The sequence below is a fragment of the Ureibacillus sp. FSL K6-0165 genome (assembly GCF_038004285.1).
GTDB lineage: Bacteria > Bacillota > Bacilli > Bacillales_A > Planococcaceae > Ureibacillus > Ureibacillus thermosphaericus.
The window spans coordinates 2457573-2515243 of record NZ_JBBOQS010000001.1 but is presented as its reverse complement, the minus strand read 5'-3'; the positions used below and the strand labels follow the sequence as shown (position 1 = coordinate 2515243).

The following is a 57671-nucleotide window of genomic DNA, read 5'->3' as shown; positions in this document are numbered from 1 at the left end:
TCTTCATTTACGTTTATCTAAAGGATGGGAAGGAAGAAAGTCTGCTTGGCTCGCATTAATCGGATTTGCAATCATCATCTTTAACCTCGTCTTTGTAAACTTAGTGATTGCAGGACTCCATTCATATGCATAATATCTATATACTATAATAAACGTATAAATATTAATAAAATAAGAAAGCTCTCCTCAAAACTATGGAGAGCTTTCTTAATAGTCTTTAATTTTTATTCATAAAATTGTACAATGAATATAGGTAGAGATTGCAAAGAGAGGGGTTAGACATCGTGTCTGAAAAAATGTCTATTTTAGTTGTAGATGATGAAGATCGCATTCGTCGCCTGCTAAAGATGTACTTAGAACGGGAAGGTTACGAGGTAGATGAAGCTGAGAACGGTGAAGTAGCGTTAAAAAAGGCACTAGATAATGATTATCATTGTGTCATTTTAGATATCATGATGCCGGAGAAAGACGGATTACAAGTTTGTGAAGAGTTGAGAGAGAAGAAATCTACTCCCATTATTTTACTGACAGCAAAAGGCGAAGAAGCAAACCGTGTGCAAGGTTTTGAATTAGGTGCGGACGACTATATCGTAAAACCATTTAGTCCACGAGAAGTGGTGTTGCGAGTGAAAGCGATTTTACGCCGCTCAAGTGCATTAAATCAAGTTTCTAGTACAACTACATCTCGAGATATCGTTGTGTTCCCTCATTTAACTATCGATAATGATGCACACCGAGTAACATGTGATGGACAAGAAGTAAACTTAACACCGAAAGAATATGAGCTACTTTACTTCTTAGCTAAATCACCAGATAAGGTATTTGATCGCGAACAATTGTTAAAAGAAGTATGGCACTATGATTTCTTTGGTGATTTGCGCACAGTCGATACGCATATAAAGCGCTTACGTGAAAAGTTAAACCGCGTATCAGACAAAGCAGCTAAAATGATTGTAACCGTTTGGGGCGTAGGTTACAAATTCGAGGTAATCAATGACTAGAATATGGAATAGTATTGTCGGGAAGCTATGGGCAACCATATTGCTTCTCGTTTCGTTTGTGTTATTTATTTTCACAGTTGCCATGCTTGAATTCTTAGATGATTTCCATATGAAACAAGCGGAAAGTTCGCTTAAGCAAACAGCAACGACCATCTCGAACATTGTTGCACATACAGATATCGATCAAATTACCGATGAGTTGTTGGAAGACTTATTAAATGGAGATACAAATGGATTTATTGCACTAAATAATCAAACTGTTATATCCAGTTATCAAACTGGAATAAATCAAGAAAAAATTCGAAATGCTTTGTTAAATTCTAAGGAATTTCAACGAGTCTTTGATACGAATGAACCGCTTATAAGACAAATGATTTTATCTTCTCAAGCGGATGAAGATAAAATGGAATCCTATTTTGTTTTAGGCTATCCATTATCGATTGAGCATGAAGTGCAAGGAGTTCTATTTATTTATCAAAACCCTTCTGCTCTTCACGAAACGACGAATCAAACGACGAAAATTGTCTTTCTCTCAGCATTTATCGCCTTTGTATTAACAACATTTTTTGCCTTTTTCTTATCTTCCAAAATTACGTTACCTCTCCGAAAAATGCGTGCCTATGCATTTGATATTGCAAAAGGTAAGTTTGATGAGCAATTGCCAACAAATCAAAGCGATGAAATTGGTCAATTAGCTGTAGCTTTCAATCAAATGGGGCGTCAGTTAAAACATCATCTCGAAGTCATTAATCAAGAAAAAGAACAGTTGTCTAACATTCTCACTTCAATGACAGATGCGGTAATTACGTTTAATCGTGATAAAACGATTTTGCTGAGCAATCCTCCAGCTGATCGATTATTACAACGTTGGTTTATTCGAAATGGGGTCGATAAAGAATTATTCTTACCAGAAGAAATTTATGCCATGTTAGATCATGTTCTAACTTTTGAAGATAAGTTGGAAGAAGATTTGGAAATAGACGGTTCGTACTACCGCATCACCATCAGTCCATTAAAAAGCAGTGGACAAGCAATCCGTGGCGCGATTGCAGTCATACGTGATATGACTGAACAAATTAAATTGGATAAATTACGTTCAGACTTTATTGCTAATGTTTCTCATGAATTAAGAACGCCAATTGCCATGTTGCAAGGATATTCAGAAGCAATTATTGATGGTGTTGTTGAGTCAGAGGAAGACAAGAATGAGATGATTAAAATTATTTATGATGAGTCTCAACGAATGGGTCGCCTAGTAGCGGATTTATTGGATTTAGCTCGAATGGAATCTGGACATACGACGCTTGTAAAAGAGTCTGTACCAATCAACCCTGTCTTTGAACGAATTACGCAAAAGTTTAGTCAAGTGGCGAAAGAAAATCATATTCAATTAATGTTCCATACGGAAATGTCAGATGATGTATTGATAAATATCGATGAAGACCGAATTGAACAAGTGTTAACAAATTTAATTGATAATGCGATACGTCATACACCAGAAGACGGCAGTGTAACGGTGTCATTGGAACAAGAATTATCTTATTTGAAAGTGCAAGTATCTGATACAGGAGAAGGAATTCCGAAAGAAGATTTACCTTTTGTGTTTGAACGTTTTTATAAGGCGGATAAGGCGAGAACACGCACGAGGAAAGTTGGCACTGGTTTAGGACTAGCTATCGCTAAAAATATCGTTGAAGCCCATAATGGTAATATAAGAGTTGATAGTGAAGTTGGAGAAGGAACAACTTTTACTTTCTATTTGCCTTTAAACTAAAATAGTTTTTGGATGAGAATTCGTGGATATTCTAGGTAAATGAGTTGCAGAAATTTGGAAAGATAGGACTTGCCATTCTGCATAAGTATGGTACTCTTTTACCTGGAGTAGAAGCGAATTCTTTTTTTATATAAATGTTGAAGAACATTTAAAAGAAAAATAGCTCTCCAAATGAAACATTTTACGATTTGAAACGACAAAATTAATAAGGATGGAGGTGGCATGGATTTGAAAGAATCCATATTCCATCGACTGTATGATCAATATCATCAAGATGTATTCCAATTTTTAATCTATTTAGTAAAAGATCGATCGGTTGCGGAAGATTTGTCTCATGAAGTATACGTTCGTGTTTTAAAATCATACGAACGTTTTCAAGGGAAAAGTTCTGAAAAAACTTGGCTTTTTGCTATCGCAAAAAATGTGGCAATCGATTATTTTCGAAAAAATGCAGTTCGCTCAGCCCATTCTTTTACCGCCTTTGATTGGGAAACAGAACAACTAGTATCACCAACAAAATCACCAGAATCTTTCATAGAATTAAATGATGAGACAAGGCAAATACTAGAGGCGCTGGAAAAATGTACAGGTGATCAACAAATGGTGATAATTATGCGCTATTTTCAGGAATTATCGATTGCTGAAACTGCAGCAATTTTAAATTGGACAGAAGGTAAAGTCAAAACAACACAACACCGTGCAATTAAACAATTGCGAGAATTACTATCACGAAACAAGGAGGCGAGTCAAAATGAATCATGAACATTGGGATGAGGATCGAATTGAAGAGCTATTAAAAAATGTTCCAAAAATTCATGATGTCCGTTCAAAAGAAGAAGTATTTGAACGATTAAAAAGAGATGGAGTATTTGATGAAGAGCCTCCGAAAAATTCACCAATTATTAAAAAGAAAACGAAAATTATGCCATGGTTGATTGCTGCTTGTGCTGCGTTATTAGCAGCTGTTCTCATACCATCTTTGACGAACAATTCAATGGAGGAACAAGCAATATTAAATAGTGAACAAGATGATTCCAGTGGAGATCAACAGGAAATGGAAACTTTTGCTCTTCCGAATGACATGGAAGAAAAGGAAAACTTTGTACCTATGTCAACATCGGAAGCTGATATTAAAACTGCTGTATATCCTGAACAATTGGAAGGAAACACTCTTTTCAAGATTGGTCTTGCAAGCGATGAAGCAGAAAGCATTCCAGTAACAATCTTAATCCCAAATGAAAAAATTGTAGAAGATTTTGGGAAAGACAATCCAACACAGGTGGAGTTATACAATGAATATGCTCCGCAGTTAAATGAAAAGTTACTAGGGTTTAATGAATATCATCCATATGTGGGTGAAATAACAGAAAGTGAAGGAAAGGTTATTCATAAATTACCGAATAATCATCCATATGATGAAGATTCGGCAACTTATTATGCTACTTTAACAGATACCTTCTCTGATTACAGTGAAATGGAAATTGTTGATGAAAACAGCGAACCGGTAATTTTAGAGAATATTGGGGAAGAATATACCCTATTAACTGAAAAATCAAAGCAACATAGTTACTTTAAATATGTGCAAAATGATGGATCGGAGTTTTTAGCACCGAATTTTAGAGAAACTTATTCAACAGTAGAAGAAGCAATGGAAGCGTTAAAGGTAAGTACAAATGATATTTACAAATCAGTGATTTTACCCAATGTTGATTATTCCGTATCTGTCAATCATGATGTAGTAATAATTACATTTAAAAATCGCTTAGATTTATTTGAGTATAATCAAGTGGAAGCGATGCAAATGATTGAAGCGATGTTATTAACAGCAGCTGGATTTAATAAATCGGTACAATTTGAAAACATTGTACAAACAGAATGGGAAGGTTTCGATTTTACAAAACCGTTGCCAATTCCAGTTGGACCGAATGAGTTGCCATATACTGTATTAGAAAATAGATAAAGTTTTCCATTTGGGTATTTTGAAATTGATTGAGAAGAAGTATTAGAAATGCCGGGATAATATATTTTTATATATTTAAAAATTGATTGGAGTGCCGGGGTGAGTGCCTCTGTCGCTACGCTTTCGAGGCAAAGCGTCCCCGGTTCGAAAATCATTTTTAAGATTTTATCCAACCTTTTTTATATTTGATATGTGAGAAAGTATGCGAAAAGACAAGGATATTGCTTTTCGCATTTTTTCTTTTATCGCATTTATCCATAGACGATTAATATAGCAAATAAGGGTATCAAAGTATTGGTATTTTGAATGGTAAAGTGCACTTGTTCATCGAGGTACAATTGCTTTATAGGACTCAAGAGCATGTAATAGCTCCAAATAATGAATGTTTGGAATTTAGATGAGATAAAGTTGCTCGTTAAACCAAGAAATGCTCCACTCATTCCAAGTGTTAAGGAAAAAGCTTGATTTTTTAATGTCATCGATGCCCATTGCTGCAATGGAATGATGGTAAAACAAGTCAATGATGTACCCAATAAAAAAATGAATAGTAATTCGTAAGGTACATTTTCAAGACCTTTATACATACCAAATGCCCAAATGAATAAAAATTGACAAATGCTTACAAATAATAAAAGGATTGAAGAACAAAAGAATTTTGCGAAATACATCTGTTTTTGATTCATCGAAAGGGTAAGTAACAGTTTCCACGTATCCCCTTTATGTTCCATATCACATATACGAGAAACGCAAATGGCCGATAAAATTGGCAAAAAAACACAGTTTAATGAAGAAATTGTTAATATCATTAACTCCCATTTTGCAGTTTCAGCGTATTTATCAAGCAACAAACTGTGAAGAAGCAAAGCAAATTATTCAATTGATTAAGCCTGATCTAGCAATTTTAGATGTGATGTTGCCAGATGGCGATGGTTTTTCTCTCTTATCGACCATTCGCCAATATTCGAATATACCTGTTATTTTTTTAACGGCAAGAGGAGAAGATGAGGATCGTTTGCTTGGGCTTGGACTAGGAGCTGATGATTATATAATAATAAAGAATGATTGTTTTAATACTTCATATTAATTCCTTTACAAATACTCGGAATACTCCTATAATATTACTAAATTAAATGATTCATCTTCGGGGCAGGGTGAGATTCCCGACCGGCGGTATTAGAACGGTTGTTCTTAAGCCCGCGAGCTCTTTTTGAGCAGGATTTGGTGAGATTCCAAAGCCGACAGTATAGTCTGGATGGGAGAAGATGAAGGTACGGTCGTTTTTCGTTATGTAACCTAGACACGTGGCAATTATTGTGTTGGAAATTTTTGTATTAATCCAACGCGCTATTTTCCTATTCTCTTTTTGTCATGTGTAGCTTTTCGTGTACCCGTTTTCTCCCTTATGCTAGTTTGGCATAAGGGATTTTAATTTTTAACGAAGTCGACTATGTGCCTTTCTTCTTGCGAGTTGAATCAGCAAAGAGGAGAGAGTGCTAATGAACAAAATGAAATTGCGTTCTTTTGTAACAATCGCAATGCTATCGAGTATTTCATTTATTTTAATGTTTTTAAATTTTCCATTGCCGTATTTTCCGGTATTTTTAGAGATTGATTTTAGTGATGTTCCTGCATTGATTGCGGCAATTACGATGGGACCTGTTGCAGGAATTTTAGTTGAATTCATTAAAAATATCTTGAATTGGCTATTTATGGGTGCTCCTACTGGGGTGCCAGTGGGACATATGGCAAACTTTGCAACAGGGATCTTGTTTATCATGCCAGTTTACTATGTATATAAAAGAACTAATTCAGTAAAAGGGTTAATCTTTGGACTGATAGCTGGAACATTTACGATGTCAATTGGCATGAGCGTATTAAACTATGTTGCTTTCCTGCCAATGTACACATATTTCTTAGGAATGGGTACATTTGATGTAAAAGAAACTATCGTTCTAGGAATTTTGCCATTTAATATTATTAAAGGTATTTTGTTGATGGTGTTAGTATTGATGTTATTTAGAACGATGAGAAATTGGATTGAAAATCAAAGAGCACAATATTTATTGCAAAAACAATAATAGAACATAGATTATTAGGGGTTTGCTGTTTTGTGCAAACCTCTTTTATTTTGAGTAAATTACGAATACCTTTTTGAAGGAATTGTATGATTACTTACATTATATTTCTGTTCGATCAATATTATAGAAAGTTTATATTGTTTTAAAAAATTGATATGATGTAATCATCATGTTTATTAGTTTAAAGTCATAAAGGAAGGAATTTTACAATGGATCAAAATAAAGGGCAATGGACGAGTAAAATTGGATTTATATTAGCTTCGGCAGGGGCAGCCATTGGACTCGGCGCTATTTGGAAAATGCCTTATGTGACAGGTCAAAGCGGAGGGGGAGCTTTTTTCTTAATCGTTGTTATTTTCACCCTTCTCATAGGATTGCCAATGCTATTATCGGAATATATTATTGGTCGTAGCACTCAAAAAGAAGCAGTAACAGCATATAAATTATTAGCCCCCCATAATCTTCGCTGGTCTTGGATTGGGAAGTTAGGAGTTATCGGTTGCTTTATTATGCTATCCTTTTACAGCGTTGTAGGTGGATGGATATTTATATACAGTGGCGTTTCATTGGTTGGAGGAGTCATTGAGCCGAATGCCAATCCAGGAGATTTTTTTAATTATGTTATAGGGACACCATGGATTACGTTGTTAGGTCTTGCACTATTTACTTTAGCAAATGTATTAGTCATTGCATTAGGAGTGCAAAACGGAATTGAAAAAGCTAATAAAGTTATGATGCCGTTATTATTCATTCTATTTATTATTTTAGTAGTACGCGGCTTAACTTTAGATGGAGCAGTGGAAGGGGTAAAATTTTTCCTATGGCCAGATTTTTCAAATATTACTGGGGAATCGTTATTGTTTGCTCTTGGACAGTCCTTTTTTGCACTGGCGGTAGGATTTTCGTGCCTTGTAACTTATAGTTCCTATTTAAAAAAGGAAGTTAGCATACCTCAATCGGCAACATGGGTTGTTGTGTTAACCATTTTGGTTTCATTTCTTGCTGGACTAGCAATTTTCCCAGTTGTCTTTACATTTGGAATGGAGCCAACTGAAGGACCGGGATTATTGTTTATGGTTTTACCTGCTGCTTTTAGTCAAATGGCTTTCGGTGAAGTATTTTTGGCGATGTTTTTGATATTATTTTTATTTGCAACGCTCACTTCATCTTTTAGCATGTATGAGATTATCGTTGCTGCGTTAATTGAGAAATTACATATTCGCCGCACGAAATTAACTGTCATTTTAGGAATCATCGTTTTTATTGTTTCCATTCCATCTGCATTATCTTTCAACGTATTAAGTAATGTGTCAATTTTTAATAAAAGTATTTTTGATGCCACGGATTATCTTGTTTCCAACGTGCTTTTACCTTTAGGAAATATATTAATTGCAATATTTATTGTATTTGTGATGGATAAACAATTAGCAAAAAAGGAATTATTGCAAGGAAGCCAAATGGGGGAAGGGTATTATCACGTTTATAGAGCATTGATGACGTTTGTTGTTCCGGTTGTGATTATAATTGTATGCCTGGCAAGACTGTTTGGATTTTGAAACAGCAGCATACATATAGTAAAATGACAACCGTTATAAGGAAGGTGTTATGGAAAAATCGAAAGTATCCATTTTCTTTCTCTTGCTTATTCTCTGTGCATTCACTTGGACGATTTATTCGAAATTTATAAAGAATGAAAAAGGCCTAGAGGAGTCTTTTACAGAAGACGAGTTTATCGATTTTCTTTATGAAAATTTAGGCTTAGAGGATCCACACGATGTTGACATTCATGAATTTGAATATGACATGATTGAAACTGCTTATCAAGTGATGGATGTTGAGGCAAGCGATTTTCAACTAAAAACAATGCAAAATGAAACAATTAAATTGTCTGATTTGAAAGGGAAAAAAGTTTTCATCAACTTTTGGACAAGTTGGTGCCCCCCTTGCAAAGAAGAAATGCCTCATTTAAATGAGTTCTATGAACAATTTGCAAAAAAGAACAATATCGAAATATTGGCCATCAACATTACCGATCAAGAATTATCAATGGATGACGTAAAAAAATTTGCTGACAAATATCAAATAAAGTTTCCTATATTATTTGATGATACCGGTGCGGTTTCGACGGAATATAAAATCATTACGATTCCTACAAGTTTCATTATAGATGAAGAAGGTAAAATAACCGAAAAAATTGTCGGCCCTGTCACAAAAGACATATTATTAGAAAAATTTCAGATAAATACATGAATACTTACTAAAAAACATAAACAAGACTAGACAGTATTAATACAAAAAAGGCGTAAATGATGATTATCCAGTTGAAATCAGGGGAGTCCATACTGAGTCATTTTGCTGATAGCAATGTGTTGATTATTGTTCGGAGCGGGGTTGGTTCATTTAATTGAACAGGGAATAGCTGAATTAACGAGGAAATCGATATTGCAAAAGGATTCGAAAGAGAAGCATAGTTTAAAAGAATTTTATGGTTATGTAAATAAAAGAGTGGATTACGATTTTAAGCCTCCTTTCTGGGGAAAAATTTTTAAATAGTTGTAAGTAGGTCATTCGTTTAGAGAATGGCCTTTTATTGTGAGAAAATAAAAAAAGTAGCACAAACCAACAATTGATTTGTACTACAGCTAGTGAAAGATTATCCCATAATATGATAACCTGAGTCAACGTAAATCGTTTCTCCTGTAACGCCGCGGGATAATTCGCTAAGCATTACGACTGTCATATCTCCAACTTCTTCTTTATTTGTATTGCGTTTCAATGGAGATACTTCTTCATAACGGTGAAGGGCTTCGTTAAAGCTTGGAACACCTTTAGCAGCCAATGTACGAATTGCACCAGCGGAAATGGCGTTAACGCGAATACCTTCTTTGCCAAGATCCGCAGCTAAATAACGAACGCTTGCTTCAAGCGCTGCTTTCGCAACACCCATGACATTATATCCTTCAAGAACTCGTTCCGCACCCAAGTAAGACATTGTAACGATAGAGCCGCCTTCTGTCATATAAGGACGCGCTGCATTAGCAACAGCAATTAATGAGTATGCGCTTGTATCTTGGGCAAAGGCATAGCCCTCTCGAGAAGTTTCAACAAAGCGATTTTTTAAATCTTCTGCATGAGCAAAGGCTACAGAATGTACGATACCGTGGATGACACCGAATTGTTCACCAATTTGTTTGAATGCATTTTGAATCGATTCGTCGCTGTTCACGTCACATTGAATAATTGCTGTTTTGTGGTCTTGATAGTCTTCTAAAATTTTTTCTAGTTTTGCTTTTGAACGATCTTTTCGATACGTGAAAATCACGTTTGCTCCAACTTCTAATAGTTTCTTTGCTGCTCCCCAAGCGATGCTTCTTTCATTGGCAACGCCCATCACAACGATATTTTTATCTTTTAATTTTAATACATCCATGTACTTGACCCCTTTAACATCAGTTATTAGTACCAACTACTAGAAGTGTAACAGCATTTCTAATAAAAATCAATATAAACTATTGACTACTATTTTGTAATACAATATAGTTATGTATAGCTACTTTGTTTTACAAGATAGGTGCGTATCATTCCAACAATTGAGGTGGTGAAGTCTTTGTCTATTCGGAGTCAATTGTTAAAGGGAGTGCTCGATGGATGTATATTAGCAATTATTGAAAAAGATGAGGTCTATGGATACGAATTATCAAAAAAGCTAGAACAAGTTGGCTTAGATATTAGTGAAGGTACAATTTATCCAGTGCTATTACGGCTTCAAAAAAATGGATATATTGTGGGGGAAATGAGGGCGTCTGTTTCAGGCCCAAATCGAAAATATTATTCTATTACGGTGAAAGGAAAAGAAGTACTTGATAATATTCGAGAAGAATGGAAAATCCTATCTTCTTCCATCGAAAAATTGTTGGGGAGTGATAATAAATGAAAGTTTCAGTGAAAGAGTTAATACGACAAAATAACGAAAAAAGAAAACAGCTTACACGAGAAAATCAGCAATATTATGAAAATCTCCTTGTTTACATTCGCGCCAATTTATCGAGAAATGAGCGAGCTACAGAGGAAGTTTTACTTGAAATGCTAGAACATCTATTAGAAGCACAGAAGGAAGGAAAAACAGCATCTGAAGTTTTCGGGAAAAATCCAAAAGATTTAGCGGATGAAATAATTGCCTCTTTACCAAAAGAATCTTGGAAGCGCCAATTAGAATTCGCTTTTGAAATCCTTTTTACGTTATTCGGGTGGTATTTGATTGTTCGTGGAATATTTCCTTTACTAAATAAAGAGAATCAAATAATTTATTCTGGAAATCTTGTTATCTCAACTCTTCTTCTAGTCGGTAGTTTATTGATGTTGATTTATTTAATAGTGAATCTATTGAAAAAAGAAGCTTTTCAAGAACCAAAAACAAAACAAAAAATGACAATTTTATTTGGATTCATCACGATTGTTTTATTTGCGATGAGCTTTTATGTAAGATTTGCGATTCAACCATTTGGACCTTCATTTGAGGTTTCATATTATACCATTTTTGGCCTAGGGTGCTTCATGTTGTTAGCTTCTTATTTATTTAAGAAGATGCGGGAGCAAAAGGCGTAGTAGGGGAAAAATTATTGTAAAATTCTAAGGGAAATAAAAATCAGGTGCATCCATTATCGGTGCACCTACTCTTATATTCTATTCAAATTTCAATGGGTCGCCATCGAAAGGTTCATCTGCCACTTTAATAGAATCTGTAGGGCAACCTTCAAAGGCATCTTGCATATCTTCCAGTAAATCTTCTGGTACTTCAGCGGTACCCGTGTTATCATCTAAAATAACGAAGGCAATTCCTTCATCATCGTAATCATAAATGTCAGGGGCAGCTGCGCCACAAGCACCACAAGCGATACATGTATCTTTATCTACAATTGTGTATTTTGCCATTTAGTAATCTCTCCTTTTTTCTATTGCGCTTCCAAGTTAAAGCTTCTTTATTATTCTAAAACTGTTTATTACACTTTTCAACATTAAGACTGTAAAATTGGAGGTTCTGATTTGCTATTTCAGTATTTAGTCTTAGATATATTAAAAACCGTAGAAAATGAGCGCACAATTTCTTCTCCTTATCATTTGCTGAAAGGGAAGCGCTCTGGCCAAACGATTCAAGATGTTGGTATATTTCGCTTGCATTCATATTTTGGTATTTTACCAACATTAACAAGGCAAATTTATGATAAAGAGATTCAAAAACTTGTTGAACATCAATTTATCGTTATATCAGAAAATAGTTTTCAATTAACGAAACAAGCAAACGAACTTCTTCAGCATTATGAGCCACTTCCTTTGAATGGTTGGCAATATAGAGGAAACGAACAGATCTTTTTTTCAAGACTCTCACTAACAGTACAAAGTTTATCGCATGCAAGAGAAAATGTCATGGCATTTTCTCCTATTCAAAAAGATGAAGAAATTCAGCGTTGGGTGCGACATTTCCTTTTAATCAATGATTACAAATCGGGACTTCTAAACCATAGCTTATATGATGAAATTCTACAAAGTCTTGAAAGGGCACAAATCAATACACAAGCAAAAGAAATTGTTGTAAAACGATTAGCGGGCTATCAAGAAACCGGATTTACTTGGGAACAAATTAGCATGGAATATCAAATGGCCGAAATAGATGTTCAAATCATATTTGTAGCTTGTCTTCATCAATGGTTGAATGAAATACTATTGAACACGAAACAATACCCATACCTATCTCAAATCGCTGATAAGATTCGCGTAGAAATTCCGCTGACGGGTTCTGCTTATCATACTGCGATGCTCTTTAAAAAAGGATATTCGATTGAACAAATCTGCAAAATTCGGAAGTTAAAACAAAGTACAATTGAAGACCACTTAGTTGAATTAGCAATCAATGATTCAACGTTTCCTATTGAACAATTTATAAAAAAAGAAGATATACAACTCGTACTTACAGCGACAGAAGATTACAATACGAAAAAGTTGAAAATTCTTCATGAAGTGCTACCGCATTTATCTTATTTTCAATTGCGTCTTGCACTGGCGAGAGGTGAAAAATTTTGCAATTAGAACAGCTGTTACAAAACCATTTTGGATACACTTCATTTCGACCAGGACAAAAAGAAGTCATTGAACAATTAATGAATGGAAGAGATACAATCGCTTTACTTCCCACTGGAATGGGGAAATCCTTATGTTACCAGCTTCCAGCATACATATTTAAAAAACCGATATTAATTATTTCTCCATTACTATCCCTCATGCAAGACCAAGTTGATCGAATGAAACAATTTGGTGAAAAACGGGTAGTAGCATTGAATTCTTTATTGAATCGTGAACAAAAACAACGAGTTTTACAATTTTTACCACAATATCGATTTATTTTTAGTTCACCGGAAATGTTGATGCAGGAACAGGTTAAAAGCAGACTGAATCAGATGGAATTGGCGTTAATTGTGGTTGATGAAGCCCACTGCATTTCCCAGTGGGGATTTGATTTTCGACCGGATTATTTGAAAATTGGAGGCTTAATTAAAGATAGGCGACCTCCGATTTTAGCATTAACTGCAACTGCAACAGAAAAAGTGCTAGAAGATATAAGGCATGTTTTAAAGATGGATGACCCTTATGAATACATACATTCCGTTGACCGTCCAAACATTCGTTATGGGAAAAAAATATTTCACACAAAGGAAGAAAAAATGGAATGGCTCATTGAACATGTTTTACATACAGAAGGGCCGGGCATTATTTATACGCGTTCGAGAAAAAGAACGGATGATATCACAACACAATTATTGAATCATGGGCTTTCTGTTTCTTCCTATCACGGGGGAAAAGATGCGGTAGACCGACAATTTATTCAACAGCAGTTTTTAGACGGCTCATTGGAATGGATTGTTGCTACGAATGCTTTTGGCATGGGCGTACATAAAGAAAATGTACGTCAAATTATTCATGATTCAATTCCATCAAACATTGCAGATTATATGCAGGAAGTAGGAAGAGCTGGTCGGGACGGCAAAGACGCAGTTGCTATTTTGTTGTATTGTGAAGGGGATGAAGATGTAGCTCACTATATTGCAGGGGAAGATTTGCCGAATGAAAATCAAATTGAGTTGTACGATGAATATGTAAGAAGGCAAGTTAACCCGAAAGAAATGATGCATGATGGACTGATTTCTGAAACGTCTTTTCGCGTGTTGCACTATTGGATGGAGCATTATTCGATGGATGAAGTCAAGTCTATTTTTCGACAAATGATGAATGACAAATATCGTTCTGTGGAAGAAATGTTGAACATTGTAAAAAGTAATCAATGTATTCGAGAACAACTTGTCCATTACTTTGGCCAAACATTAAATAGTAAACCAGAGCATTGCTGTGAACATTGTGGTTTAGAATATCAGCATTTTCTTCTTCCAAGAATAACAAAAGAAACAAAGAGAAATTCGACCACTTGGCAGACGAGATTGCGACAAATTTTGTTAGGAACTGACTGATTGTAGTAAAATAATCTTAATTACGACAAAAATCTTTGAAAATAAAAATTTCCTCTCATTTACTTTTTCCCTCATTTTCGTCATAATTAGATATGATTGCAAATGGAGGTGCATTATGAGTAAAAATGATTATCGAAAAAAGATTGAAGAACATCGCCAATCGATTGAGATAAAAGATTCAAATACGAGACTAAGTCGTTCAGAACGTCGACGTAAAAAGAAAAAATCGAAAGAAACTCCATTACTCACCACTTTAACCGTTATTCTAATCGGTATTCCATTAGCGATTTTAATATATGTTTGGGGCTTTTGGAATCCAGGAGATAATGAAGAAGTTGCGGTTGATAAAGATGAAAATTTAATTGAAGTCCAAAGAAATAATGCAGTAGCAGCTAGTAATAAGGATGAAAAAGATAAAGCGGATGAAAACAAAGAAAAAGAATCTTCATCTGAAGCAACGGAAAAAGAGGTAAAAAAGGATTCTGAAGCTAAATCAAGTGAAAAAGAACCAATAACCGATTCTTCACATAAACAAACAGAAAAGGACGATTCTTCAAAGAAAAATGAAAATAGTCCTCCTCAACAACATGAAAAGCAAAAAGAAAATGTAAAAGTACATACTGTTAGTGCAAATGAAAACTTATTCCGTATTGCAAAGCAATATTATAGTGATCCTATGAGTGGTGTTGAAAAAATTAAAGCGGCAAATAATTTATCATCCGATATCATTAGTCCAGGACAGTCGCTCGTAATTCCGGAATAAAAGAAAATATTTTATCAGTTGAATAAAATCCAGTAAAATATTATACATTACTGTAGGCTAGTGGATTGAAAAGACGATGGTATATTCACCACGTCTTTTTGTTTTATCAGGAGGGGTACAACTTACATGATTGTTTTGGCAACGGTCCTCATCTTCGGTTCAATCCTTTCCTTTATGGTAAAGGAAGCTTTTGAAAATAACGTCATTCATCATGAAATATCATTAAAAGGTAAAAAGGAAAAATACACGATATTTTTCATTTCTGATATTCATACCCGATTAATTAGCGACAAATTGATTCAAGACATAAACGCTCCAATCAATGCTGTTATTATTGGAGGAGATTTAGCAGATAGGAGAACAAAAATATCGACCATTTACCGCAATCTTCATCTTCTAAAAACATTAGGTCCTGTTTATTTCGTTTGGGGAAATAATGATCGGGAAGTGGGAGAGGAGCGATTAAGAGAAATTTTTCAAGAAACGGGTGTACAAATCGTAGAAAACGATGCAGTGTTACTCCCGAATACGGAAAATCGATGTTGGTTGAGTGCGGTCGATGATCTTTCGTCACGCAAAGCTCAACCTGAAAAAGCATTTAGTAAATGTCATCCTGAGGATATCGTTATTTTCGTTTCTCATAATCCAAATCTATTTTCAAAATTAAAAGATTATCATGCTGATCTATGGTTGGGCGGACATTTCCACGGAGGCCAAATTCGATTAGGGCCTTTTGGTATTTATCCTGTTGGCTCGTTTAGCGCTAAAGATGGCAAGTACACACTCATTAGTAATGGTTATGGAACATCGATGGTACCCTTACGTTTTGGTGCAAAACCTGAATGTCACATAATTGACTTAAACTTCCATAGTGAACTCCAAACAAAGGGTTGACAATTCGCGTTATAATAAAAGTTGGTAGTTTGTCGAATTAAGGAGATGTATTTCAATGCAAAAAGTAGATGCAATTATAGTTGGAGGAGGCCCTTGTGGTTTATCGGCAGCAATTGAACTACAAAATATTGGGCTTAAACCCATCGTGATTGAGAAGGGGAACATCGTAAATGCGCTTTATCATTACCCAACCCATCAAACATTCTTTTCAACAAGTGAGAAATTAGCCATTGGCGATGTTCCGTTTATTGTTGAACAACGAAAACCAAGCAGAAATCAAGCTCTTGTCTATTATCGTGAAGTCGTGAAATTAAAAAATATTCATGTGAACCGATTTGAGAAAGTACTTTCTGTGGAAAAAAGACAAGATGGATTATTTACTGTAACATCAGATAAAGCACAATATGAAACACCTTACGTTATTTTGGCGACAGGTTATTACGATCATCCAAATTATATGAATGTCCCTGGAGAAGACTTACCAAAAGTACTCCACTATTTTAAAGAAGCCCATCCATTCTTTGATACAGATGTGTTAGTTGTTGGTGGGAAAAACTCTGCGGTTGATGCAACTTTAGAATTGCATAAGGCAGGAGCACGTGTTACGGTTGCTTACCGAGGCAGCGACTTCTCTCCTAGCATTAAACCTTGGATATTACCAGAATTTCAATCGCTTATCCGAAATGGTGAAGTGGTCATGCACTTTAAAACGACCGTTAAAGAAATTCGTGAACATGAAGTTGTTTTAAATATTAAAGGGAAAGAAGAAGTAATTAAAAACGATTTTGTTTTTGCAATGACTGGATATCATCCAGATCACTCTTTTATTCGAAAAATGGGTGTAACGATTGATGAGGAAACGGGTCGACCTACATATCATCCTGAAACGATGGAATCAAATATTGAAAACTTGTTCATAGCTGGAGTTCTCGCTGCCGGCAACAATGCCAATGAAATTTTCATCGAAAACGGTAAATTCCATGGAGCCTTTATTGCAAAAGCAATTCAAGAAAAAATGCGAAAAAGTAAGGGCTTATCCAAAAAGTAAAAATTATTGCCTACAAATTGTTTTGTCGATTTTCGTTTCTGCGGGCTTTCTGCGGGGGGATTCTTAGCCTCGCAGGAGCTCGTTCTTCACTTCTGTGATTTTTACGCTTTTCCAATAGAAAGTCTTGCTTTGCTACGGAAGAGGAATGACGGGACAAGCCGCCTTCACTTAAATGGACATTTCAAATAAAACATTTCTAAAGTAAACGAGTCTTTACGGACAAGTTTTACATTTTCATAAAACAGATTTTATATTAATAGCATGAAATCAAGTAATGTTTTTTCATAAACGGTTTTTTTGGATAGAGGAGGAATTGTTTTGAGAATTTTAGTTGTAGGAGCTACTGGTACAATTGGAAAAGCAGTAGTTGAGGAAATGAAAGATAGAGCAGAAATTATATGTGCAAGTCGCAGTAAAGCGGACATAAAAGTCGATATTACATCAGTTGAAAGTATAAAACAGATGTTTAAAGAAGTAGGCGAAATCGATGCTTTAGTAAGTGCAGCGGGAGGAGTGCACTATACGTCCCTTGAAACATTGACGCCTGAACTAAATCAAATTGCAGTACAAAGTAAACTTTTAGGTCAAATCAATTTAGTATTACTAGGTTTACCTTATATTAAGGACAATGGATCAATTACTTTAATAACTGGAGTTCTAATGGATGATCCGATCAAAACTGGAGCTTCTGCAGCCATGGCAAATGGTGGCGTACATGCATTTGTCAAAGCCGCAGCTATTGATATGCCAAGAGGAATTCGAATTAATAGCGTTAGCCCAACAATTCTAGAAGAATCATTTGAAGATTATGGATCTATGTTTGAAGGATTTGAGCCAGTTCCCGTAAAAAGAGTTGCTCTTGCCTATAAAAAGAGTATTCTAGGTGCTCATACGGGCAAGACATTCTATGTTTATTAATAAATCGTGTCATTTTAAGCATTACCCTCGCATTTAATGAATGGGTAGTGCTTTTTTATGAAAAATGGATTGAATACTTTTATATGCAATAATTACAATGCATATTTCGATAAGTCGAACTTTTTAAATTTACTTCGAAATGAGGATATAACAAATTTTACATTATAGAAATATTTCTGATATGAGGTAATATATAGGATATGATGATTTGCACTTTGAAAAAGAAAGAGATTTGTATTGGGGATGCAACGATCTACAGTACATTTTAGTGTTGCAGCGCAAAAAAGGGGTTTTAAAAAAATTTTTGATTTCGTGAGGTTTTCGCGACGGATAATCGTCGCTTTATTTATTGTTAGAAATTTTATGGTCCTAAACTTTAAAAAAGGTAGGTAATACTATAAAATATTATGTATAAGGAAGGGAGCGTCGATATTGTTTATTTTACTCTCTGCAGCGATTGCTCCAGGATTAGCATTATTTAGCTACTTTTATTTGCGAAATCAAATGGCGACTGAACCTCGAAAAACACTTTTTCGAACATTTATTTTTGGACTATTAATTACTTTCCCTATTATGTTCATTCAATATGTCTTGCAGGAAGAACAATTAATTACAAATCCATTTCTCCTCAATGTTGTTTTCTCAAGTACTATGGAAGAATTTTTTAAATGGTTCATTATTTTTGCATTTATTTATCGCCATGTTGAATTTGACGATCCATATGATGGAATTTTGTATGGAGCAGCTGCTTCGCTTGGGTTTGCCACAATGGAAAATCTCCTTTATTTGTTGACATTTGGAATAGATACGGCATTTATGCGTGCGTTACTACCTGTATCAAGTCACGCATTATTTGGTGTGGTGATGGGCTATTATTTTGGGAAAAGTAAATTCACAAAGAATAATCGTTCAATGGAATACTTAGTTCTTTCTATTGGAGCGCCGCTTCTATTGCATTTTGCCTATAACTCTATTTTGATGTTTGAAGATTATTGGGTTTATTTAATCGCACCATTTATGTTATTTTTATGGTGGTTTGCGTTAAGGAAAGTGAAGTTAGCTCACGAGCATTTAATTAAGCATTTAATAGAACAAAATAAAATTTAGCATGACCTAAAAGGAATGAGATTGCTTTTTAGGTCATTTTTTATTTTATTTGAAAATAACAATAAAATTTCATTCACTGTACATAATAACTCCTGAATGGTCGTTTCGATTGTTGATTCGACCATTTTTTCATTCGAATGTGCATAAATGATGCTAAATTTAACATGCTATGAAAAAGGAGTGAAATATATGGTAAGAAAACTTCTGATCTCAATGCTCATATTAATGACCACAATCGGTACATTTACTGTCATGAAGCCTGAAGAATCATTCGCTTTTTCTAACCAAGTTTTAGAACGGGGAGCCTTCGGTGATGATGTGATTGAGTTACAAGCAAGATTACAATACTTAGGATTCTATCATGGAAAAATTGATGGGAAATTTGGCTATGGTACTTATTGGGCTTTACGAAACTTCCAAGAAAGTTATGGCTTGAAAGTGGACGGCATTGCAGGAGCACAAACAAAAAGAGTACTTGTTAACAACAGTGATTTTGATCGTGAATGGGTTCATGCTCAAATCAATGCAGGTAGAGATTTTACTTATTATGGTGGAATTCCTCTGAACCAACAAGTAAAAGGCAACAAAGGATCATCAGGAAGTACAAGTTATCAACTACCTCCGAAATTTACAGAACAAGATTTACAACTAATGGCGAATGCAGTTTATGGTGAGGCAAGAGGAGAACCGTACGAAGGGCAAGTTGCAGTGGCAGCAGTAATTCTAAATCGACTTGAATCTCCAGATTTCCCGAATACCATCTCAGAGATCATTTTCCAACCAGGTGCATTTACAGCAGTAGCTGACGGACAAATTTGGTTAACGCCAAATGAAAGAGCAAAACAGGCAGTACTTGATGCAATGAGCGGATGGGATCCATCTGAAAATGCTCTTTATTATTTCAATCCTAATACAGCTACAAGCAAATGGATTTGGTCAAGACCTCAAATTAAACAAATTGGTCAACATATCTTTTGCTATTAAAGGAGCGACAATATGAAAAGTGCAGTTTACTTACTTTCCATTGCTGTTATCGCACTAGGATTATATGCTTTTGATGTCAAAGAAGAAAATAAACAATTACAACAAGCTATTCATGCTCAATATACTAATTCATTATCCAATGCCAGCGAAAAATTATCCTATTTGCAACGGTCTGTAGCTCAATCCCTATTGTTCCAAGATGAGAAGGCGTTACAAAATGAACTTGATAATATTTGGCGTACTAGTAATGAATTACGTTCATCTATTAGTGGGTTGCCTTTAAATCCTGACGTAGCAAATCAATGGCTACGATATATTGGGAAAATAGGAGATGAAGCAAAAAGAGCTTCGACAAATGGTGATTATGAAACTTGGCAATCCAAAATGAAAGTTGTAAACAAAAATTTAGAGCAACTAACAGATGAATGGGCTGTTGCAACAGCTCAATTTTATGAGAATGATGGGAACTTTGATAAATGGCAACAAGTTGCAAAAACAGAGCTTGAAGAATCACCATTTAAAAACCTCGCATCAAACTTAAAAACTTACACGGAAAAGGACTTCCCATTAACAACGAGTGAATCTGATTGGCTAAAGAAAAGAGACTTAAAACATATAAGAGATCGTGAAATTACGAAGGACGAAGCAATTCAAGTATTAGAGAAACTAGTTCCTGGAATTGAAGATGCTACGTATACTGTATCGAAAAGTAAAGATGATGCACCTTATCCGTTTTATCATATTCAATTTGTAAAGGGTAGTCGGGTCGGATATGCGGACATTACTGTAAAAGGTGGCCATTTAATTTCCTTCTTATCTGAACGTCCGGTACAGCCAGACAAAAATATTACACAAGAAAAAGTGAAGGAGTTAGTACAACAATTTATAGACCGAGCTGGATATGATGATTTAGCGTTAGTTGAAATGCGAGAAAACCATGAAGCTTGGCATATTCATCTTGCTCGAGTAGCTGGCAAGCATAATGCGTTTGTGTATCCTGATGGAGTACAATTAAAAGTTTCTAAAGATAGCGGTGAGTTATTAGGGCTAAATGCAATGGAATATGTACAAAGAGAAAACATTAATGAAAACCAGCCAGTGGTACCGATCGATTGGAAACAATTCTTCCGACCAAATACAGTAGTGGAAGAAGAGCGGTTTATCTACACAGAAAATGAAGCATATGAATTAAGATTATGTTATGAAGTAATTGCTCGTTTTTCAGACAATATCAATCAAACATATCGAGTTGTTGTGGATACGGAAAATCATGATGTCATAAAAGTGGAACAATTACCATAATTATCAAAATGCTCTAGAAATTCGCCTTAATTCGTGCAATAATAAAATTACAATTATTGTGCGAGGCGAGTAAGTATGGATATTAAGATTGGGACAGTTCTCACATTGGAACCAACGTCATCAGAAAAAGTTGAAAGATTTAAATGTAAAGTAATGGAAAAGAAAGACAATATCATTTTTATCACTTATCCCGTAGATACGAAAACGGATAGAACAGTTTATCTAGTTGACGGTTCCCAGTTTCGTGCAATTTTTCGAAACGATGATGATATCAACTATGCATTTCAAACGGAAGTTGTCGGTCGTAAAATGGATCGAATTCCTATGATAATGCTTTCTTGTCCTCCAGATGATGAATTCATCAAAATCCAAAGAAGGGAATTTGTTCGAGTAAAAACACCTGTAGACGTTGCAGTAGAGCATTTAAATCAATTTTATCAATACGTAACGGATGATATTAGCGCAGGTGGAGCCGCTATCAAAGTGCCTATATCCCCTCCATTTTCAGAGGGAGATAAGGTCAAACTAACGATTGTATTGCCTTATAAATCTGGAGAAATTCAATACATTCAAACGGATGCAGAAGTGGTTCGTATATTTGAAAAGAATGACCAAACGCTTGCATCTCTTCAATTTATCGATACGGACGAACTAGATAAACAATTCATTCTTCGATTCTGTTTTGAACGCCAAGTGATGCTGCGTAAGGAGACAAAGGACCTCCAATAAACGATATTGGAGGCTTTTTTTATGGATAAAAATAAAGGATTCGACAACAATATGTAATACAAACTAGTTGTTTTTATTTACACAAACTATGAAAATAGTAAAAGTAAAAAACTTTGTTTATGTTACAATGTTGAAGGAAAGTAGGGATTGTCATGGGAAAAAACATACAAATAGCCATCGATGGACCTGCTGGTGCAGGAAAAAGTACAATTGCAAAAATCGTGGCAGAACAATTAGGATTCACTTACATTGATACTGGAGCGATGTATCGAGCTGTTACGTATAAAGCGTTAAAAGAAAACATACAATTAAATGATGAAAAAAAACTAGAAGAAATGTTGCTAAAGACTAATATCGACTTAAAGCCATCTCCAAATGGACAACTAGTTTTCTTAGATGGAGAGGATGTGACAAAAAAAATTCGTTCCAATGAAGTAACAGCGAATGTTCCGCAAGTTGCTTCTCTTGCAAAAGTTCGTGAAATCCTCGTAGCTAAACAAAAACAATTAGCAAAAGACGGCGCAGTTGTCATGGATGGACGAGATATAGGTACTCATGTATTAAAAGAAGCTGAATTGAAAATTTTTATGTCTGCCTCTGTTGAAGAAAGAGCAAAACGAAGATTGCTTGATAATAAAAAACGAGGCATTCCTTCTGACTATGAACAGCTAAAAGAGGAAATAGCGCTTCGCGATCAGCAAGATATGGAACGTAAAATATCGCCATTAGTTCAAGCGGAAGATGCCATTTATTTAGACACTACTCACTTATCAATTGAAGAAGTTGCAGAAAAAATTTTACATTTAGCGAAAGAAAAGATGGAATAATAATCGTTTCTTTTCGCGTATTTTATTCATAAAAAAGGAAATATTTAAACTATAAGGAAAAAATTTTGTGTTTAAATGCAATTTCTAATAAAATAGATATTGTAAGATGCGAAGGAGGGTTACATATGTCCGAGGAAATGAACTTAGGAGTTGGCCAAGAATTTCGTGAAGGAGACATTGTAAAAGGGACTGCTGCAAAAGTTGAAGACAAAGCAGTAACCGTTACAATAGAAGGTGCACCATTTGATGGGATTGTACCAATTAGTGAACTTTCTAGTTTGCACATTGAAAAAGCATCCGATGTGGTGTCTGTTGGCGATGAGCTAGAATTAATGATCACGAAAGTAGAAGAAGAAAACTTTGTTTTATCGAAACGTAAAGTAGATGCTTTAAAAGCTTGGGATAAATTAGAAGAGCTATACAAAAAGGGAGAAGTTTTTGAAGCAGAAGTAAAAGATGTTGTAAAAGGCGGTTTAGTAGTTGATTTAGGAGTACGAGGATTTGTACCAGCATCTTTAGTAGAAGATTATTTCGTAGAAGACTTTGAAGATTACAAAGGTAAAACGCTAACATTCAAAATTACAGAGTTAGATAAAGAAAAAGGAAGATTAATTTTATCTCACCGTGCAGTTGTAGAAGAAGAAAAAGCAAATAAAAAGAAAGAATTGCTAGAGAGCCTAAAGCCAGGAGACGTATTAAATGGTAAAGTTCAACGATTAGCTCCATTTGGTGCCTTCGTTGACATAGGTGGCGTTGACGGGCTTGTGCACATTTCACAAGTAGCCCATGAACATGTAGATGATATTAACACAGTTCTTCAAGAAGGGCAAGAAGTGAAAGTAAAAGTTTTATCTGTTGACCCGGAAAATGAAAGAATTTCTCTATCCATTAAAGAGACATTACCTGGTCCATGGGCAAACATTGCAGAACGTGTTTCAAAAGGTCAAGTATTGACTGGTACGGTGAAGCGTTTAGTGTCCTTCGGTGCCTTTGTTGAAGTGTTCCCAGGTGTTGAAGGGTTAGTTCATATTTCACAAATTTCTCATAAACACATCAATACCCCTCACGAAGTGTTGAAAGAAGGTCAAGAGGTTCAAGTGAAAGTGCTTGATGTTAATGAGCAAGAAAAGCGCTTATCACTAAGCATGAAAGAACTTGAAGAAAACCCAAAGCATCAAGAAGAATTTGATTATCAATTACCAGAAGAGACAACAGGATTCTCCATTAGTGATGTAATAGGGGAACAATTGAAAAAATTTACAGATCAATAAATTTTATTTTGAATAAAAATTGCGTGCTTTAAGGAGTGCGCTTTTTTTATGTCCATTTATGTCAAAAAATGATATATAATTGGATATCGTGTATAATACAAAGGATAAGAATTTGGAAGGATGAAGGACAGATGACAAAACCAGTAATCGCCATCGTAGGTCGTCCGAATGTAGGAAAATCAACAATTTTCAACCGAATTGTTGGTGAACGCATTTCCATTGTGGAAGATATACCTGGGGTGACCCGAGATCGCATCTACAGTTCGGCAGATTGGTTAAACCATGAATTTAATATTATTGATACAGGTGGAATTGATCTTGGAGATGAACCATTTTTAGAACAAATTCGTGCCCAAGCACAAATTGCCATGGAAGAGGCCGATGTGATTATTTTTATGACGAACGGTCGAGAAGGAGTAACTCTTCAAGATGAGCAAATCGCAAAAATGCTTTATAAAACAAAAAAACCAGTTGTACTGGCAGTCAATAAAATTGATAACCCAGACATGCGTGAATTAATATATGATTTTTATTCTTTAGGCTTTGGGGAGCCGATTCCAATTTCCGGTTCGCATGGATTAGGGATTGGGGATTTATTGGATGAATGTGCAAAATATTTCCCTAAAGAATATGAAGATGAATATTCAGACGATGTCATTAAGTTTTCATTAATTGGTAGACCAAATGTAGGAAAATCTTCATTAGTAAATGCAATTCTCGGAGAAGAGCGGGTAATCGTTAGTGATATCGCTGGAACTACTCGAGATGCAATCGACTCTCCTTATACGTATGACGGACAAGATTTTGTCATTATCGATACGGCTGGAATGCGGAAAAAAGGGAAAATATATGAAAGCACAGAAAAATATTCCGTATTAAGAGCATTAAGAGCGATTGAACGTTCAGATGTGGTGCTTGTCGTATTAAATGCAGAAGAGGGAATACAAGAGCAGGATAAGAAAATTGCAGGGTATGCTCATGAAGCGGGTAAAGGTATCGTCATTGTCGTGAACAAATGGGATGCCATTGAAAAAAATGAACGAACAATGAATGAATTTACCCAAACGATTCGCGATCAATTTTTATTTTTGGATTATGCTCCGATTGTGTTTGTTTCTGCTAAAACGAAACAAAGGTTGAGTCAAATTTTACCATTAGTGAAGCGGGTAAGTGAAAACCATGCAATGCGCATTCAATCTTCTTTATTAAATGATGTAATTGAAGATGCTATTGCAAGAAACCCAGCCCCTACAGATAAAGGAAAACGTTTACGCATTTATTACACGACACAAGTATCTGTTAAGCCACCTACATTTATCACTTTCGTAAACGATCCAGAACTCATGCATTTCTCTTATCTTCGATTTTTGGAAAACCGCATTCGTGAAACCTTTGATTTTGAGGGAACGCCGATACGTATCATACCACGGGCACGTGAGTAAAAGAGTGAGGGATAAATAAAAATGAAAAAGGTAACAGTGTTAGGAGCAGGTTCATGGGGAACTGCCTTAGCAATGGTGTTGGCTGAAAATGGACACGATACATTAATTTGGAGCCACCGACATGAGCAAGCGAAAGAAATAAATGAACAACATACGAATGAAAAATATGTTCCGAATATACAACTACCTGAAAATTTAAGGGCAACAAGTGATTTGAAAGAAGCGGCAGAACATGGAGATATCATCATTTTTGCGGTTCCGACAAAAGCGATTCGTGAAGTAGCAGAAAACATTATGAATTATTTAAATAGAAAAGTATTAATTGTGCACGTATCAAAAGGGATAGAACCAGATTCTTTAAAACGCATCTCAGAAATTTTAGAGGAGTCTATATCCCCGCATGTGATTGAAGATATCGTCGTATTATCAGGTCCTAGCCATGCGGAGGAAGTGGTGTTGCATCATCCAACAACGATTACTGCTGCTTGTACAAATCTCCGTTCCGCTGAAAAAATACAAGATTTATTTATGAACCAGTATTTCCGTGTCTATACAAATACCGATGTAATCGGCGTTGAACTAGGCGGTGCATTGAAAAATGTAATTGCCTTAGCAGCAGGGATTTCCGATGGCCTAAACTATGGGGACAATGCAAAGGCAGCATTAATTACCCGAGGACTTGCGGAAATTGCTCGTTTAGGTGTGCGAATGGGAGGCAATCCCTTCACCTTTGCAGGATTAACTGGTATGGGCGATTTGATCGTTACTTGTACGAGCGTTCATTCGCGTAACTGGAAAGCGGGGAACATGCTTGGAAAGGGCATGAAGCTGGCTGAAGTATTAGAGAGCATGGGTATGGTCGTTGAAGGAGTTCGCACGACAAAAGCTGCTTACCAGCTTGCCAAAAAATACGATGTTCCGATGCCAATTACAACTGCATTGTTTGAAGTATTATTTAATGAAAAAGAACCGAAAGATGCTGTTGATGAGTTAATGAATCGCTTAAAGAAAAGAGAAATCGATTATTTACAATAAAAGGACAAGCATTTTCGTTGCATCAATGAGCGGGTATGAAAGAATTCAAAGTCGAGTTGAGTATCGGGAACTACAAATAATACCCGTTCATGTGCAATGAAAACGAACGCATGTGCGTCAGTGTGTTTTGTGCCATATCATAGGCAAATTTGTATACATACCGCTTCTTGAAAGGAGGAATTGCAATGAGTCATCCGTTATTAATGGATATAGATAAATTCGTACTTGGTGCTGCACGTGGTCCATTAGCGAACATGCACCCGATGGATGTCATGTGGGTTTCCTTTTACTCGATAGCCGCAATGATTTTATCGATTCTTATGATAACAGCAGCTCGCAAATGGGTGAATAATGCTATATTATCCTTTTTCATTAGACTGATTGCATTTATTATTTTTATATTTGGCACATTATTAATGGTTTTAGTAATCTTTACGTGGCCATCATAAACAAAGGGGTGAAAATCATGAAACAGAAACGGAAATTCATTTTTTTCATACTATTACTCTCGACATCCCTTTTACTATCTGGATGTTTGTTTCCACAGGAAGAACGTGTTGAGAATCAAATACCTGATGAAGCTCAACTGATTGCTGTGCAAAATGCCATCGATCAATATCGAGCGGAAACAGGTGTGCTGCCGATAAAAAATAAAGATATGGATACAGATATATTTATTAAATATCCCATCGATTTCTCGAAATTGGTTCCAAAATATTTAGCGAATATCCCAGGGAATTCCTACGAAAAAGGTGGCATATTCCAATATATTATTTGGGACCCGGAAAACAATCCAACTGTAAAATTAGTAGACTTACGTTCAGCAGAAACGATTCGAGATTTAAATATTCGTCTTCTCTCAACAAAATACATGCCTTATAAAGACAGAATTGCGGATTATGTATATTCAATAGATTTTAAGAAATTAGGCTTTGCTAAAGAACTAACTGTGCCAAGTCCATATTCGAATAATCATTTACCATTAGTTGCTTCAACAGAAGGACAAGCCTATGTAGACTACTCCATCGATTTAGCTCAGTTTATAAGAGAAAATCATTTGAAACCTGAGCCAGGAGAAGATATTCGTATGTTGCTTGTGGAAGCTTATCCAGTAGTACCGGCCTATTCACTGCCATATACTGTGAACGAGAATAATGAACCGGTATTTATGTTTGATCCAATAAAAAAATAAAAAAATTTAAGCCTTGTACGACTTTTCGTGCAAGGTTTTTCATATTTTAAGTATATAATTCATAGATTGAAGTACGTAAAGGAGGAACTACAATAGGCGAACAAATCTTTCAACAAATAGCAGAAAGAACAAATGGTGATGTATATATTGGGGTTGTAGGGCCTGTGAGGGTTGGTAAGTCCACTTTTGTGAAAAAAATGATGGAGTCAATCGTCCTACCAAACATCGTGGATGAAGAAGAACGGAAAAGAGCACTGGACGAGCTACCACAAAGTTCACCTGGCCCAGTCATTATGACTGCAGAACCAAAATTTGTTCCTGCTCATGGTACAGAAATTTGTATTGGGGAAAGTGAAATACCTTTCCGGATTCGTTTTGCTGATTGTGTTGGTTATGTCATTGATGGGGTAAAAGGGTATGAAGATGAAAATGGACCAAAGTATGTGCACACACCATGGAACACTGAAGCTATTCCATTCCAAGAAGCAGCTCGAATCGGAACAGATAAGGTGATCCGCGACCATGCAAACATCGGTGTAGTTGTAACGACAGACGGCACTGTTAATGGGATTTCACGAGAAGCTGCACAAGTGGCGGAAGAACAAATTGTTGAACAATTGCAGGAAATCGGTAAGCCATTCGTCATCATTTTAAACAGCCAATATCCAAACAATCAAAATACGCAAAAGTTGCGCAATGAATTGCTCTCCCGTTATAACGTTCCTGTCATTGCAATAGCTATTGATCAAATGACGTTAAATGATATGGAGTTTATTTTAGAAGAAGCTCTGTATGAATTCCCTGTGGAAGATATTGAAGTGGAAAAACCTGATTGGCTTGATGTATTAGAACCGACTCACCACGTCAATGCAACGCTTTCAGAAGCAGTTGGAAATGTGCTGAATTCTGTAACGAAAATTCGCGATGTCCATAATGCAGTAGAAGATTTAAGAGAAATTGATTTTATTGAAAGCTGCGAGATTGAAAGAGTTGATGCAGGACTTGGTGTGGCAACGGTGCGTATCACATTAAAACCGGAAATTTATAAGGCGGTTTGCAATGAATTTTTAGATGCGCCGATAGACACGAAAAAAGATTGGCTACTCTTCATTAAAGAGGCACAAGAAGCGAAAAAAGCACAAAAACGCTTCCGAGATGCGATTGAAGAAGCGACAATCAATGGCTATGGTGTAACGCTTCCGACGATGGAAGAGTTTGAGCCAAGTGAGCCAGAAATAATTAAACAAAATAATTTCTACGGTGTTCGCATGAAGGCGAAAGCTCCATCTTACCATATCATACGTGTCGATATGGAATCTGAGTTCTCGCCATTAATTGGGTCAGAGTTCCACAGCCAACAGTTATTGAAAGACTTGCAGTATGCATATAAACATGATCGAGAAGCGTTATGGCAAACACAATTGTTTGGAACGCCACTGCATGAAGTGTTGACGGAAGGAATTCGATTCAAAATGAATGCTGTGCCGCCAAGTGCAAAGAAAAGAATGCGTCAAACAATTGAAAGAATGGTGAATGAAGGAGAAAAAGGACTCATTACGTTTATTATTTAAAAAAAGTGAGATAATAAAAATAATGGAATTTTATTAGAAGGACTTTTTGTCATATAGACGAAAAGTCCTTTTCATTATCCAAAGTGCCAAAAACTCAATTTTTCTTGGACAAACATGAATAAATACAGTTGCACCGCTTATTTCTATATGTTACTCTTTTTACATGATTTAGCTTTTTTAACCCTTTGAGAGGAGGTGAACAGTGTGAACAAAACAGAATTAGTAAACTCTGTTGCTGAAGCTGCAGGTCTTTCTAAGAAAGATGCTTCTAAAGCAGTAGATGCAGTATTTGATACAATTCAAAACACTCTTGCAAAGGGTGACAAAGTGCAATTAATCGGTTTTGGAAACTTCGAAGTTCGTGAACGTGCTGCACGTAAAGGTCGTAACCCTCAAACTGGGGAAGAAATTGAAATTGCTGCAAGCAAAGTGCCAGCATTTAAACCAGGAAAAGCACTTAAAGAAGCTGTAAAATAATAGCTTCTTTAAAATTACATAGAGCAGTCGTCATGAATATGATGACTGCTCTTTTTACATATTATAATATTAATGAAAGATAAATCAATTCTACCATTGGAGCAAAAAAGCAACACATATAGAGTACAATTTGAGTGAAAGCCTTTTGCGATTCACGTCTGTATGTGCTACGATTCATTTTGACAGTGTTGTGCTTTGTCGATTTAGGAGGAACATATATGTCAAATGTTGATTTAAAAAAAATAGAAGAAGCTGTAAAAATGATTTTAGAGGCCGTAGGTGAAGACGTTAATCGTGAAGGACTCATCGATACACCAAAACGCGTTTCAAAAATGTATGAAGAAATGTTTAAAGGGCTTAATGAAGATCCGCGAAGTTATTTTGAAACGGTCTTCCATGAAAACCATGATGAGCTAGTTCTTGTGAAGGATATTCCTTTTTATTCGATGTGTGAACATCACTTAGTTCCATTTTACGGGAAAGCTCATGTTGCATACATACCTCAAGATGGCCGAGTTGCTGGTTTAAGCAAAATCGGTCGATTAGTGGAATCCGTAAGTCACAGGCCTCAATTACAAGAACGAATTACAACAACCATTGCAGATATTTTAATGGAAAAATTAGAACCGCAAGGCGTTTTTGTATTGATTGAAGCTGAACATATGTGTATGACGATGAGAGGATTAAAAAAACCTGGGACAAAAACAGTGACTTCATGTGCAAGAGGAATTTATGAAGAAGATGACATAAAACGACAAGAAGTGATTTCATTTATTCAAATGTCTTAATTAACAAAATAGATTGTGATATGATAACAAAGAATATGTAAATGTGAGGGAGAAGTATGAACCAATCTGATTATGTCGTAATTGAAGCAGAAGAAGATGGCGTACATGTAATTGGGTTAACTCGTGGTGAAGATACAAAATTTCATCATTCAGAAAAATTAGATGCCGGAGAAGTGATGATAGCTCAATTTACTGAACATACGTCGGCCATGAAAATTCGTGGAAAAGCGAAAATCTATACATCGCATGGAATCATTGAAAGCCAATCAAAAAAATAAACCGCTCATTATGATGACGACTGTAATAAGTGCAGTAGATTGTGCTTACATTGGAATGGAGTAATACCTATGGATGCAACATATATAAAAAACCATATTGAACAATTAAAAAAGGATATTTATCGTTATGTGCAACATAAAACACTTCTGAAATATACTGGAAATCCATTGGTGGATGAAAATCAATTATTTTACATGCTGTTGCCATTTTTTAATGGAGACCATTGGGATGATGAAAAATATGAAGGAATCATTACTGTCGGAATTGTACAAGCATCTTTAGCGGAACATGGTCTCATCAACGAGTATGATGCAACATCGAAAGAGCAGCAGCTAACAGTTCTGTCCGGCGATTATTACAGTGGTCGTTATTATGAAATATTAGCAAATTCAGGTAATATTTCTTTGATACGTCAACTTTCTGAAAGTGTTGTATTAAGATCTGAACATGAAATTCGAGTATATGAACCGAGACAATACGCCATCGATGATTGGTTAGATAGTATAACGGTTATTGAAACAGAATGTATTAGCAGATTTTATCAACTTTACAATTACGATCAATATTTAAATATAATGCAAATCAATTTATTGATTCTACGATTACAAAATGAACTATTAAACTATAGAGAAGGTAATAGTTCGCTCCTTTTACAAAAAATGATAGAAAGCTTTGTACCCGTTGATCATTTGAATTTTGAACAATACCTTCTGAAAAAATTGGATGTTCTTATTCAACAATTGCAAGAATTGTTACGTATCTCTTCTATCAAAGCTGAACTTAAACAATATATTGCAGAACGGTTGATTAGATAGAGTGAAGAAAGGTTATGAAAAAGATGGAAAAATCCAAAGAAGAACGCGTCCATGAAGTGTTTGAGAAAATTTACGAAAACTACGATAAAATGAATTCGGTGATTAGTTTCAAGCTTCATGTCAAATGGCGTGAAGATATTATGAAACGCATGAATGTAAAACCGGGATCTACATGTTTAGATGTTTGTTGTGGCACAGCTGATTGGACAGTTGCATTAGCAAAGGCAACAGGTGAAAATGGAGTTGTTAAAGGGCTTGATTTTAGCAAAAATATGCTAAAAGTTGGAGCTGAGAAAGTAAAGCCGTATCCTCATGTGGAGTTAATACATGGGAATGCAATGGAACTACCTTTTGAAGATAACACTTTTGACTATGTCACAATCGGTTTTGGTTTACGAAATGTACCGGATTATATGCAAGTATTAAGGGAAATGCATCGTGTATTAAAACCTGGTGGGATGGCTGTTTGTTTAGATACATCTCAACCAGAAATGACTGGATATAAACAATTGTTTCGTTTTTATTTCCGATATATTATGCCGCTTTTCGGGAAAATTTTTGCGAAAAGTTATGAAGAGTATTCATGGTTACAAGAATCCGCAAGCACTTTCCCAGGGATGAAAAAGCTTGCAAAAATGTTTGAAGAAGCTGGCTTTGTAAACGTCACATACAAAAGTTATAGTGGTGGTGCAGCAGCAATGCATATGGGATTTAAGAAAGAAGTTTAGGGAGAGGTTCGCGAGTGGAAAAGATGAAGTTAAAAATGATCTATTCCGATTTAAAACCGGATATAGAAATCATCGAAAATGAATTAGAAAAAGCACTTTATTCAACGTCGCATGTATTAAATGATGCCTCTCTCCACCTTTTACGTGCGGGCGGAAAAAGAATTCGCCCACTTTTTGTTTTAATGAGTGCAAAATTTGGTCATTATAATATCGACAGAATGAAATATGCTGCTGTACCTCTCGAATTAATTCATATGGGTTCCCTTGTCCACGATGATGTAATCGATCATTCCGATATGAGAAGAGGGCGTCCTACCGTTCGTTCTCAATGGAACAATCGAGTTGCAATGCATACTGGTAATTTTATTTTCGGTAGAGCAATTCAATATGTATCCCAAATTAAAGATCCGAAGGCGCATCAAATTTTAGCAAGAACGATGGTTGAAATTTGTAATGGTGAAGTCATTCAAATTGAAGATAAGTTTCGACTAAATCAAAACTTAAAAGATTATTTCCGTCGAATAAAAAGAAAAACGGCACTTCTTATTGAATCCAGTTGTGAAGTGGGAGCAGTAGTAGCAAATGTTGATCCTGCTGTTACAATGCGGTTAAAGAGATTCGGTTATTATGTGGGTATGAGTTATCAAATCGTGGATGACGTGTTGGATTTCGTATCAACGGATAAACAACTTGGAAAACCTGCAGGCAGTGATTTATTGCAGGGAAACATTACTTTGCCTATATTGCTCATGAAAGATCATCCCAAAATTATCCAATTTATTGAGCGGGCTTCAAAAGGAATTGTGACAGAAGAGGAACGGTTAGAAATGCTTCAAATTGTACGCAATTCTGATTCAATTCAAGAAGCCTTGAAAGTAAGCGATCAATATTTAGCGAAAGCAATGAAAGAAGTAGAGCAATTACCAGAACATCCAACAAAGAAAAAACTAAGAGATATTGCATTGTTTATCGGTAAACGTAAGTTTTAAAAAATATATCTATTTCTAATATTGATAGTTGAAGCTTGAGCTTGATTTTGGTAACATTTAGCGGTAGGTAATAAAGCTTAATTGAGATTTAAGGAGTTGTTTAACTTATGGCAATTGAAAGAACATTTCTTATGGTAAAACCTGATGGTGTAAAACGCCAAGTAGTAGGAGACATTATTGACCGTTTTGAGCGTCGTGGATTTGTAATGCGCGGAGCAAAGTTAATGAATGTTCCACGTGAATTAGCTGAAAAACACTATGAAGAGCATAAGGATAAACCATTCTTTGGTGAATTGGTAGATTTCATCACTTCTGGACCAGTATTTGCAATGGTTTGGGAAGGAGAAAATATTATTAAGTTAGCTCGTGTGATGATGGGCGCTACAAAACCTGAAGAAGCACAACCAGGTACAATTCGCGGCGATTATGCGGTAACAATTTCTGAAAACGTTATCCATGGTTCCGATTCACCAGCATCTGCTGAACGTGAAATCAATTTATGGTTCAACAATGAAATCGTTTAATACACTGTAAATTTGCTATCCCACAGCAATTGTGCTGTTGGGATAGTTTTTTTATTAATATGGTATTGCAAAAGGTTAGCCAATAGAAAATTTTTGCAGAAACCGTAAATTTTGATAATATGAATATAATAAGCATAAGACTGTGACTTCTTTTTTACACAAGCAAAGGGAATAACACGAGTATCGATACAATGCAAAGGCAAGGAATAACCTTTAAGGACGAACATGCGGAAAGCATTCGCCTGTAGTGAAATTCGAAAGTAGAAAAAATACTAACTACGAACAAATTTAATACTGCTTTAGAAATTTACTTTTTGAACTTTTACATATTTCAGAAAAGAAAAATTTTGTATATAATAAGTGTACGTCATTAGAGGGGATCGATAACTATGACAGACTACGAACTGTTTATTAATGGTATAAAAAAATTAACAGGTATTGATTTATCGCTATATAAAGAAGCACAAATGAAACGCCGTTTAACATCCCTTTATGAAAAAAAAGGCTTTAAAGATTTTGTTGATTTTTTGCACGGGGTTGAAAAAGATCGAGATTTATTGAATGAATTCCTAGATCGAATGACGATTAATGTTTCAGAATTTTATCGTAATGGGAAACGGTGGGAAGTACTTCAACATAAAATTTTTCCAAAACTGCTTGAAAAAAATAACCGTTTGAAAATTTGGAGTGCTGCCTGTTCAACAGGCGAGGAACCGTACACAATTTCCATGGTGCTCTCTAACCATGTACCATTATCTTACATAAAAGTATTAGCTACTGATATAGATGAAAACTGTCTTCAAAAAGCAAAGCTAGGCATTTATCCTGATCGTTCCTTAGCAGAAGTTCCTCCGGCTATAAAAGCAAAATATTTTATTGAAGAAGGGCAGTTTTATCGTGTAAAAGATGAAATTAAAAATACTGTAACATTTAAAAAGCACAATTTATTAAGTGACCCATATGAGAAAAACTTTGATTTAATCGTTTGTCGCAATGTTATGATTTATTTCACTGAAGAGGCAAAGGATCATATTTATAAAGAATTTAGCAATTCTTTACGACCAGGTGGCATTTTGTTTGTAGGATCTACTGAGCAAATATTCAATCCTGCTCGTTATGGTTTTGAAGTGGAAGATACGTTTTTTTACCGAAAAATATGAGATTGAAAAAAGGATTGGGCGCTTTTCGACTTGTGCGAAAAGCGTATTATATTTTCGTTAAATTCTATATTATATTAAAATTATTTATTCACAATGTTTTTTTACTAGCTTTATGTTATATTAAAAAATACATACTTTAACGAGTTGAAGGGAGAAAGTGTTTGATGAGATATTTAACTGCTGGGGAATCCCACGGTCCACAATTAACGACAATTATTGAAGGGTTGCCGTCCCTTTTACCGATAACTGCAGAACAAATTAATTACGATTTAAAACGACGACAAGGTGGTCACGGTCGCGGACGCCGTATGCAAATTGAAAAAGATACTGTTGAAATAGTTGGAGGAGTTCGTCACGGAAAAACATTAGGTTCACCTGTTGCATTAGTGGTAAAAAATGATGACTGGAAACATTGGACAAAAATTATGGGAATTGAACCTCTCCCAGAAGATGTAGATCCTTCAGAAATTAAGCGTCAAATTTCCCGACCTCGACCTGGACATGCTGATTTAGTCGGCGGAATTAAATATGGTCATCGTGACTTGCGAAATGTGTTAGAGCGTTCGAGCGCTAGAGAAACGACTGTGCGAGTGGCTGTTGGTTCCGTTGCAAAAGCTCTTTTAAAAGAATTAGGTATTTCCATCGTAGGACATGTTACTGAAATTTACGGCATTAAAGCAGATACATCAAAAGTTGCAGGCAAATCAGCAGATGAAATTCGCCAAATTGTTGAAAATGATCCTTGCTATTCAGTGGACCCAGAAGCTTCTGCGAAAATGGTAGAAGCAATTGATGAGGCGAAAAAAGCAGGAGATTCCATCGGTGGTGTTGTCGAAGTCATTGTGGAAGGTATGCCGCCGGGAGTAGGATCTTACGTTCATTATGACCGTAAATTAGATGGTAAATTGGCGCAAGCGATGTTATCCATCAATGCATTTAAAGGGGTTGAGTTTGGTATCGGCTTTGAAATGGCTCGTCGTAGAGGCTCTGAAGTTCATGATGAAATTGTTTGGGATGATAAACAAGGCTATCATCGTCGTACAAATCGTTTAGGTGGCCTTGAAGGTGGCATGTCTACAGGAATGCCAATCATTGTTCGCGGTGTAATGAAACCAATTCCTACACTTTACAAACCTCTTGAAAGTGTTGATATCGAAACGAAAGAACCATTTAAAGCAAGTGTGGAGCGTTCCGATGCTTGTGCAGTACCAGCTGCATCTGTTGTAGCTGAATGCGTCATCGCTTGGGAAATTGCCAAGGCGATTGTCGAACAGTTCCATAGCGATCAATTACCACAATTAAAAGCACAAATTGAAGAAGCACGTAAATTGGCGAAGGAGTTTTAATGATGCGAATCCCAGTAAATACCCAAAGCCATTCCTACGAAGTGTTCATCGGAAGCGGTATATTACGTACCGCTTGCGATTCATTAAAAGAGAAAATTGAAAAAGCAGATAAACTCGTCGTTTTTACCGATGAGAATGTTTGGCAAGCACAACAACAATATTTTAAAGAAAACTTCCCTTATCCTTTCGAAGTGTTTGTGATGCCAGGTGGGGAAGCTTGTAAAAGTTTTCAAAATTTCGAAGATGCCCACACTTTTTTAATTGAAAAACATTGCTCGCGCAAATCCTTTTTATTTGCCTTTGGTGGAGGAGCAGTTGGTGATTTGACTGGGTTTGTAGCAGCAACATTCATGCGTGGAATCCCATACATTCAAATTCCAACGACCATTTTAGCTCACGATTCAGCCGTTGGAGGAAAAACGGCAATTAACCACCCGCTAGGCAAAAACTTAGTTGGAGCATTTTATCAACCGGAAGCGGTCATTTATGATATCAACTTTTTAGATAGTTTACCAACAAAAGAGATTCGTTCAGGAATGGCTGAAGTAATTAAACACGCGCTGATTTCAGATGAAAAATGGTTAAAACAATTGATGCAAACTCCATCAATTACGAAAATTGACAAAACAGCTTTAGCAAACCACTTGAAATCAGGCATCGAAGTAAAGGCGAAAATCGTAGGGCAAGATGAAACTGAACAATCTGTCCGAAAATATTTAAATTTGGGGCATACATATGGTCATGCTATTGAAGCAGCAGCTGGTTATGGCGGCCTTGCCCATGGAGAAGCGGTCATGATCGGGATGGTGTATGCACTTCTCTTGAGCGAACGATACGGTCAAATTTCTAGAGAATTTACGATTGATTTTCTAAAGTTTGCATATCGAAACGACTATCCATTCGAAGAAGTAAAGAGATTCTCTTTTGTAGAATTATATGAATATTTAATGAAAGATAAAAAGATTGAATATGGCAAATTAAAATTTGTTTTATTACAGGAAATCGGCCAACCATTCGTAAGAGAAATTGGGGAATCGGAATGTAGAGAAGTAGATAGAGAGCTTCGCTATCTGCTAGAGGAGGTATGTAAATGATTCGCGGCATACGTGGAGCGATAACGATAGAATCGAATACGCCCGATGCGATTTATAGTGAGACGGAAAGATTAGTGTTAGAAATGGCGAGAGTTAACAATATCGTTCCAGAAGATATTGCTTCGGTGATTGTCACGACAACACCGGATATTAACGCCGCATTCCCAGCAAAGGCCGTGCGTTCAATTGATGGGTGGAAATATGTACCAACGATGTGTACCCACGAAATGGATGTTCCTGGATCTTTGCCTTTATGTATTCGAGTGTTAATGCATGTGAATACATCGGTACCTCAAAAAGAAATACGCCACGTTTATTTAAATGATGCGGTGAAACTAAGACCAGATTTAGTCAATGAAAATCGATAAAAAGGAGCGTCAATCATGAAATTTAAAAAACAAATTTACGGTATGAAAGCTTACCAACCAGGTAAACCCATTGAGGAAGTACAAAAAGAATTTGGTTTAAAGGAAGTTGTTAAGCTTGCTTCAAATGAAAATCCTTTTGGCTGCTCTCCTAAAGTGAAAGATTTTATTGTAAATAATGGAATGAATTTTGCCATTTATCCGGATGGTTATGCGCAAGAACTTCGTACAGCAGTGAGTCAACATCTTGGTGTAGATGAATCACAATTGCTATTTGGAAACGGTTCAGATGATATAATCGCAATCATTACGCGGGCACTTCTTTATCCCGGTGTTAATACAGTCATGGCAGATCCATCTTTCTCTCAATACAGTCATAATGCAGAAGTTGAAGGAGCAGAAGTTCGAAAAGTGCCATTGAAAGATGGTAAGCATGATTTAGAAAAAATGTTAGAAGCAATTGATGAAAACACGTCAATTGTATGGGTATGTAATCCAAATAACCCAACAGGAACTATTGTATCGGATGAGGAATTAAGCTCCTTTATAGAGAAAGTACCAAGTGATGTACTAATCGTATTAGATGAAGCTTATTTTGAATATATAACAGATCCTGCTTATAAAGATACGTTGCATTACGTAGAGGAATATCCGAATGTATTAATCATGCGTACATTCTCTAAGGCATACGGATTAGCTGCCTTCCGAATCGGATATGCAATCGGTCAATCGAAATTAATTGCCACATTAGACCCAGTGCGTGCACCTTTCAACAACACGGTATTAAGTCAAAAAGTAGCGATTGTTGCATTGGAAGATCAACAATTTATTCAAGAAACAGTGGAACAAACGGAAAAAGGTAAACAGCAATATGTTGAATTTTGTAACAAACATGGACTTAAATATTACCCATCACAAACAAACTTTATTTTATTTGAAGTAAAAGCAGACAGTGATGTGATCTTCCAAGAAATGATGAAACGCGGATTTATTATTCGAAGTGGGAATGCCTTAGGTACACCTGGATTCATTCGAGTTTCTATCGGTACAGAAGAACAAAACCGAAAGTTTTTATCACTTCTTGAAGAGGTATTAAAGGAGCAAGGAGTATTGGCATGACCCGTAATGTGTTAATCATAGGATTAGGCTTAATTGGGGGCTCTTTGGCATTAGCTCTACAAAAAGCTCCCAAAACAAAAGTAGTTGGCTATGATCTTTCTGGAAAAACGAGAAATCTTGCAGAAACTTTAAATATTGTACATGAAGTGGTGGAGGATGTAGAGGAAGCGGCTAAAAATGCGGACTTTATCATTTTTGGAACACCGGTAAACGCAACGCTACAATGGATGGATGAATTGAAGCACTGGTCGTTAAAGCAACATGTTATTATTACCGACACAGGAAGTACAAAAGGGTTAATTATGAAGAAAGCTGAAGAGCTAAGAGAAAAAGGAATTACATTTATTGGCGGACATCCAATGGCTGGTTCCCATAAAAGCGGCATCACGGCTGCAAAACCCTACCTTTTTGAAAATGCGTATTATATTTTAACTCCTTTTGACGATGAAGATGGAAATAATCTTATCGCTCTAGAACAGTTGTTAAAATATACGTTAGCAAAATTAGTGAAAATCAATGCGGAAGAACATGATCATATGACGGCGGTAGTCAGCCACTTTCCTCACATCGTAGCTGCTTCCCTTGTTCACCAGTTAAATGAGGAAAATAAAAGATTTCCAATGACAAGTATGCTTGCCGCAGGTGGTTTTCGCGATATTACTCGAATTGCATCATCGAACCCGATGATTTGGAGAGACATTACATTGCAAAATCGAGAAGAGCTCATCGGGCAAATGGATGCTTGGATTGATGAAATGCAACGAGTAAAGAAAATATTACTGGAAAATGATGATGAATCTGTTGAAGAGTATTTTAGAAAAGCGAAAGATGTTCGTGATGCATTGCCAATTTCAACAGGGGCATTCTATACTACATACGATTTATACGTAGATATTCCAGACTACCCTGGTGTAATTTCCGAAATTACTGGCTACCTAGCAGACGAAAATATCAGTATTACAAATATCCGAGTAGTCGAAACGAGAGAAGACATATTTGGTATTTTGGTGATTAGTTTCCAAAATGAAAAAGATCGAGAAAAAGCAATGAAATGCATTCGTTCACATACGAACTTTGAAATGCACGTTTCTTAACTCGTATGTGGAAAGGGGTAATAAAATTGACTTCAAGAGTATTAGTTTATAATAAACCACGGTTAGAAGGTATTATAACCGTACCGGGTGATAAATCAATTTCACATCGTGCGGTAATGTTTGGAGCTATTGCGGAAGGAAAAACAACTGTTACAGGTTTTCTTCCCGGTGAAGATTGTCTAAGCACGATTGATTGTTTCCGAAAACTCGGTGTTGATATTCAAGTGGATGGTACAAATGTTGAAATTAATAGTCCAGGAATGGACGGTTGGCAAGAACCGAAAGAAGTATTATATACAGGCAACTCAGGTACGACAACAAGATTAATGTTGGGCATCCTTGCAGGGACAAACTTTCATAGTGTGATGACTGGTGATGCCTCTATTGGAAAGCGTCCTATGGGTCGCGTCACGAATCCATTGAAACAAATGGGGGCAAAAATCAATGGACGTGAAAATGGACAATATACGCCAATTGCCATTCAAGGAACAGCATTAAAAGCTATTGATTATACGATGTCTGTTGCCAGCGCTCAAGTGAAGTCTGCGATATTGTTAGCTGGACTTAGAGCAGAAGGTACTACGATTGTAAGGGAAAAAGAGATTTCTCGGGATCATACAGAACGCATGCTACAACAATTTGGTGCAAAGATTGACGTAAAGGATGGCGTTATATCCTTAGAAGGCGGTCAACGACTTCATGGAACGCATGTAGATGTGCCGGGCGACATTTCATCTGCGGCCTTTTTCTTAGTAGCTGGTGCGATTGTTCCAAATAGTGAAATCGTTCTGAAAAATGTCGGCATTAATCCTACAAGGGCTGGCATTATTGAAGTCATGCAGCAAATGGGAGCAAATGTAACGGTTGATCAAGAGTTATCCGATGCAGCAGAACCAACAGCAACGATTACGATTAGGACGTCCAATTTAAAAAGGACAACGATAGAAGGGGATATTATTCCGCGTCTTATCGATGAAATTCCAATAATTGCGCTACTAGCTACTCAAGCGGAAGGAACGACAATTATTCGCGATGCAGAAGAATTAAAAGTGAAGGAAACAGATCGCATCACTGCAGTCGTAACAGAGTTGAAGAAACTTGGCGCAGATATTACAGCCACGGATGATGGCATGATTATCAATGGTCCAACAAGTTTAAAAGGAGCGAAATTAAGCACATACGGCGACCATCGAATCGGGATGATGGCAGCAATTGCCTCATTAATTACCGACTCGCCAATTGAAATTGATGATGCAGATTGTATTGCCGTTTCCTATCCAACATTTTTTGAGCATCTTGATTTACTATTAAAATAATTGATAAAAAAGGTTCATCTATTAGTGATGAACCTTTTTTCTTGTCTATTGAAAATTAGTTTTGTAGCATATTAATAGATAAAGAAAGTAAAGGTGAGCAAATTGAATAACATCACAAAGGACTTAATCGAAGCAATTGAAGAAGGAGAAATAGAACGCATTGATGCCCTACTAGAGACATTTTTTCTTAACGAAACACCAGAAGTTCAATATGAAATTAGCGATTTGTTTTTGCAATATGGGTATATACAGCATGCAAAACGAGTGCTGGAACATTTACGTTTCATCTTTCCTGATGAAGCACAAATTGCAATCGACTACGCTTCGGTGTTAATTGAGCTTGGTGAGGAAGAAGAAGCGCTCAATATTTTAACTAGCATTGAAGAGAGCGCACCAGAGTATCCCCAATGCTTGCTAATTCTTGCTGATTACTATCAAATGCAAGGGTTGTATGAAGTGGCGGAACAACGGATCAACGAAGCGTTGGAAATACTTCCCGATGAACCGCTAATTCATTTTGCAAAAGCGGAGTTATTATTTGAAATTGGACGTTTTACAGAAGCTGCACGAATTTACGAAGACTTGCATAAACAAGAAAAAACCATTGCGGGTGTATTACTGGCAGAAAGGCTTGCTGAAGTATACCGTGCAGGCGGGGGATATGAAACGGCCCTTGATTATTACATGGAAGCATTGGAAGAGAAAGTAACTGCTGATTTGTTATACGGCAGTGCTTATAGCGCTTTCCAATGCGAAAAATATGAAACGGCTATCAGGCAATTAGAAGATTTAAAAGAACTAGATCCAGATTACTTTAGCAGTTATCTATTACTTGCCCAAAGTTATGCCATGTTAGAGGATAATAAAAAAGCATATAGTATAATAAAAGAAGGAATTAAACGAGATGAATATGAAAAATCCTTCTATTTATTTGCAGGTAAAATTGCATTAAAAAATAACCTTCCCGAAGAATCCATTGAGCATTTGCAAAAAGCTATTGCTCTAGACCCTGAATATATGGAAGCAATCCTTGTACTAATGTCTATTTACCATCAAATGGAACGCTATGATGAAATCATTGAGCTGTATGAAAATTTACAAAAGGAACAGTTTGAGTGGATTTCGCTATATCCTTTCATTGCGGATGCTTATGCAAAAAATGAAGAGTACACACGAGCATACGAAATTTATAAAGCAGCATATAATGAATTAAAGGATGATACATCTTTTCTAGAAAACTATTGTTATTTCCTTATTGAAGATGGTAAACGAGATGAAGCGAAAGAAGTAGTACAACGATTAATTGAGTTACAACCTGCAGAAGTACAGTGGTTAGATTTGCTTGAGAGTCTAGAATAGGGGAGGGACACTCATGACTTCTTCCGTACCAATTGTAGACAAAAAGAATTTTGTGCGCTGGTTTTTAAAAAATTTCCAATTGAAGCGACGAGAATGTGTATGGATATTAAATTATTTGCTTAGTAATGATCAGTTGCTTGAAAATATTCATTTTGTAGAAGAAGCTCATTATTGTCCGAGAGCGATTGTAATGTCGAGTGTTGATTCAAATGGTGTGCCGTTCAGATTTTACAAAGGCAACATTATGACAAGTGATGCTGAAAAATCCTTTCATGATTTAAGACTTTATCCAAATGAAGATATGTACATTCAGCTAAACTTTCCGAATGTGCCACCTAACCAATTGTATTTGGCAGTATTGGAAGAAAATCCGTATATGCCAAAATACTTGCATATTAATGAAAAAGACCGGTTAATTGCAGAAGAAATACTGAATACGAGCATGCTAACGTTCCAAGAAGAGAAATTATTAAAAGAAATAGATGAAGCGCTTGACCAAGGAGATAAAGAAAAGTTTTTAGAACTTTCGAATCTATTACAAGCATTAAAAGAAACTTCGAAACATCACTAGCGAAATTCAGTCGAAAGAGACGCTCTTTTCGACTGGATTTTTTATTTTCATCATCTTTTTCTAATAGAGTGGGGTATAATGATTTATGATTGATGAAAAAATGATTATTTGGAGGAAATAAAAATGTATTTTCAAGTAAAAGATGTACAACAATATCAACAGAACAAAGAATTTATTGATACTGCAATCGTTCCACTAGTTTATTTAGATTTTGCTGAGGACAAGATGGTAAAAAGCAGCTCGGATGTAGAGTTTTTAATGTCGCTTACATCCTTTATTGAACAGCAATTTAAAGGCCGCTTAATGTTAATTCCTCCATTTTCTTATACAGAAAGCACAAGAAGCGAGCAGGTTGTCCCAATCTTGAAAAAAAATATACAAGAAGGAGGATTTAAACACGTCATCTTTATCACTTGCGATCATTATTGGACAAACCTTCAAAAAGAAGTGGATGTTATTTGGTTGCCTGCAATACCAATTGAATCGATGGACAAAGATGTGAAGAAACGAATTTTAGAAGAACAATTAAAACAAGTAATCCCAGTTCTGACATCTAAGTGGACTCAACAGTAGAAATTATTTCAATAATTGTTCACAATCTAAATAAATACGAGATATTGCAATATTGACCTGCCTATTTTATTGATATATCATAGATATGTCCTAGTTTATACTATTATTATTATGTCTGTTGGACTGACCTTAAGTTAGAGGGGGGAAAAGGATGGTTAACAAAAAGGTTTCAAGACGTCAATTTCTTAACTACACTTTAACTGGTGTTGGTGGATTTATGGCGGCAGGTATGCTAATGCCAATGTTACGCTTTGCAATTGATCCAGCTTTACAAGTTAAAGCTGAAGGCGATTTTATACTAACTAGCCAAAAAATTGCTGACTTAACTGATGTTCCCGTACGAGTTGACTTTACTTATGAACAAGTAGACGCTTGGTATAAGTCTGAAGTTTCGGAAATGGCTTGGGTTTACAAAGAAGGAGATCGAATCGTAGCTCTTTCACCTGTTTGTAAACACTTAGGTTGTACGGTTAACTGGGAAGGTGACCGCCCAAATGAATACTTCTGTGCTTGTCATGGTGGACGTTATGAAAAGAATGGTAAAAACATTCCAGGTACACCACCAACAGGTCCGTTAGATGAGTATGAAGTATCTGAAAAAGATGGTTATTTAATGCTTGGGAAGAAAATACCAAACACATTAGTTTAATTAGTTAGGGGGTACAACACAAGTGCTAAATAAATTATATGATTGGGTCGATGAACGTTTAGATATCACCCCAATTTGGCGTGATATTGCCGACCATGAAGTGCCAGAGCACGTAAACCCTGCACATCACTTCTCTGCATTCGTCTACTGTTTCGGAGGACTTACATTCTTCATTACGGTTATTCAAATTTTATCTGGTATGTTCTTAACAATGTATTATGTACCAGACGTAGAGAATGCATGGAAATCAGTATACTACTTGCAAAACGAAGTAGCATTTGGTGAGATTGTGCGCGGTATGCACCACTGGGGAGCTTCATTAGTTATCGTAATGATGTTCTTACATACGCTTCGTGTATTCTTCACAGGTTCTTATAAGAAACCTCGTGAATTAAACTGGATTGTAGGGGTATTAATCTTCTGTGTTATGTTAGGTCTTGGATTCACAGGATACCTACTACCTTGGGACATGAAAGCGTTGTTTGCTACAAAAGTAGGTCTTGAAATTGCGGGTTCTGTACCATTTATTGGTGAACTAATCAAAATCTTACTTGCTGGTGATGCTACAATCATCGGTGCTCAAACATTAACTCGTTTCTTCGCTATTCACGTATTCTTCTTGCCAGCAGCTTTATTTGCGTTGCTTGCAGTTCACTTTATTATGATTCGTCGTCAAGGTATTTCAGGACCACTATGATTTAATTTATAGAGTTGTTATTCAAAAGGAGGGGACAACATGCATCGCGGAAAAGGAATGAAATTCGTCGGCGACTCTCGCGTTAAGGCCTCAAACCGAATGCCGAATAAGCCGAAAGATTATTCCGAATATCCAGGTAAAACAGAAGCCTTCTGGCCAGACTTCTTATTAAAAGAATGGATGGTTGGTTCTGTTTTCCTTATCGGTTATTTGATTTTAACAGTCGCTCACCCATCACCATTAGAGCGTCCAGCTGATCCAACTGATACAGGTTATATTCCATTACCAGACTGGTATTTCTTATTCTTATATCAATTATTAAAATATTCATTTGCTTCTGGTGACTATAACGTTATCGGTGCAATTGTTATGCCAGGACTTGCTGTTGCAGCATTATTATTAATGCCTTGGTTAGATAAAGGTCCTGAGCGTCGTCCATCAAAACGACCAATTCCAACTGCAATTATGTTATTGGTAGTAGCTTCAATGTTCTATTTAACATGGGAGTCTGTTGTAAACCATGACTGGGAAGCTTCAAAAGCTCAAGGTCAAATTACACCAAAAGATTTAGGACTAGTACCAGATATTGAAATTGATGAGAATTCTGAAGGCTATCAAATCTTCCAATCTCAACAAACTTGTGTTGCTTGTCACGGCGGTGATTTAACAGGTGTTGGTTCAAACCCTATGTTATTAGGTAATGAACTAACAGCTGAAGAAGTTGAAGAAGTAATTCGAAATGGTCGTGGTGCAATGCCTCCAGGACAATTCTCTGGTACGGATGAAGAATTAAAAACATTAGCAGAATTTATTGCGTCATTAAAAGAAGAATAATGTTTTTGAAGGGAGTTAGTTATTATGCTAGCTCCTTTTTTCTTTATGGCGTATGTATATAAAATTCGGAAATAATTCACAATCTGCTGTCATATTTGGTATTATTACTTATGAAAAATAATAACCATATATGCCTATTTTTTCAAAAAGGAGAAACACAATGAAAACCTTATTGCCGCAGTTTACGTACGTGTTACAACATCGCACCTTTTTAACTTTGTTATTCATTGTTAATTTCTTAGGTACCATCTACGGATATATTTGGTATATTCCTCAACTTTCAAGAACGGCACCACAATTTCTCATTTTTGTACCGGATAGCCCTACTGCGAGCTTATTTTTCTGTTTAGCTATTATAGGCTGGTTATTGGGCACGAACTTTAAATTAATCGAAGCTCTTGCATTAATAACGTTAGTGAAATACGGTATATGGGCAGTAGTGATGAATATACTAACATTGATGGAGATAGGTTCAATTGGGGTTGCAGGATGGATGTTGATTATTTCTCATGGTATGATGGCAGTTGAAGGAATTCTATATATGCAGAAATACCGCTTTACAAACATTCATATTACCATTGCTGCTATCTGGACTTTGCATAATGATGTCATCGATTATGTATATGGACAAATGCCAACGTACAGCAGTTTATACAAATATGCCAACCATATTGGATATTTCACATTTTGGTTATCAATTGCCTGCATAGCTATTTCCTATTATTCTTTAAAGAAGCGTAATTATTTGCATATAATTTAATAAATAATTAGAATAAAAAGTAAGATGAACAGTAGGAAAGGGGACTAAAGTCAACAGGATGTATATTCTATACTTTCTAATCATTTTATTATTACCAATTTATGCACAATTTAAAGTTCGAAACACTTATAAACGTTTTTCAAGTGTACATGCGTCAAAAGGCTTAACAGGTGCTCAAGTAGCGCGAATGATTTTAGATAGTCATGGACTTTATGATGTTCGCGTCGTTCCAACACAAGGTGTTTTATCCGATCACTATAACCCGATGACAAAAACTGTGGCATTATCTGAAGATAACTATCATAATGATTCATTGGCTGCAATTGCAGTAGCTGCCCACGAATGCGGACACGCTGTTCAACATAAAGAAGCATACTCTTTTTTAACTTTACGTTCAAAACTTGTACCAGTTGCAAACTTCTCATCTAGTTTATCTTGGATTTTTGTACTAATCGGTATTATTTCGTACAGTGCCAATATGCTTTTATTAGGTATTATTTTACTTGGTGCCGGCGTATTGTTCCAACTTGTAACATTACCAGTGGAATTTGATGCGTCGAAACGCGCTATGAATGAAGTCATTCAATTAGGAATTATTAACAATGATGAAGAACGTGGCGCAAGAAAAGTATTAAGTGCAGCAGCATTAACTTATGTTGCAGCAGCTGCAGTGGCTGTACTAGAGCTATTGCGTTTAATTTTAATATTTACAAATATGAGTTCTAATGAAGATTAATGAACTGTAAAGAGCGAGTTGGTCAAATGCCAATTCGCTTTTTTGCTTTTTAGAAGAATAATTAGTTGGAATATAGGGGTGACAAAGATTCCATTTAACTTGAACAAATAAATATGTAAGAAAAAATTCAAATTTTCCATGAATAAATTAATAAGCCCTCCCTTTCATTAATAAGATATAGCAAATCGGCTTGAACAGGAGGGGAAAGATGAAGATTAGTTATTCGAAACTGTTTTTGTTCGGGTTTCTTGGTTTCATTATTATTCTATGTCTTGCAATATATTCCATTAAATTATCTTTAAGCTATTTAGATAATGAAGATGAAGAAACGTATGATGGTTTTAGAATTTCAGATATTAAAGAATCAGATTCAACAGAGGAGAGCATTTCAATCGAATTCGAAGAAGATCATTAATATACTTGACATTTTTTGAGGCTGTCTTATGGAGCAGATTTACCTAGACAGCCTTTGAATGTACGAGCTGAATGTAATGGAATCAAGTAAAGGGCTAAAGCATTTTATTATTCTTCAATTCGGAAGCCTTCTCCTGTTACATCTTTTACATCAACAATCGACACGAAAGCATTTGGATCGAGTTTACGGATAATGGATTTTAGTTGAACGATTTCATTTCGACTGACGATGCAGTACAACACATCTCTTGACTGCTTTGTATAGTATCCGTAAGCATGAAAAACTGTGATTCCACGATTCATTTTTTCAGTTACGGATTTTGCAATTTCATCTGGTTTATTGGAAATAATGAATGCCCCTTTAGCAGAATATGCCCCTTCTTGAACGATATCAATCACTCTAGCTCCCACAAATACAGCCACAAGCGTATACATCATTGTGATGGAACTTAAGAAAGTTAACCAAGAGGCAACTAGTACTAAAGAGTCGAATAGAAACATCGTTTTTCCCATGCTCCAACCAATATATTTATTGGCAAGGCGGGCAATGATATCAACGCCACCAGTAGTCCCACCACAACGAAAAATGATACCTAAACCGACACCTACAAATACTCCTGCAAATAAAGACGCCAGTAGTAAATCGTTGTGCAAATCTAGCGGAAATTGATAGCTTTGAAAAATTCTTAAAAATACAGAAACGCTTATGATGCCGAGAACCGAGTAGAAAAACTCTTTACGTCCAAGCAATTTCCAACCTAAAATAAACATTGGAATATTTAAAAGGATGTTCATAATTGCCGGATCCCAATTAAGTGTAAAAAATAGAATTAAAGTAATTCCACTAAATCCGCCTTCTCCCAGCTCATTTAACATATTAAAATGGACGAAACCGAAACTGAAAATGGCAGTTCCTATAATAATTCCAATAATTTGTTGGATTTTAATATCCTTCAATCTATTACCTCCTTATGAATAAAGGGCGTTATGGCAAGACTGCATTTTAATTATGTTTTATTTTTCTACTTTTGACAACTAAAGCCCTTTTCATTACGATTGTTAAGAAAGAGTGATATGATAATATAATAAACTTTTAATAATAACAATATTCGACTTAATTTTTTTGTTGGATGCAAACATTCGAGTAAAATAGGAGTAAAGACATTAGCAAGTAGTGGAATAGAAGTACCATTTGAAACCTTATAAGAAGAAATAAACATTGATGATATGAAAGGACGAATGCCAATGACAATAAGAGTAGCAATCGCAGGTTGCAGAGGGAAAATGGGGAAGGAAGCTGTCAACACTGTTGTCAATCAAGAAGGAATGGAGTTAGTAGCAGCTCTTGATTACAAACATGTTGGAGAAAGTCTTGCGGAACTTGAAATGTTCCCACCCGATTTAGATGTACCGATTTATTTGAATTTAAAACAATTAATTGAAGAAACAAAACCTGATGTATTAATTGATTTAACAAGCCCTCAAGCAGTGTATGACCATGTAAAGGTATCTCTTTTACATAACGTTCGTCCAGTTGTTGGAACTACAGGATTTACAGACGAACAACTAGAGGAATTAATTCAGCTTGCCGTAGAACAAAAAACGGGTTGTATTATTGCACCGAATTTTGCCATTGGTGCTGTGTTAATGATGAAGTTTGCAAAAGAAGCGGCAAAATATTTGCCTAACGTTGAAATTATCGAATTACATCATGATCGCAAATTAGATGCTCCTTCTGGTACAGCAAAGAAAACCGCTCAAATGATTGCAGAAGTTAGAGAAGCGCAAAAACAAGGACATCCAATAGAAGAGGAAACGATGAAAGGTGCAAGAGGAGCAGATTTTGAAGGGATGCGTATTCACTCTGTTCGCCTTCCTGGATTAGTCGCTCACCAAGAGGTAATTTTTGGCGGAAAAGGTCAATTATTAACCATTCGTCATGATTCCTTTAACCGAGAATCCTTTATGGATGGCATTGTGTATTGTGTCGAAAAAGTCATGGAACTAGACAAATTAGTTTATGGAATGGAAAATATTTTATAAATCGGGAAGATTGGAATGAGTGAATATGAAAATTGCATTAATTGCCCATGATCGTAAAAAAGATAGTCTTGTCGAGTTTGCCATTGCATATAAAGAAATATTACAGCAACATGAATTATATGCTACAGGAACAACAGGTCGCCGCATCATTGAAGAAGTTGGATTAGAGGTTACGTGTTTCCGATCAGGACCATTAGGGGGCGATCAACAGATTGGAGCGATGATTGCAAACAACGATATGGATATGGTATTTTTCTTCCGCGATCCATTAACTGCGCAACCTCATGAACCAGACGTTACAGCCCTCGTGCGTTTATGTGATGTTTATCACGTTCCGCTTGCAACGAATATGGGAACGGCAGAAATCTTATTAAAAGGGCTACAAAAAGGTTTCGTTGATTGGAGACTCATTCAAGAAAGAAAATTTAATTAAACAGTGGCTTTACTGTTGATTTCCCTTATTTGAATGCCATTGTTCAGTTTAACAGTTTAGTCTTTTCGTTATGTTGGTATAAATTAGTGAATATAATGAATACGCATAAATTGAAAGGACGTGTGTCGGTGAGAAAATTAAAGATAGGTATTACATGTTACCCTACTGTGGGTGGCTCAGGAGTGTTAGCGACAGAGCTTGGTAAAAAACTTGCTGAGCGTGGTCATGAAATCCATTTTATCACTTCTAGTGTTCCTTTTCGGTTAAAGAAAATTTACCCGAATGTCTTTTTCCACGAAGTAGAAGTAAATAATTATTCCGTTTTTCAATATCCTCCGTATGATATCGCTTTGGCAAGTAAAATGGCCGATGTCATTTTAGATGAAAAATTAGATGTATTGCATGTTCATTATGCGATACCGCATGCAGTGTGTGCAGTCCTTGCCCGCGATATGTGTGGAGAAAATATTGGAATTGTCACAACGTTACACGGAACAGATATTTCTGTATTAGGCCAAGATTCCACACTCTCCCAAGCCATCAGATATGGAATTGAAAAATCCGACATAGTCACAGCAGTATCCAACGCATTAAAACAACAAACCTATGATATTATTGGTACGAATAAAGAAATCGAAACGATATATAATTTTGTGGATGAATCCGTATTTAAACCAATAGAAAAAGCTACTCTGTTAAAACAGCAATATGGTATTCGTGATGATGAAAAGGTCATCATTCATTGTTCAAACTTCAGAAAGATTAAAAACTTGCCAGACATTGTTGAAACATTCATCGAAATTCGAAAACAGCTTCCAGCAAAATTACTGCTCGTTGGAGATGGTCCTGAAAAACACCGAGTGATGGTTCAGGTGAAAGAATCTCCATATAAAGACGATATTTTATTTTTAGGAAAACAAGAAAATGTGGAAGAATTATTTTCTATTAGCGATTTAAAATTATTATTGTCTGAAAAAGAATCGTTTGGTTTAGTGCTATTGGAAGCAATGGCATGCGGTGTTCCGGGTATTGGAACGAACGTTGGAGGAATACCGGAAGTAATTGAGCATGGTGTCAACGGCTATGTTGTTGAGTTAGGTGATGTGCAACAAGCGGCTGCATATGCGATTGAATTGTTAACAGATGAAAATAAACATGAGGAATTTAAACTAAACGCAATACAAACGGTTCAAACAAAATTCCACGAAGAACCTATTATCGATCAATACGAAGAATTATATTATCGATTGGCGGCATTAAAAGTATGAAACAGGTAAAAGATTGGGATGTCGCATTGCGCGTCATTGATAAAATTGAAAAAGCTGGATTTGAAGCCGTCATTGTTGGCGGTGCAGTACGCGACCATTTGCTGCAACGAGAAATACATGATGTCGATGTGGCAACAAGTGCACTACCGATGGAAATTAAAAAAATATTTTCCAATACAGTTGATGTAGGAATTGAGCATGGCACGGTGGTTGTTTTAGACGAAGGGAAACCGATTGAAGTAACAACTTATCGTACAGACGGAACCTATACAGATTTTCGCCGACCGGAAGAAGTCACATTTGTACGAGATTTGCCAAAAGATTTAGAACGGCGTGATTTTACGATTAATGCCATGGCTTATACAAAGGATGGTACCATTATCGACCTATTTGGTGGGAAAGAAGATATTGAGAATCGTATAATTCGAGCAGTTGGAGATGCCAATTCCCGATTTCGAGAAGATGCTCTTCGAATGCTTCGAGCAGTACGTTTTGCTGCACAATTAGGCTTTGATATAGATGAATCAACGATGAAAGCCATCCAAAAAGATTGTGATTTAATTGAATTTATTGCCCGTGAACGAATTCATATGGAATTCTCAAAAATGTGGGTAGCAGATTATGTATATTTCGGTGTTAAAGCTCTAGTCGACAGTGATTTAGCCCTTTACTTACCTGGCAACTTTAGAGAGAATTTAGAGGTTTGGAAGGAATTTCACACAAAGCAAGAGGAAGTTGGATGGGCATACCTCTGTTTGCTAAACCGTAATGATATGGAGAATATTATTGATTTTTATAAATTATCCAATAAACAAAAAAACTTTACGAAAAAAGTGATTCAAGCGTATGACAGCCTCTTAAAACGTTGGGATGAATATGATTATTTTTTAAATGATTTAATTATTTTAGAAACAGCTTATGATTTTGCAATTTGGCAAGGAAAAAATGTTCCATTTGCAAAAGAGCATATTGCGAAGGTGAAAGAACATTTACCAATTCAATCAATGGAACAATTTGCACTGAATGGCAACCTCTTAATGGAATGGTCAGGTTTAAAGGGCGGTCCTTGGTTGAAAGAAGCATTAAACAAAGCGTTATATGCAGTATTATCAGGCAGAGTAAAAAATGATGAAGAACACTTAAAGGAATGGTTCCACAATGAATTTATCGATGAAAGACAAAATCATTAAACGTTTTTTAGAAGCAAAAGATGAGCCAATTTCGGGGCAACAATTGGCAGATGATTTAGGAATTTCTCGTACAGCAATTTGGAAACATTTACAAAATCTGCAAGAAGAGGGATATGAATTTATTACGATTAAGAAAAAAGGGTATAAATTAATTGCTGTACCTGATCGTGTAGATGCTGCTAAAATTTCATCCTATTTAAAAACGAAACGCTTTGGCCACACGATTCATTATTTTGAAGAAATAGATTCGACACAAAGGCTGGCTCACCAGTTGGCAAGAGATGGTGCGAAAGACGGCACGATCATCATTGCTGAAGAACAAACTGGTGGAAAAGGAAGAATGCAAAGAACATGGTATTCTGCAAAAGGGAAAGGGATTTGGATGACAGTTATTGTTCGTCCAGATCTTCTCCCTCACCAAGCGCCTCAATTTACATTAATCGCTGCGGTTAGCATCGTAATGGCAATGAAATCTTTATATACTAACTTTACACCAGAAATTAAATGGCCAAATGATATTTTAATTAATGGAAAAAAATGCGTTGGGATATTAACGGAAATGCTAGCAGAAATGGATCGGGTGGACGGTTTGTTAATTGGAATTGGCATCAACGCCAATCATGAACAGACTGATTTTCCAGATGAACTGAAAGAGATTGCAACATCAGTTGCCATAGAGGAAAAGCAAAAAGTGGACCGTGCACAACTTGTTGCGGAGATTCTATCATATTTAGAACGATATACAGATGAGTATATCGAAAATGGTTTTAAGTCCATTAAGCAATTGTGGGTAGAGCATTCTTGTACAATTGGAAAACGAATTAGAGCATCAACGATTAGGGAAGTTATTGAAGGAAAAGCAATCGGAATTACTGATGAAGGCGTACTGGAAATATTATTGGATAACAGTCAAATAAAGAAAGTTTATTCTGCAGATATTGAGATTCAAAATCGATAGCTATTTCAAACGCCCTGTCTTATATTTCATTCAACGCTTTACAAACTAGGCTTTTTTCTGTATCTTTTTAATAAAGTTGTGTAGTTCGATGGGCAGTATCGTAACGAACTGTACCTGTACGCAACTTGATAAATGGAATCTGCCTTGATCTAGTAAGACAGGGACGGAAGAAAACAAGTTCGAAACATCCGAACAAATACTATCCTTCTGTCCATTTTTGGAAGAAGGATATTTTTTTGTTTTCTTCCTCCGAATTTAATAAGGAGGAAACAATATGAAAACAACGAGCGATTTTTTAAAGATGAAGCAGAATCGTGAGAAAATCGTCATGGTTACTGCTTACGACTATCCTGCTGCAAAATATGCAGAAGAAGCAGAAGTCGATATGATTCTTGTCGGCGACTCGTTAGGGATGGTTGTTTTAGGCTACGATTCTACAGTGCAAGTAACTGTGGAAGATATGATTCATCATGCAAAGGCGGTTCGTCGAGGAGCTAAAGACACATTTTTAGTGGTGGATATGCCTTTCGGTTCCTACCATGGTGATCCGAATGAAGCGTTAAAAACAGCAGTTCGCATGATGCAGGAAACAGGAGCAGATGCACTGAAATTAGAAGGTGCCGGTGAAGTGTTATATGTGATAAAAAAATTAGTTCAAGCTGGAATTCCTGTTGTAGCTCATTTAGGTTTGACACCTCAATCGGTTGGGGTTCTAGGCGGATATAAAGTCCAAGGGAAGACGGCAGAACAAGCTAAAAACTTAATTGAAGATGCTCTTCGTTGCCAAGAAGCAGGAGCCATGGCTCTAGTATTGGAATGTATTCCTCATCAATTAACAGAAATTGTATCCAATAAACTAGTTATTCCAACAATCGGCATTGGTGCTGGTCCTGAAGCAGATGGACAAGTACTAGTATTCCATGACTTATTAAGATATGGAAATCACCATATTCCGAAATTTGCGAAGGAATTTGCAAATGTTGGGGAACACATTCAGAAGGGGATTGAAGGGTATACAAAGAGTGTAAAAGATGGCTCGTTCCCAGCTCCTGAACATTGCTTCAACATGAAAGATGAAGTATTATTTTCAATTTATGGAGGCAAATAAACCGATGGAAGTCGTCACAACAATAGCCGAACTAAAAGAGATTGTAAGAAAGGTAAAAGCAGAAGGAAAAACAATCGGTCTTGTACCAACGATGGGCTATCTTCATGAAGGTCATATGGCGTTGGCGAAAGCGGCAAGAGAAGAAAACGATTTTATCATCATGAGTATTTTTGTGAATCCTACTCAATTCGGACCGAATGAAGACTATGAAACTTATCCAAGAGATTTAGAACGAGATCAAAAAATTGCCGAATCGGTAGGAGTAGATGTTGTGTTTGCTCCATCAGTTGATGAAATGTATCCAACTGATGGCGGTATTCGAATTCATGCAGGCAGACAAGCAACGATTCTTTGTGGTGCATCAAGGCCAGGGCACTTTGATGGTGTGTTGCAAGTAGTTACAAAGTTATTCCATTTAGCAGAACCGACAAGAGCTTATTTCGGCCAAAAGGATGCACAACAAGCTGCCATTATTTCTACTCTTGTTAGAGATTTTAATTTCCCATTAGAAATTCGTACAGTGCCAATTATTCGAGAAGAAGACGGACTTGCGAAATCTTCTCGAAATGTGTATTTGTCTGAAAATGAGCGCAAGGAAGCTCCGGCAATTTATCGAGGACTGCAGCTTGCGAAAGAGGAATTTTTATCTTCCAAAGATGCAGAAAAAGCTATTGGCGTTGCAAAAGACTATATCTTAAAGAACACAACAACAGGGCGTATCGATTATATTGAATTGTTAGCTTATCCAGATTTAAAACCAATCGATGACAGCACGAAGCAATATTTACTTGCAGCAGCAGTATTTATTGGAAAAACTAGACTAATAGACAATATTATGTTTACGAATAAAGGGGATACAGAGAATGTTTAGAGAAATGATGAACGCAAAAATTCATCGTGCACAAGTAACAGAAGCCGATTTAAATTATGTCGGTTCTATTACAATCGATGCCGATATTTTAGATGCAGTAGGCATGCTTCCAAACGAAAAAGTGCAAGTGGTAAATAACAATAACGGTGCTCGTTTTGAAACATACATTATTCCAGGTAAACGTGGTAGCGGCGTTATTTGTGTGAATGGAGCTGCTGCTCGCCTCGTTCAAAAAGGGGATATTGTAATTATTATTTCATATGCTTATGTAGAGCAAGAAAAACTTTCGGAACATAAGCCTACTGTGGCAATTATGGATGAAGGAAATAAAATTAAAGAAATTATTCACTACGAACCTGAAGCTACTGTACTGTAATCTTGTAGAAAAGAGAGCAAATTGGAACGACATATCCTATTTGCTCTTTTTTATTTTTATTTAAAATGAAGAATATTTTTCTGAAAATGGCAAATAACATAATGAAATTGCAACTATTCCAAAATTGCTGTTTTGCATAAGAAAAATTCCTTCATTTACATTGATTTACAATTTTTTAGGTGATATTTTTGTTAAAGAGGTGATGAAAATGAAGAAATACGACGTTGCCATTATTGGAGCAGGTGCAGGAGGCTATGTTGCAGCAATTTATGCGGCTCGAAGCGGATTAAACGTAGCTTTAGTAGAAAAAGGTAAAGTGGGAGGAGCATGTTTTAATCTTGGGTGCATTCCGTCCAAAATCATGATTGAACATTCGAAACTCATTCAAAAAATGAAGCTAGGAGAACAGTGGGGGATTTCGACTAATAACATTGAAATCGATTTTCCAAAACTAATGCAACGGAAAGAAGACTTGATTCAGCAATTACTAGAAGATATTCATCGTTATATTGGTAATAATACGATTACTTATTACTCTGGAAAAGCTGAAGTAACAAAAGATTTAGTTGTTAAAGTAAACGGAGAAGAGTTTGAGGCGAAAGACATTATTTTAGCGACAGGAAGTAAACCATTCGTACCTCCATTTAAAGGGTTAGAGACAGCAACATATTACACAACTGATACGATTTTCAATATGAAAGAGCTGCCAAAGCAACTCACAATCATTGGTGGTGGTGTGATTTCAATTGAGATGGCTTTTAGCTTAGCACCATTGGGCACAAAAGTGACGATTTTAAATCATAGCCGTGACATTTTGCAGACAGAAGAACCCGATGCACGACCAATTATACGGAAAAAGTTGCATGAGTTAGGAGTGGAACTTGTACTCGATTTTGAATTTGAAGAAATTCGTGGAAATGAAATTGTGACTTCAAGAGGGGTTTATACATATGAAAATTTATTATTTGCAACAGGTAGAAGACCAAATGTAGAAATTGCAGAAGCACTTGGGTTAGAAATGAACGGCCGTTACATTAAAGTTAACGAATATTATGAAACAAATATGCCACATGTATATGCAATTGGCGATATCATCGGAGGTCATCAATTGGCACATGCAGCGAGCGCAGAAGGAATTCATGCCATTGAAGCAATTTTAGGAAATAAACCAGAACCGATTGATTTATCTACCATTCCACGTTGCGTCTATTCAACTCCTGAAATCGCGACATTTGGGGCATTGGAAAATGAAGTAAGTGCAGACGAAGTCATTGTTACAAAATTACCATTTAAAACAAATCCGAAAGCATTGATGGAAGGAAAT

General features: G+C 36.1%; 63 protein-coding genes, 1 pseudogene and 1 riboswitch (2 of these 65 cut by a window edge). Of the genes and pseudogenes, 60 read left to right on the top strand and 4 right to left on the bottom strand.

Annotated elements, in window-relative coordinates; translation table 11 throughout:
• The 5 genes from ccsB to NST00_RS12395 all read left to right on the top strand — a co-directional run.
• Window positions 1-133, top strand: the 3' portion of a protein-coding gene (ccsB, locus tag NST00_RS12415; protein WP_340710037.1) for a c-type cytochrome biogenesis protein CcsB. It extends 1049 nt beyond the left edge of the window; only the last 133 of its 1182 coding nucleotides appear in the window; its start codon lies off the left edge, out of view; it ends in the stop codon at window positions 131-133.
• A gap of 151 nt (window positions 134-284) precedes the next feature.
• Window positions 285-1001: a response regulator transcription factor gene (locus NST00_RS12410; RefSeq protein WP_340710036.1), complete on the top strand. Its 717-nt coding sequence runs from the start codon at window positions 285-287 to the stop codon at window positions 999-1001.
• Window positions 994-2775 carry an ATP-binding protein gene (locus NST00_RS12405; protein ID WP_016836920.1) on the top strand — a complete coding sequence of 594 codons (1782 nt, stop codon included), beginning with the start codon at window positions 994-996 and terminating at the stop codon, window positions 2773-2775. Before NST00_RS12410 ends, NST00_RS12405 begins: the two co-directional genes overlap by 8 nt.
• A 228-nt stretch (window positions 2776-3003) precedes the next feature.
• Window positions 3004-3537, top strand: a complete 534-nt coding sequence (locus tag NST00_RS12400; protein ID WP_026018951.1) for an RNA polymerase sigma factor SigX — start codon at window positions 3004-3006, stop codon at window positions 3535-3537.
• A complete protein-coding gene (locus NST00_RS12395; protein WP_339288745.1) occupies window positions 3527-4735 on the top strand; it encodes a hypothetical protein in 1209 nt (402 codons plus the stop codon). The genes NST00_RS12400 and NST00_RS12395 overlap by 11 nt, the downstream gene beginning before the upstream one ends.
• A gap of 251 nt (window positions 4736-4986) precedes the next feature.
• On the opposite strand, the gene NST00_RS12390 is transcribed toward NST00_RS12395, so the two are convergent.
• Window positions 4987-5541 (bottom strand): ABC transporter permease, encoded by a 555-nt coding sequence (locus NST00_RS12390; RefSeq protein WP_247595784.1) that lies wholly within the window; start codon window positions 5539-5541, stop codon window positions 4987-4989.
• A 17-nt stretch (window positions 5542-5558) separates the two neighbouring features.
• Between NST00_RS12390 and NST00_RS12385 the strand changes: the two are divergent.
• The 4 genes and pseudogenes from NST00_RS12385 to NST00_RS12370 all read left to right on the top strand — a co-directional run.
• A pseudogene (locus NST00_RS12385) lies at window positions 5559-5783 on the top strand (response regulator); the annotation flags it as partial.
• A gap of 85 nt (window positions 5784-5868) precedes the next feature.
• A riboswitch (FMN riboswitch) is annotated at window positions 5869-6003 on the top strand.
• Window positions 6004-6231: 228 nt separating this feature from the next.
• Entirely contained in the window at window positions 6232-6813 is a 582-nt protein-coding gene (locus tag NST00_RS12380; protein ID WP_168411758.1) for an ECF transporter S component, read from the top strand.
• Window positions 6814-7022: 209 nt separating this feature from the next.
• The gene (locus tag NST00_RS12375; RefSeq protein WP_340710035.1) at window positions 7023-8369 is read left to right on the top strand and encodes a sodium-dependent transporter; all 1347 of its coding nucleotides are present in this window, start codon (window positions 7023-7025) and stop codon (window positions 8367-8369) included.
• Between the two features lie 49 nt (window positions 8370-8418).
• Window positions 8419-9063 (top strand): TlpA disulfide reductase family protein, encoded by a 645-nt coding sequence (locus tag NST00_RS12370; RefSeq protein ID WP_340710034.1) that lies wholly within the window; start codon window positions 8419-8421, stop codon window positions 9061-9063.
• A gap of 403 nt (window positions 9064-9466) precedes the next feature.
• Here the strand turns inward: NST00_RS12370 and fabI are convergent, their stop codons facing one another.
• Complete coding sequence (gene fabI, locus NST00_RS12365; RefSeq protein WP_016836931.1) at window positions 9467-10243, bottom strand: enoyl-ACP reductase FabI; 777 nt, start codon at window positions 10241-10243, stop codon at window positions 9467-9469.
• Between the two features lie 177 nt (window positions 10244-10420).
• On the opposite strand from fabI, the gene NST00_RS12360 reads away from it, so the two are divergent.
• Window positions 10421-10747, top strand: a complete 327-nt coding sequence (locus tag NST00_RS12360; protein WP_096550785.1) for a PadR family transcriptional regulator — start codon at window positions 10421-10423, stop codon at window positions 10745-10747.
• Complete coding sequence (locus tag NST00_RS12355) at window positions 10744-11418, top strand: DUF1129 family protein (RefSeq protein ID WP_340710033.1); 675 nt, start codon at window positions 10744-10746, stop codon at window positions 11416-11418. Before NST00_RS12360 ends, NST00_RS12355 begins: the two co-directional genes overlap by 4 nt.
• A gap of 78 nt (window positions 11419-11496) precedes the next feature.
• Here the strand turns inward: NST00_RS12355 and NST00_RS12350 are convergent, their stop codons facing one another.
• Complete coding sequence (locus NST00_RS12350; protein ID WP_016836934.1) at window positions 11497-11745, bottom strand: ferredoxin; 249 nt, start codon at window positions 11743-11745, stop codon at window positions 11497-11499.
• A gap of 111 nt (window positions 11746-11856) precedes the next feature.
• Here NST00_RS12350 and NST00_RS12345 point away from each other — a divergent pair, with 111 nt between their 5' ends.
• The 40 genes from NST00_RS12345 to NST00_RS12150 all read left to right on the top strand — a co-directional run bounded on the left by NST00_RS12345 (window position 11857) and on the right by NST00_RS12150 (window position 48101).
• Window positions 11857-12897, top strand: a complete 1041-nt coding sequence (locus tag NST00_RS12345; RefSeq protein WP_096550787.1) for a helix-turn-helix domain-containing protein — start codon at window positions 11857-11859, stop codon at window positions 12895-12897.
• A complete protein-coding gene (locus NST00_RS12340) occupies window positions 12888-14330 on the top strand; it encodes a RecQ family ATP-dependent DNA helicase (protein WP_340710032.1) in 1443 nt (480 codons plus the stop codon). The genes NST00_RS12345 and NST00_RS12340 overlap by 10 nt, the downstream gene beginning before the upstream one ends.
• 115 nt (window positions 14331-14445) lie before the next feature.
• Window positions 14446-15093, top strand: a complete 648-nt coding sequence (locus NST00_RS12335; protein ID WP_340710031.1) for a LysM peptidoglycan-binding domain-containing protein — start codon at window positions 14446-14448, stop codon at window positions 15091-15093.
• A gap of 126 nt (window positions 15094-15219) precedes the next feature.
• Window positions 15220-15987, top strand: a complete 768-nt coding sequence (locus NST00_RS12330) for a metallophosphoesterase (protein WP_016836938.1) — start codon at window positions 15220-15222, stop codon at window positions 15985-15987.
• Window positions 15988-16042: 55 nt separating this feature from the next.
• Window positions 16043-17035 carry a YpdA family putative bacillithiol disulfide reductase gene (locus NST00_RS12325; RefSeq protein ID WP_340710030.1) on the top strand — a complete coding sequence of 331 codons (993 nt, stop codon included), beginning with the start codon at window positions 16043-16045 and terminating at the stop codon, window positions 17033-17035.
• A gap of 318 nt (window positions 17036-17353) precedes the next feature.
• On the top strand, window positions 17354-17953 hold the full coding sequence (locus NST00_RS12320) for a short chain dehydrogenase (RefSeq protein WP_016836940.1): 600 nt from the start codon (window positions 17354-17356) through the stop codon (window positions 17951-17953).
• Window positions 17954-18385: 432 nt separating this feature from the next.
• Window positions 18386-19060 carry a glutamic-type intramembrane protease PrsW gene (gene prsW / locus NST00_RS12315; RefSeq protein WP_016836941.1) on the top strand — a complete coding sequence of 225 codons (675 nt, stop codon included), beginning with the start codon at window positions 18386-18388 and terminating at the stop codon, window positions 19058-19060.
• A gap of 213 nt (window positions 19061-19273) precedes the next feature.
• Window positions 19274-20044, top strand: coding sequence for a spore cortex-lytic enzyme (gene sleB, locus NST00_RS12310; protein ID WP_050988823.1), 771 nt, complete (start codon window positions 19274-19276; stop codon window positions 20042-20044).
• 12 nt (window positions 20045-20056) lie between these two features.
• Window positions 20057-21346: a PepSY1/2 domain-containing protein gene (locus NST00_RS12305; protein ID WP_340710029.1), complete on the top strand. Its 1290-nt coding sequence runs from the start codon at window positions 20057-20059 to the stop codon at window positions 21344-21346.
• 75 nt (window positions 21347-21421) lie between these two features.
• Window positions 21422-22075: a flagellar brake protein gene (locus tag NST00_RS12300; protein ID WP_016836944.1), complete on the top strand. Its 654-nt coding sequence runs from the start codon at window positions 21422-21424 to the stop codon at window positions 22073-22075.
• 152 nt (window positions 22076-22227) lie between these two features.
• Window positions 22228-22902 carry a (d)CMP kinase gene (cmk, locus tag NST00_RS12295; RefSeq protein ID WP_340710028.1) on the top strand — a complete coding sequence of 225 codons (675 nt, stop codon included), beginning with the start codon at window positions 22228-22230 and terminating at the stop codon, window positions 22900-22902.
• Between the two features lie 125 nt (window positions 22903-23027).
• On the top strand, window positions 23028-24173 hold the full coding sequence (gene rpsA, locus NST00_RS12290; RefSeq protein WP_016836946.1) for a 30S ribosomal protein S1: 1146 nt from the start codon (window positions 23028-23030) through the stop codon (window positions 24171-24173).
• 131 nt (window positions 24174-24304) lie between these two features.
• A complete protein-coding gene (gene der, locus NST00_RS12285; protein WP_016836947.1) occupies window positions 24305-25615 on the top strand; it encodes a ribosome biogenesis GTPase Der in 1311 nt (436 codons plus the stop codon).
• Window positions 25616-25636: 21 nt separating this feature from the next.
• Window positions 25637-26650 carry an NAD(P)H-dependent glycerol-3-phosphate dehydrogenase gene (locus tag NST00_RS12280; protein ID WP_168411767.1) on the top strand — a complete coding sequence of 338 codons (1014 nt, stop codon included), beginning with the start codon at window positions 25637-25639 and terminating at the stop codon, window positions 26648-26650.
• Window positions 26651-26835: 185 nt separating this feature from the next.
• Window positions 26836-27099 (top strand): DUF2768 domain-containing protein, encoded by a 264-nt coding sequence (locus NST00_RS12275; protein WP_016836949.1) that lies wholly within the window; start codon window positions 26836-26838, stop codon window positions 27097-27099.
• Window positions 27100-27116: 17 nt separating this feature from the next.
• Window positions 27117-27842: a hypothetical protein gene (locus NST00_RS12270; RefSeq protein ID WP_016836950.1), complete on the top strand. Its 726-nt coding sequence runs from the start codon at window positions 27117-27119 to the stop codon at window positions 27840-27842.
• 92 nt (window positions 27843-27934) lie between these two features.
• On the top strand, window positions 27935-29413 hold the full coding sequence (spoIVA, locus tag NST00_RS12265; RefSeq protein ID WP_026018953.1) for a stage IV sporulation protein A: 1479 nt from the start codon (window positions 27935-27937) through the stop codon (window positions 29411-29413).
• 204 nt (window positions 29414-29617) lie between these two features.
• Window positions 29618-29890 carry an HU family DNA-binding protein gene (locus tag NST00_RS12260; RefSeq protein ID WP_016836952.1) on the top strand — a complete coding sequence of 91 codons (273 nt, stop codon included), beginning with the start codon at window positions 29618-29620 and terminating at the stop codon, window positions 29888-29890.
• A gap of 218 nt (window positions 29891-30108) precedes the next feature.
• A complete protein-coding gene (gene folE, locus NST00_RS12255; protein WP_016836953.1) occupies window positions 30109-30678 on the top strand; it encodes a GTP cyclohydrolase I FolE in 570 nt (189 codons plus the stop codon).
• Between the two features lie 56 nt (window positions 30679-30734).
• Window positions 30735-30956, top strand: coding sequence for a trp RNA-binding attenuation protein MtrB (mtrB, locus tag NST00_RS12250; RefSeq protein ID WP_016836954.1), 222 nt, complete (start codon window positions 30735-30737; stop codon window positions 30954-30956).
• Window positions 30957-31025: 69 nt separating this feature from the next.
• Window positions 31026-31772 (top strand): heptaprenyl diphosphate synthase component 1, encoded by a 747-nt coding sequence (locus NST00_RS12245; protein ID WP_016836955.1) that lies wholly within the window; start codon window positions 31026-31028, stop codon window positions 31770-31772.
• Between the two features lie 23 nt (window positions 31773-31795).
• Window positions 31796-32500 (top strand): demethylmenaquinone methyltransferase, encoded by a 705-nt coding sequence (locus tag NST00_RS12240; protein WP_340710189.1) that lies wholly within the window; start codon window positions 31796-31798, stop codon window positions 32498-32500.
• 14 nt (window positions 32501-32514) lie between these two features.
• Entirely contained in the window at window positions 32515-33489 is a 975-nt protein-coding gene (gene hepT, locus NST00_RS12235) for a heptaprenyl diphosphate synthase component II (protein ID WP_016836957.1), read from the top strand.
• Window positions 33490-33596: 107 nt separating this feature from the next.
• The gene (ndk, locus tag NST00_RS12230; RefSeq protein ID WP_016836958.1) at window positions 33597-34013 is read left to right on the top strand and encodes a nucleoside-diphosphate kinase; all 417 of its coding nucleotides are present in this window, start codon (window positions 33597-33599) and stop codon (window positions 34011-34013) included.
• Window positions 34014-34402: 389 nt separating this feature from the next.
• The gene (locus tag NST00_RS12225; RefSeq protein WP_016836959.1) at window positions 34403-35173 is read left to right on the top strand and encodes a CheR family methyltransferase; all 771 of its coding nucleotides are present in this window, start codon (window positions 34403-34405) and stop codon (window positions 35171-35173) included.
• A gap of 164 nt (window positions 35174-35337) precedes the next feature.
• A complete protein-coding gene (aroC, locus tag NST00_RS12220) occupies window positions 35338-36519 on the top strand; it encodes a chorismate synthase (RefSeq protein WP_016836960.1) in 1182 nt (393 codons plus the stop codon).
• Between the two features lie 2 nt (window positions 36520-36521).
• Window positions 36522-37613, top strand: a complete 1092-nt coding sequence (gene aroB / locus NST00_RS12215; protein WP_016836961.1) for a 3-dehydroquinate synthase — start codon at window positions 36522-36524, stop codon at window positions 37611-37613.
• Window positions 37610-37981 (top strand): chorismate mutase, encoded by a 372-nt coding sequence (gene aroH, locus NST00_RS12210; RefSeq protein ID WP_016836963.1) that lies wholly within the window; start codon window positions 37610-37612, stop codon window positions 37979-37981. Before aroB ends, aroH begins: the two co-directional genes overlap by 4 nt.
• A 15-nt stretch (window positions 37982-37996) precedes the next feature.
• Complete coding sequence (gene hisC, locus NST00_RS12205; protein ID WP_016836965.1) at window positions 37997-39097, top strand: histidinol-phosphate transaminase; 1101 nt, start codon at window positions 37997-37999, stop codon at window positions 39095-39097.
• The gene (locus NST00_RS12200) at window positions 39094-40191 is read left to right on the top strand and encodes a prephenate dehydrogenase (RefSeq protein WP_016836966.1); all 1098 of its coding nucleotides are present in this window, start codon (window positions 39094-39096) and stop codon (window positions 40189-40191) included. Before hisC ends, NST00_RS12200 begins: the two co-directional genes overlap by 4 nt.
• A 26-nt stretch (window positions 40192-40217) precedes the next feature.
• Window positions 40218-41507 carry a 3-phosphoshikimate 1-carboxyvinyltransferase gene (aroA, locus tag NST00_RS12195; RefSeq protein WP_340710027.1) on the top strand — a complete coding sequence of 430 codons (1290 nt, stop codon included), beginning with the start codon at window positions 40218-40220 and terminating at the stop codon, window positions 41505-41507.
• A 102-nt stretch (window positions 41508-41609) separates the two neighbouring features.
• Window positions 41610-42866 carry a tetratricopeptide repeat protein gene (locus tag NST00_RS12190; protein ID WP_016836968.1) on the top strand — a complete coding sequence of 419 codons (1257 nt, stop codon included), beginning with the start codon at window positions 41610-41612 and terminating at the stop codon, window positions 42864-42866.
• A gap of 13 nt (window positions 42867-42879) precedes the next feature.
• A complete protein-coding gene (locus NST00_RS12185) occupies window positions 42880-43437 on the top strand; it encodes a ReoY family proteolytic degradation factor (RefSeq protein WP_016836969.1) in 558 nt (185 codons plus the stop codon).
• Between the two features lie 123 nt (window positions 43438-43560).
• A complete protein-coding gene (locus NST00_RS12180; protein WP_016836970.1) occupies window positions 43561-44010 on the top strand; it encodes a YpiF family protein in 450 nt (149 codons plus the stop codon).
• A gap of 151 nt (window positions 44011-44161) precedes the next feature.
• Window positions 44162-44659 carry a QcrA and Rieske domain-containing protein gene (locus tag NST00_RS12175; protein ID WP_016836971.1) on the top strand — a complete coding sequence of 166 codons (498 nt, stop codon included), beginning with the start codon at window positions 44162-44164 and terminating at the stop codon, window positions 44657-44659.
• Between the two features lie 22 nt (window positions 44660-44681).
• On the top strand, window positions 44682-45356 hold the full coding sequence (gene qcrB, locus NST00_RS12170) for a menaquinol-cytochrome c reductase cytochrome b subunit (RefSeq protein ID WP_016836972.1): 675 nt from the start codon (window positions 44682-44684) through the stop codon (window positions 45354-45356).
• Window positions 45357-45395: 39 nt separating this feature from the next.
• Window positions 45396-46190 (top strand): menaquinol-cytochrome c reductase cytochrome b/c subunit, encoded by a 795-nt coding sequence (locus tag NST00_RS12165; protein WP_096550825.1) that lies wholly within the window; start codon window positions 45396-45398, stop codon window positions 46188-46190.
• A 160-nt stretch (window positions 46191-46350) separates the two neighbouring features.
• Window positions 46351-46950: a DUF1405 domain-containing protein gene (locus NST00_RS12160; RefSeq protein ID WP_340710026.1), complete on the top strand. Its 600-nt coding sequence runs from the start codon at window positions 46351-46353 to the stop codon at window positions 46948-46950.
• 58 nt (window positions 46951-47008) lie between these two features.
• On the top strand, window positions 47009-47686 hold the full coding sequence (locus NST00_RS12155; protein WP_016836975.1) for a zinc metallopeptidase: 678 nt from the start codon (window positions 47009-47011) through the stop codon (window positions 47684-47686).
• A gap of 208 nt (window positions 47687-47894) precedes the next feature.
• Entirely contained in the window at window positions 47895-48101 is a 207-nt protein-coding gene (locus NST00_RS12150; RefSeq protein WP_096550827.1) for a hypothetical protein, read from the top strand.
• 107 nt (window positions 48102-48208) lie between these two features.
• On the opposite strand, the gene NST00_RS12145 is transcribed toward NST00_RS12150, so the two are convergent.
• Window positions 48209-49057 carry a YitT family protein gene (locus NST00_RS12145; protein WP_016836978.1) on the bottom strand — a complete coding sequence of 283 codons (849 nt, stop codon included), beginning with the start codon at window positions 49055-49057 and terminating at the stop codon, window positions 48209-48211.
• Between the two features lie 288 nt (window positions 49058-49345).
• Between NST00_RS12145 and dapB the strand changes: the two genes are divergently transcribed.
• From dapB to lpdA, 9 genes are all read left to right on the top strand, one after another.
• The gene (gene dapB / locus NST00_RS12140) at window positions 49346-50143 is read left to right on the top strand and encodes a 4-hydroxy-tetrahydrodipicolinate reductase (RefSeq protein WP_340710025.1); all 798 of its coding nucleotides are present in this window, start codon (window positions 49346-49348) and stop codon (window positions 50141-50143) included.
• A gap of 25 nt (window positions 50144-50168) precedes the next feature.
• Entirely contained in the window at window positions 50169-50576 is a 408-nt protein-coding gene (locus tag NST00_RS12135) for a methylglyoxal synthase (RefSeq protein WP_026018954.1), read from the top strand.
• A 128-nt stretch (window positions 50577-50704) separates the two neighbouring features.
• Window positions 50705-51844, top strand: coding sequence for an N-acetyl-alpha-D-glucosaminyl L-malate synthase BshA (gene bshA / locus NST00_RS12130; protein ID WP_096550830.1), 1140 nt, complete (start codon window positions 50705-50707; stop codon window positions 51842-51844).
• Entirely contained in the window at window positions 51841-53034 is a 1194-nt protein-coding gene (locus NST00_RS12125) for a CCA tRNA nucleotidyltransferase (RefSeq protein ID WP_340704134.1), read from the top strand. The genes bshA and NST00_RS12125 overlap by 4 nt, the downstream gene beginning before the upstream one ends.
• Window positions 53003-53992 carry a biotin--[acetyl-CoA-carboxylase] ligase gene (locus NST00_RS12120; RefSeq protein ID WP_340710024.1) on the top strand — a complete coding sequence of 330 codons (990 nt, stop codon included), beginning with the start codon at window positions 53003-53005 and terminating at the stop codon, window positions 53990-53992. The genes NST00_RS12125 and NST00_RS12120 overlap by 32 nt, the downstream gene beginning before the upstream one ends.
• A gap of 274 nt (window positions 53993-54266) precedes the next feature.
• Window positions 54267-55100 (top strand): 3-methyl-2-oxobutanoate hydroxymethyltransferase, encoded by an 834-nt coding sequence (gene panB, locus NST00_RS12115; protein ID WP_339288714.1) that lies wholly within the window; start codon window positions 54267-54269, stop codon window positions 55098-55100.
• Between the two features lie 4 nt (window positions 55101-55104).
• On the top strand, window positions 55105-55971 hold the full coding sequence (gene panC, locus NST00_RS12110; protein ID WP_339288712.1) for a pantoate--beta-alanine ligase: 867 nt from the start codon (window positions 55105-55107) through the stop codon (window positions 55969-55971).
• On the top strand, window positions 55964-56347 hold the full coding sequence (gene panD, locus NST00_RS12105) for an aspartate 1-decarboxylase (RefSeq protein ID WP_016836986.1): 384 nt from the start codon (window positions 55964-55966) through the stop codon (window positions 56345-56347). Before panC ends, panD begins: the two co-directional genes overlap by 8 nt.
• A gap of 208 nt (window positions 56348-56555) precedes the next feature.
• Window positions 56556-57671: the 5' portion of a dihydrolipoyl dehydrogenase gene (gene lpdA, locus NST00_RS12100; protein WP_340710023.1), read on the top strand. 225 nt of this gene lie beyond the right edge of the window; 1116 of the gene's 1341 nt are visible here — the first part of the coding sequence; its start codon is at window positions 56556-56558; its stop codon lies off the right edge, out of view.

What these genes read in the sequence shown, in the direction of transcription:
- panB (WP_339288714.1), top strand. Translation starts at nt 54,267, where the DNA reads ATGAAAACAACGAGCGATTTTTTAAAGATGAAGCAGAATCGTGAGAAA.
- NST00_RS12355 (WP_340710033.1), top strand. Translation starts at nt 10,744, where the DNA reads ATGAAAGTTTCAGTGAAAGAGTTAATACGACAAAATAACGAAAAAAGA.
- NST00_RS12150 (WP_096550827.1), top strand. Translation starts at nt 47,895, where the DNA reads ATGAAGATTAGTTATTCGAAACTGTTTTTGTTCGGGTTTCTTGGTTTC.
- NST00_RS12165 (WP_096550825.1), top strand. Translation starts at nt 45,396, where the DNA reads ATGCATCGCGGAAAAGGAATGAAATTCGTCGGCGACTCTCGCGTTAAG.
- NST00_RS12245 (WP_016836955.1), top strand. Translation starts at nt 31,026, where the DNA reads ATGGATGCAACATATATAAAAAACCATATTGAACAATTAAAAAAGGAT.
- NST00_RS12370 (WP_340710034.1), top strand. Translation starts at nt 8,419, where the DNA reads ATGGAAAAATCGAAAGTATCCATTTTCTTTCTCTTGCTTATTCTCTGT.
- fabI (WP_016836931.1), bottom strand. Translation starts at nt 10,243, where the DNA reads ATGGATGTATTAAAATTAAAAGATAAAAATATCGTTGTGATGGGCGTT.
- NST00_RS12200 (WP_016836966.1), top strand. Translation starts at nt 39,094, where the DNA reads ATGACCCGTAATGTGTTAATCATAGGATTAGGCTTAATTGGGGGCTCT.
- NST00_RS12160 (WP_340710026.1), top strand. Translation starts at nt 46,351, where the DNA reads ATGAAAACCTTATTGCCGCAGTTTACGTACGTGTTACAACATCGCACC.
- NST00_RS12270 (WP_016836950.1), top strand. Translation starts at nt 27,117, where the DNA reads ATGAAACAGAAACGGAAATTCATTTTTTTCATACTATTACTCTCGACA.
- NST00_RS12335 (WP_340710031.1), top strand. Translation starts at nt 14,446, where the DNA reads ATGAGTAAAAATGATTATCGAAAAAAGATTGAAGAACATCGCCAATCG.
- cmk (WP_340710028.1), top strand. Translation starts at nt 22,228, where the DNA reads ATGGGAAAAAACATACAAATAGCCATCGATGGACCTGCTGGTGCAGGA.
- hisC (WP_016836965.1), top strand. Translation starts at nt 37,997, where the DNA reads ATGAAATTTAAAAAACAAATTTACGGTATGAAAGCTTACCAACCAGGT.
- NST00_RS12280 (WP_168411767.1), top strand. Translation starts at nt 25,637, where the DNA reads ATGAAAAAGGTAACAGTGTTAGGAGCAGGTTCATGGGGAACTGCCTTA.
- NST00_RS12300 (WP_016836944.1), top strand. Translation starts at nt 21,422, where the DNA reads ATGGATATTAAGATTGGGACAGTTCTCACATTGGAACCAACGTCATCA.
- NST00_RS12225 (WP_016836959.1), top strand. Translation starts at nt 34,403, where the DNA reads ATGACAGACTACGAACTGTTTATTAATGGTATAAAAAAATTAACAGGT.
- NST00_RS12350 (WP_016836934.1), bottom strand. Translation starts at nt 11,745, where the DNA reads ATGGCAAAATACACAATTGTAGATAAAGATACATGTATCGCTTGTGGT.
- NST00_RS12120 (WP_340710024.1), top strand. Translation starts at nt 53,003, where the DNA reads ATGAATTTATCGATGAAAGACAAAATCATTAAACGTTTTTTAGAAGCA.
- NST00_RS12135 (WP_026018954.1), top strand. Translation starts at nt 50,169, where the DNA reads ATGAAAATTGCATTAATTGCCCATGATCGTAAAAAAGATAGTCTTGTC.
- NST00_RS12125 (WP_340704134.1), top strand. Translation starts at nt 51,841, where the DNA reads ATGAAACAGGTAAAAGATTGGGATGTCGCATTGCGCGTCATTGATAAA.
- NST00_RS12240 (WP_340710189.1), top strand. Translation starts at nt 31,796, where the DNA reads ATGGAAAAATCCAAAGAAGAACGCGTCCATGAAGTGTTTGAGAAAATT.
- NST00_RS12330 (WP_016836938.1), top strand. Translation starts at nt 15,220, where the DNA reads ATGATTGTTTTGGCAACGGTCCTCATCTTCGGTTCAATCCTTTCCTTT.
- NST00_RS12305 (WP_340710029.1), top strand. Translation starts at nt 20,057, where the DNA reads ATGAAAAGTGCAGTTTACTTACTTTCCATTGCTGTTATCGCACTAGGA.
- ndk (WP_016836958.1), top strand. Translation starts at nt 33,597, where the DNA reads ATGGCAATTGAAAGAACATTTCTTATGGTAAAACCTGATGGTGTAAAA.
- NST00_RS12180 (WP_016836970.1), top strand. Translation starts at nt 43,561, where the DNA reads ATGTATTTTCAAGTAAAAGATGTACAACAATATCAACAGAACAAAGAA.
- panC (WP_339288712.1), top strand. Translation starts at nt 55,105, where the DNA reads ATGGAAGTCGTCACAACAATAGCCGAACTAAAAGAGATTGTAAGAAAG.
- NST00_RS12275 (WP_016836949.1), top strand. Translation starts at nt 26,836, where the DNA reads ATGAGTCATCCGTTATTAATGGATATAGATAAATTCGTACTTGGTGCT.
- NST00_RS12325 (WP_340710030.1), top strand. Translation starts at nt 16,043, where the DNA reads ATGCAAAAAGTAGATGCAATTATAGTTGGAGGAGGCCCTTGTGGTTTA.
- mtrB (WP_016836954.1), top strand. Translation starts at nt 30,735, where the DNA reads ATGAACCAATCTGATTATGTCGTAATTGAAGCAGAAGAAGATGGCGTA.
- aroH (WP_016836963.1), top strand. Translation starts at nt 37,610, where the DNA reads ATGATTCGCGGCATACGTGGAGCGATAACGATAGAATCGAATACGCCC.
- NST00_RS12405 (WP_016836920.1), top strand. Translation starts at nt 994, where the DNA reads ATGACTAGAATATGGAATAGTATTGTCGGGAAGCTATGGGCAACCATA.
- panD (WP_016836986.1), top strand. Translation starts at nt 55,964, where the DNA reads ATGTTTAGAGAAATGATGAACGCAAAAATTCATCGTGCACAAGTAACA.
- aroC (WP_016836960.1), top strand. Translation starts at nt 35,338, where the DNA reads ATGAGATATTTAACTGCTGGGGAATCCCACGGTCCACAATTAACGACA.
- folE (WP_016836953.1), top strand. Translation starts at nt 30,109, where the DNA reads ATGTCAAATGTTGATTTAAAAAAAATAGAAGAAGCTGTAAAAATGATT.
- NST00_RS12175 (WP_016836971.1), top strand. Translation starts at nt 44,162, where the DNA reads ATGGTTAACAAAAAGGTTTCAAGACGTCAATTTCTTAACTACACTTTA.
- NST00_RS12375 (WP_340710035.1), top strand. Translation starts at nt 7,023, where the DNA reads ATGGATCAAAATAAAGGGCAATGGACGAGTAAAATTGGATTTATATTA.
- NST00_RS12380 (WP_168411758.1), top strand. Translation starts at nt 6,232, where the DNA reads ATGAACAAAATGAAATTGCGTTCTTTTGTAACAATCGCAATGCTATCG.
- aroB (WP_016836961.1), top strand. Translation starts at nt 36,522, where the DNA reads ATGCGAATCCCAGTAAATACCCAAAGCCATTCCTACGAAGTGTTCATC.
- NST00_RS12395 (WP_339288745.1), top strand. Translation starts at nt 3,527, where the DNA reads ATGAATCATGAACATTGGGATGAGGATCGAATTGAAGAGCTATTAAAA.
- der (WP_016836947.1), top strand. Translation starts at nt 24,305, where the DNA reads ATGACAAAACCAGTAATCGCCATCGTAGGTCGTCCGAATGTAGGAAAA.
- rpsA (WP_016836946.1), top strand. Translation starts at nt 23,028, where the DNA reads ATGTCCGAGGAAATGAACTTAGGAGTTGGCCAAGAATTTCGTGAAGGA.
- sleB (WP_050988823.1), top strand. Translation starts at nt 19,274, where the DNA reads ATGCTCATATTAATGACCACAATCGGTACATTTACTGTCATGAAGCCT.
- NST00_RS12390 (WP_247595784.1), bottom strand. Translation starts at nt 5,541, where the DNA reads ATGATATTAACAATTTCTTCATTAAACTGTGTTTTTTTGCCAATTTTA.
- dapB (WP_340710025.1), top strand. Translation starts at nt 49,346, where the DNA reads ATGACAATAAGAGTAGCAATCGCAGGTTGCAGAGGGAAAATGGGGAAG.
- NST00_RS12155 (WP_016836975.1), top strand. Translation starts at nt 47,009, where the DNA reads ATGTATATTCTATACTTTCTAATCATTTTATTATTACCAATTTATGCA.
- NST00_RS12185 (WP_016836969.1), top strand. Translation starts at nt 42,880, where the DNA reads ATGACTTCTTCCGTACCAATTGTAGACAAAAAGAATTTTGTGCGCTGG.